The organism is Neorhizobium sp. T6_25, assembly GCF_002968555.1.
Lineage (GTDB): Bacteria > Pseudomonadota > Alphaproteobacteria > Rhizobiales > Rhizobiaceae > Neorhizobium.
This window is the reverse complement of sequence record NZ_PVBL01000010.1, coordinates 57,672-114,536: the sequence shown is the minus strand read 5'-3', so window position 1 is coordinate 114,536 and position 56,865 is coordinate 57,672. Positions and strand designations below refer to the sequence as shown.

Below are 56,865 nucleotides of genomic sequence, written 5' to 3'. Positions count from 1 at the left end.
ATCGGCATCGGGCTGAAAGGGAAATATCGCGGCCAGACCCAGCGCTGGTTCGCCTTCCGCTTCGACGGCGACGAAAGCGAGATTGCCATCAACCCGCCGCCTGGCGGACATGCGCCGGAGTTCGATGCCTGGGAATGGAAGCCGATGGCGGACCTCCCCGGCCTGATCGTGCCCTTCAAGCGTGCCGTCTACGATCGGGTCGTCGCGGAGTTCACCCATCTGGCCAAGGTGGCGACCGAACGGCTTTGACTGCCGGGGCAGCTGCCATCTGAAACGGTTTCATGGCGAAATGAAAAACCCGGCGAAGTGGATGCTTCGCCGGGTTTGTATGTTCAGGTAACAGCCGATTATTCGGCAGAATCCGCAGATTCCGCGTTGAGGAGGCCGTAACGCTCCTCGCCGATTTTTGCCAGCAGATCGAGTTGGGTTTCGAGGAAGTCGATATGGCCTTCCTCATCCATCAGAAGCTCTTCGAAGAGCTTCATCGAGACGTAGTCGCCGGCCGCGTGACAGATATCGCGGGAAGCCTTGTAGGCCGTGCGGGCATCATATTCGCCGGCAAGATCGGCCTCCAGGACTTCCTTGACGTTCTGGCCGATGCGCAGCGGGGCAAGGGTCTGCAGGTTGGGGTGGCCTTCGAGAAAGATGATGCGATCAATGAGACGATCGGCATGATGCATTTCTTCGATCGATTCAGCCCGCTCTTTTTTCGCGAGCTTCTTGAAGCCCCAATCGTCCAGCAGGCGATAATGCAGCCAATACTGGTTGACTGCGCCTAGCTCGAGAAAAAGTGCCTCGTTAAGCCGCTCGATGACCTTTGAGTCGCCTTTCAATGTCCGCTCTCCTGTTTTCCTCATGGAATTGTCTCAAGCGGGACATATATACGACCACCTCGTCTTCCGTCGAGTGGTGCGCGGCGTGATATTCCTCGGTTGTGCGGATGATCAGGTCGACAACGCTCGGGAAGCAGCCGCAGCAGCGGCCGCGTTTCGCCATGGCGTGATAGACCTTTGACGGTACGATGAGCTGCCAACAGTCTTCGTCAAGGAGCTGCGTGATGACGTCCTTGATTTCCCTGTCGGTGATGTAATTGCAACTGCAAACCAGCATTCTCGGTCGACCTGCCAAACATGACCTGTAACATCTTCTTTTTGCGAAAGCGGACAGGGGATGTCAAGAAAGAATCGACATATATGAGTCACTTCTTAAGGGAGGCTGCCATGCCCACTGCTTCTTCCTTTGTATCATTGCATCGGTAATTAGTGGAAATTGCGGCCCTTCGGCATGACGCTCCCTGGTCCGGCTTCGTAGTAATCGCGAGGCACCGCTTCCTTTGCACTTCCCCTGCGTGCCTCCTCCATTCCATTCGAACGCCTCTTCTGCCGGTGGTCGCCGCTCGATTGCAGCGTCTCGTCCGAGCGGGCCGATACGCCGAGCCTCTTCGCCTCCTTCTGCAGCAGACCCAGCATCGGGGTAATGTCCTCGATATGCTCGACCACGGTATGGATGACACCACTCTGGCTTTGCAGTCTCCCCCGGATCTTGACCAGCCGTGCGCCCATCACCACCGGTCGGTAACGCTCGAAAATCTTCGACCAGACGATCGCATTGGCAACGCCGGTCTCGTCTTCCAGCGTCATGAAAATGACGCCCTTGGCCGAACCCGGCCGCTGCCGGACGAGAACGATCCCGCCGATCGTCACCCTCTGCCCGTTCCGGACCGTCAAAAGATCGACGCTACGGGTAATTCCCATCGCCCTGAATTCTTCCCGCAGGAACGAGACCGGATGCGCCTTCAGCGAAAGCGAGAGATAGCGGTAATCTTCGACCACCTGTTCGCCGGGCAGCATTTCCGGAAGCGCCACTCTCGCCTCGGGCCTCAAATCCGTGCGATCGGCCACCTCGAACAGAGGCAGTTTCTCGGCAGCCCTCCTGGCATCGAGCCCCCTGACCGCCCAGAGCGCCTCACGACGATTGAGCCCTACGGAGTCGAAGGCATCGGCATCCGCGAGCCGCTCGATATCCGACTTGTCGAGACCGGACCGCTGCCAGAGATCGTGGATCGAGGTATAGCCCTCTCCGCGGTTGGCGATGAGCTTCTCGACCATGTCCTTTTCGGCAAGGCCTTTGACCTGACGAAACCCAAGCCGCACGGCCCGCCGGGTCTTTATGACGTCCCGCATGGATCCGTGGCGCTTGTCTATCGCATTCCTGTCGAAGGCAGCCGCTTCCAAAGTGCAATCCCAATCCGAGCGATTGATATCGACGGGAAGAATTTTGACGCCATGTTCCCGCGCATCGCGAACGAGCTGCGCCGGCGCATAAAACCCCATTGGCTGGGAATTCAATATCGCCGTGCAGAAGACATCCGGGTAATAGGCCTTGATCCAGGAAGAGGCGTAGACAAGCAAGGCGAACGAAGCCGCATGGCTTTCCGGAAACCCGTATTCGGCAAAACCCTCGATCTGACTGAAGCAGCTTTCCGCGAATTCTCTTGGGTAATTATTGTTCTCCATGCCAGCAAGGAAATCACGCCGGAATTCCTCCACTCTTCCGGAGCGCTTGAACGTCGCCATCGACCGACGTAGTTTGTCCGCTTTCGCGGGTGAAAAACCGGCTCCAGTAATGGCGATCTGCATTGCCTGTTCCTGAAAAAGCGGCACTCCCAGTGTCCGTTCAAGAACTTTCTTCAACTTAGGGCCCGGGTATTCGATGGGCTGATTGTTTCGCAGGGCCTCCCGCCGCTTCAAATAGGGATGCACCATATTCCCCTGGATCGGTCCCGGTCGAACGATTGCTACCTCGACGACAAGATCGTAGAATTTTTCTGGCCTCAGCCGCGGCAGCATACTCATCTGCGCCCGGCTTTCGATCTGGAACACACCGATCGTATCGGCCCGGCAAATCATGCCGTAGACGTTTTTGTCTTTATCTTTCTGAAGAAGACCAGCCAGCGTCTCTTCTCGATTGTAATGCCGCTTCATCAGCTCGAATGCCTTCTTGAGGCAGGTCAGCATGCCGAGCGCCAGCACGTCGATCTTCAAAAGCTTCAGCGTATCGAGGTCGTCCTTGTCCCATTCGACCATGTAACGGCCCGGCATCGCCGTTTTCATGATCGGCACGACTTCATCAAGCCGGTCGCGGGTTATCAGGAACCCGCCGACATGCTGGGTGAGATGTCGCGGAAAGCCCATGAGTTCCTTGGCATGGGCAATCACCTTGAGTGTCGTTTTATCCGTCACATCCAGGCCTGCGACCTTTGCCTCGCGCTCCGAAAGCCCCTCTTCCGACCAGCCCCAGACCGTGCTCGAAAGGGCGGACTGCACATCTTCGGAAAGGCCGAAAGCCTTGGCCACCTCGCGCCCGGCCATGCGGGTCCGGTAGCTGGTGACCGCCGCCGTCAAGCCCGCATGGCGATAGCCGTAATGCTGGTAGATATACTGGATAACCTCCTCGCGCCGCGCGTGCTCGAAATCGACGTCGATATCCGGCGGCTCGTTCCGCTCCGTCGAAATGAAACGTTCGAAGAGAAGCGTCGTGAATGTCGGATCGACCTCGGTGATGCCGAGACAGAAACAGACGGTGGAATTGGCTGCCGAGCCACGCCCTTGGCAGAGGATTTTCAGCACATAGCGGGCATGCCAGACGATGTGGCGTACCGTCAGGAAATACGGCTCGTATCCCATCTCCTTGATCAGATCGAGTTCGTACCTGATCTGGCCTGCGACCTTTTCCTCGATGCCTTTGGGATATCGGCGTTTTGCGCCTTCCCAGGTTAACCGTTCCAGGGTTTGGGACACAGTTTCGCCCGGTACGCTCTCGTCGGGATAGTTATGGCTGAGTTCATCGAGCGAAAATTTCAGCCTGCTGAAGAACTTTCCCGTATTGGCGATCGCGTCCGGATAGGCACGAAAGAGCCGCGCCATTTCGTCGGCCTGCTTAATGTACCTTTCTCCATTCGGCGCGAGCCGAAATCCAGCTTCCTGGACCGTCACATGTTCGCGGATCGCCGTCACCACATCCGACAGGGAACGCCGATAAGGGAGATGGAAAAGGGGCAGGTTGGTCGCAACCAAAGGCACCCGGCTGCCCGCCGCAATCTGGGCAAGCGAGCTGAAGACAAAGGCATCTCGTCCATCATAGGTCGGCGACAGAACCAGATAGATGTTCTTTCTGAACCGCTCCCGGTATCTACCGAGGCAGCCTTCCAGGTGATGCCGATAGGGCATTTCTTCCACGCGGGAAAAATCCGGCACGACCGCCAGCATCATCTCGTCGCACCACTCCAGAAGATCCCATTCTTCCAGAATGCAGGACCCCTTGTCTGCTTTGAGTTTTCCCCGGCTCAGCAGGCGGCAGAGATTGGCCCAACCCTTCCGGTTCTGCGGATAGGCGAGAACATCCGGCGTCTTGTCGGAAAAAACGAGCCGCGCTCCCGGATAAAACGCGCAAGGGAGGATGGCCGCTTCCTCGTCTTTCTTTCTGCCCTGTTTCTGCTGAAGTTCGTAGGTTTCCTTCATGTTTCTGACTTGGCTATGCGCCCTCACCACGCCGGCAACGGAATTCTTGTCGGCGATACCGAGACCGGACAAGCCGGACACGCTGGCCGCGATGATCATCTCCTCCGGTTTGGCCGCCCCTTCCAGGAAGGAAAAGTTCGTCTTGGCACCGATCTCGAAAAAAGCCGGGACGCTCGTCATGCGAAAATCCCGTGCACCCGCCAGGTCGGTGCAGCCTTGCCGGCAACGTAATGGCCTGCGCGGAAAATCCAGAAGCGGCGGCCAGCTTCACTTTCAAGCCTGAAATAATCGCGTTCCTCCACATCCTCCTCGTCATGCCACCATTCCGGCGAAATCCGCTCCGGCCCTTCGGCGCGGATGACTTCATGGACGATGCGGCGCCAGCGGAAACGCCGGGGAGGCCCATCCGGCACCGTTGCCGCAAAGGCTTCCACGAGCTCCGGATGCCTGAAAAGTCGCAAGGGCCGATCGCTTCTCGGCACGAAGGCGGAAAGCTCCAGGGTTTCTTCCCGGACGATCCGTACCGCGATCGCCGGCACAAATATTTCCGCGCGCTCCGGCATATGGCTCTGTTTGGGGTCGGCGATCTGCAGACAGTCGGCCCCGAGCCGGGCCGAGACCCGGTCGATAAAATCGGCGAGTGAGATTTCGCTGTCGCCCTTGCCGGTGAAATCGCCCTGCGAGATCCTGAAGACGTCGTGCTGCAGCACGTTGAGGCGCAGGAGTTCGAAACCGAAACCGGCATCGAGATCGTCATGCACGGCGTTCAGCCGCTCGGAAAACAACGAGGAAATCCGTCTCGGATCCTGCAACGGCTGCGAGGCGCCGGCTGCGAGGCGAAACACTCGGCCATCGACACGGAAAAGCACCAGTTCAAAAATCCGCCCCCCGACACCGCGAGCCTCCAGTTCCGATTTCAACGAAACGGCAATCTGGCCGGTGAGCTGCAGAATATGCTCTTCCGCCTGGATCGGTTCGGGCAGTCTCCGCTCGGCGGAAAGGGCCGCCACCGGACGGCGAGGCGAGATGGCTTCCTCGTTGTGTCCGAGGGCCTGATCCAGCCGAAGCAATAGATGCATGCCGAAACGGCGAGCCAACGGCGCACGCGGCATGGGCAGAAGGTCGCCGATCCTTTTCAGTCCGAGCTTGTAAAGCGATGCGACAGTGGCCTCATCGATGCGCAGAGCGTTGACCGGCAGAGGCGCCAGCACCTCTTCCGTCACCTGATCGGCGATCACGCCGCCGCGGCCGAAACGGCAGGCCGCCCAGGACAGGCCCGGCGACGAGGAGATCGCCCCTTTGACGTCGAACCCCATCTGCAAAAGCCGGCCCAGAATATCCTTCAGCAGGACCTCTTCGCCACCGAAGAGGTGGGCGCAGCCGGTGATGTCGAGGAACAGGCCTTCACGACCGTCCAGCGCCACCAGCGGGGTATAACGATCGCACCAATCGGCGATCGCCTCGAGAAGGCCCAGGTCCGCAGCGTCATCTTCGTCCACCACGTCGATCTTCGGAAACATGGCCCGCGCTTCCGCCAGCCCCTGCCCGCGCTTCAGCCCAAGACGTTCGGAAACCTCGTCGAGCGCTGTGAGCCGCATGGCGTTTTCGCGCCGGCCGGCACAGAGGATCGGCGGATGATGCTCAGGACGCCCTTTCCAACGCCATGACAGTCCCCAGAGCCGGCGCGCGATCCTGTCGGTCGGCAGATGCGGGAAGACGAGAGCCAGGATGCGCTGGCGGGTTGCGGAAAGAAAAAGCCTCTCCTGTGTCTTGGTCGAGGGAAAATTGACGGTCATGGGGGTTCCACTCCAGAAGTAGGGACAGCGGAGCCGGGTTACGGCTCTTCTCCAGGGTCAGCCTGAAAACGGGATGACCGATGCTGCCGCCAAGCACGGATCCATCCGGAAGATGCCGGTGAGCCGCCGGCGCCGGTTCGACAAGAAAGCGGAACGAGGCGCTGCTCGCCTCCTCCTCTCCCGCATGCCGCAATAGAAAAAGCGGCCGCCCCGCCGCCTTTGCCCTCAGACCCAGCCTGCGGCTTTCGGTGAGCCCGAAATGCTTGGGATTTCCCCGGATTTCGAGAATGACGGCGACAAGAGCCCCGCTCGCCAATGCGGTCTCGGCAAGCCACAGGACATCGTCCAGCTTGCGCGGCGAGGCGTAAAGAATATCCCGGCGGCTCAATCCGAACTGTTTGAGGCCGATGGAATAGGGAATTCCGGCCTCCTGCATGGAGACGACATCACAGATCCAGAGAAGCGGCGCCTCGCTCGGCTGTCTCGCCTTGAGGTGGGACGCCAGCGAGAGAGCAAGGCCGCTTGCTGCCCCGGCATCCCCCATCAAATGGGAACGGATTTCCGTGATGCCGTCGAGCGGCAGGCCACCTTCCAGTGCGGTATCCATCGGCGGTATGCCGAATGGCAGACGGGGTGGGTTGTTCTTGGATTTCCTGCCCTCCGGATCGGCAGCCGAGTCCGCCTGTTCCGCCGCGGCAAGCGCCGGCAGAGATTTTCCTTCCAATCTGGCGATCTGTTCGCGCAGGGCAAAAAGCGTCTCCTGCGCCGTGGCGTGCTCGGCCATGGCGTCAGCTCCATCTGTACATGTTCTCTTTATGTTCTTATGGATTCCAGAGCTGCCCGAAAGAGTCAACAGCCAAATCCTGGGAATCTTTTCCTTGGATCCTAGCCCAATGATTCTTCACTCGAAAAATATCGCGGGAGGTACTATATGGGCCTGATCAGAAGGAGAGCCTATGGCCCGCATCGACCAGACCGACGATTGGCAGGATCGCCACGCACCGACGATCAGCACGTTCGAGTCGCTGGCAATCGAGGCCTATGGTCATTTACCGGAGGAATTTCGGGCCCTCACCGTCAACCTGACGATCGAGATCGAGGATTTCCCGGACGACGACGTTTTCGAGGACATGGCGCTCGAGACACCCTTCGACCTGCTCGGCCTTTTCGAAGGCCGCGGCATTTCCGAGCGGTTCAACATGGAAACGGGCGAATTGCCGAACCGCATCCGGCTTTATCGCCGGCCGATCCTGGACTACTGGGCGGAAAACGAGGAAACCCTGGGCGATATCATCACCCATGTGCTGATCCACGAGATCGGCCACCATTTCGGCCTCAGCGACGACGATATGGAGCGCATCGAGGCCAGCGCGGAGGAAGCTGCACAGCGCTGATCCCCTGACCGGAGCTTATTGCTCGCCGAGCTTCATTTCGGGATCGTATTCCTTGCCGTGAACGGTTTTCGTCACCGCCTGGCCGCACTGCATCTCGCCGGTCGTGGCGTTGAAGGCATAGGTCGGCGAGCCGGAAAGTTCCCAGCCCTTGTTCAGCGCCGCCGTCACCTTGTGGCAGAAGGAGGAATCGTCGGGGCCGCTGAGGAAGCGATACAGTTTCATGGCGTTCTCTTTCTTGCAGCGATGATCCGGGCCGTGGCGGCAAGTTTTTCGGCCTCCACCAGATGCAGCCTTTCGACCATCTTGCCGTTCAGGTTGATGATGTTGAGATGTTGCGCTCCCGGTTCCGCAAAGGCGGCGATCACCGCTTCCGCTTCTTCCACGGCCTGTGGATCCGGTCCGAAATGACGGTTGGCGGGTTCGATCTGGGCCGGATGGATCAGCATCTTGCCGGAAAAACCCATGGCGCGGCCTTGGGCGCATTCCGCTTCGAAGGCTTCCCCATCGCTGAAGTCGTTGAAGACGCTGTCGATCACGTCGATGCCATGGGCACGGCCGGCGAGCACGATCTGCATCAGCCAGGGCACCAGATAGGCCCGGCCCAGCTGCGGCAGCACGCCTGTTTCCTTGCGCAGGTCGTTGAGGCCGACCACGAAACATTGGAGCCGCTCGTCGACAGGTGCAATCGCCGGCGCATTCAGGATGCCCTTCGGTGTTTCGATCATCGCCCAGATGGCGAGATGGTCCGGAGCACCGGCCTCGGAAAGGATATCCGCCACCGCCTGGACCTGCGACATGTGCTCGACCTTCGGTATCAGCACGATGTCCGGAGAGACTTCGGTCACGAGATCCATGTCGGCCTTGCCGAACTCGGTTTCGAGCGGGTTGATGCGGATGATCGCTTCCCTGCCCTTGAGCGGATTTTCCTTAAACAGCCGGCGCAGGTTCTCGCGGGCTTCCGCCTTCTTTTCCGGCGCGACGGAATCTTCGAGGTCGAAGATCGCCGCGTCGCAATCGAGGCCATGCACCTTTTCCAATGCCCTCGTGTTTCCGGCCGGCACGCTCAGAATCGACCGGCGAATATGAAAGGAGGCGGATTTGATATCGGTCAAGGCGATCATCCGCGCTTTGTGCCAATCTTTTTGGTCTGCGGCAATACTGCATGCCCAAAGCCCCTTGCAAGAAAGGGCGCAAGGCTCCACATTCCTTGATGAGAAAGGTATATACCATGCAAAATATTCGCGTCTTCTTCGTCATCATATCGGCCATCGCCGTGCTCGCCATGGCAGCACTTCTGACGGCTTCGCTGACCGTCGCCTTTGCCGGCATTCTCGCAGTTCTGTCCATCGGGCGTGCGCTTTCGGCGCGGCTGAAGCCGGTTCCGGTGCGGGCCAAGACGAACAAGCGCGAAATGCGCGTCTGGAACGACGGCCGCGGCACGATCATCGATCTTTGATCGCGCCGAAGCGGTAAAGAGACGAATGCGCCGGTTTCCGGCGCCTCGGCGTACCGGTTCACGCCAAACAGGCCTTCAAATCTGCGTCGATTTGCTTTATGGCAGCTTCCGCAGATAAGTCCATCTGGAGGCAGATCATGGAAAAGTTCACGAAACTCACCGGCGTTGCAGCGCCGCTTCCGGTCATCAATATCGACACGGACATGATCATTCCGAAGGATTACCTCAAGACCATCAAGCGTACCGGTCTTGGCAAGGGTCTCTTCTCGGAAGCCCGTTACAAGGACGACGGTTCTGAAAATCCCGATTTCGTGCTGAACAAGCCGGCCTATCGCAACGCCAAGATCCTGGTCGCCGGTGACAATTTCGGCTGCGGCTCCTCGCGCGAACACGCGCCGTGGGCGCTTCTCGATTTCGGCATCCGCTGCGTCATCTCGACGAGCTTCGCCGACATTTTCTACAATAACTGTTTCAAGAACGGCATCCTGCCGATCGTCGTTTCCCCGGAAGATCTCGAAAAGCTGATGGACGATGCCGAGCGCGGCTCGAACGCCATCCTCTCAATCGACCTGGAAGCCCAGGAAATCACCGGCCCGGATGGCGGCTCCATCCATTTCGACATCGATCCCGGCCGCCGCCACATCATGCTCGAAGGCCTCGATGACATTGCCTCGACCCTGAAGAGCGATGCCGCGATCAGCACTTTCGAAAACAACAACCGAGCCGCTCGCCCCTGGCTCTGATTTCCGGAGCATCCTGATGGTCAAGCGGATTTCCTCCGGATCGCCCTTCGAAGCGCGGATCGGCTACTCGCGCGCCGTGGTGGACCGCGACATGGTCTATGTCTCCGGTACCACCGGCTACGACTATGCCAGGATGGAAATGCCCGAAGACGCTGCCGCCCAGACGCGCAACACGCTCGGCACGATCGAAAAAGCGCTGAAAGAGGCCGGCAGCGGCCTCAAGGATATCGTCCGGGTGCGCTACTACCTCACCGACATGGCCGATTACGATGCCATCGTGCAGGTTCTCGGCGAGACCTTCTCCGAGATCCGGCCTGCGGCCACCATGGTCGTGTGCGGCCTCACCACGCCCGAAATGAAGATCGAGATCGAGGTGACCGCCCGCATCGGCGCCGGCAGTCCCTGAAACCTTTCCAGCCTCGTCCTTTGGCAGGCTCGGACGAGGTTATGCCAGGCGCGGAGAACCCGCGCGGGAGGACGCGAGCCTGCGAAACCCGCAAGGACACGAAAACGATATGGCAAAGAACCTCTTCCTCCTTCCCGGCGACGGCATCGGCCCCGAGGCCATGGGTGAAGTCCGCAAGATCATCGCCCACATGAACAGCGCCATGAAGGCCGATTTCGTCCTCGACGAAGGACTGGTCGGCGGCTGCGCTTATGATGCCCATGGCGCCGCCATTTCCGAAGAGGATATGAGCAAGGCCATGAATGCGGATGCCGTTCTTTTCGGCGCCGTCGGCGGCCCGAAATGGGACCAGGTTCCCTATGAAGTGCGCCCGGAAGCAGGCCTCCTGCGGCTGCGCAAGGACATGGAACTGTTTGCCAACCTGCGTCCGGCCATATGCTATCCGGCGCTTGCCTCGGCCTCCTCCCTGAAGCCGGAACTGGTCGAAGGCCTCGACATCCTGATCGTCCGGGAATTGACCGGCGGCGTCTACTTTGGTGAGCCGAAGGAAATCGTCGACCTCGGCAACGGCCAGAAGCGCGGCATCGATACCCAGGTCTACGATACCTATGAGATCGAGCGCATCGCAGGCGTCGCCTTCGAGCTTGCCCGTACTCGTAAGAACACCGTCTGCTCCATGGAAAAGCGCAACGTCATGAAGTCGGGCGTGCTCTGGAACCAGGTGGTCACCGAGACGCACAAGGCAAAATATTCCGACGTCAAACTCGACCACATGCTGGCCGATGCCGGCGGCATGCAGCTGGTCCGTGCTCCGAAACAGTTCGACGTGATCGTCACCGACAACCTGTTCGGCGACATGCTCTCCGACGTCGCGGCCATGCTGACCGGCTCGCTCGGCATGCTGCCTTCCGCATCGCTCGGCGCACCCGACGCCAAGACCGGCAAGCGCAAGGCGCTTTACGAGCCTGTACACGGTTCGGCGCCAGACATCGCCGGCACCGGCGTTGCCAACCCGATCGCCATGATCGCCTCGTTTGCCATGTGCCTGCGTTACTCGTTCAACATGGTCACGGAAGCCGACAATCTCGAAAAGGCGATTGCCAACGTGCTCGATCAGGGCATCCGCACCGGCGACATCATGGCCGAAGGCGCCCGCAAGGTCGGCACCGCCGAGATGGGCGATGCGATCCTCAAGGAATTCGTAAGCCTTTCCGCCTGATAACACCGATCGGTGCCTTTCCCCCCTGGGCGGAAAGGCACCTCCATATTTGGCGTTCGGCATCCTGCTACCCATATCGCGGAATCTATGGGAAGAAGCGGCGCGGGATCGGTCCCGCGCCACGGACAGAGGCCGATGAAACGGACAATCGAAAAACTGAAACATCGGCGATATCGCCATCCATCCGGACCGCCGTCGCCGCGATGGCTGGCCTATGCGCTGGTCACAATCAACCTGATCCTGATCGCCTTTTTCCTGCTCGATGCGCCGGTCGGCTCCTATGCCGCCCATACGCCCAACGTGCTGCTGCCGATCGGCAAGGCGATTACCGATTTCGGCACGTCCGGCTGGATCCTTTTTGCGGCCGCGCTCCTCTTCTTCGAAGCGCTCGCGGTCATCCGGCTCGCGCCCGGCCTGAAGGCCCGCTTCCAGGCGATGCTGGTCAGCCATGTTGCGGCTTACATCTTTGTGGCCGTTGCCGGCTCGGGCCTTCTCGTCAACCTGGTGAAGCGCATCATCGGCCGCGCCCGCCCGGTTCTTTACGAGCAATGGAGCTTTTACGGTCTCAGCCCCTTTTCCGGCTCCCGGTTCGAAAGCTTTCCTTCCGGTCACGCAACCACGGTCGGGGCATTCCTGATGGCGCTGGCGCTGCTCGCTCCGCGCTACCGCCTGTTCTTGCTGATCATGAGCTTCTGGCTCGGTTTTTCGCGCGTCATTGTCGCGGCGCATTATCCGAGCGACGTGATTGCCGGTCTTTCCTTCGGCGCCTGGTTCTCGGTCATCATGGCGATCGTCTTTTCCCGCTACGGGCTACTCTTCCGGCAGGAGCCTGACGGTTGGCCGGTTCCGCGCCGGCCCATTCCTCTCCTCCTGCGCCCCAATCGGGCGACAGTGCCATTCCCGCTCCGCGGCATTCCGCCGAAGCGGAAAGACTAAATACTCAAGGCGTATCGCGCAAAACGGCAAGGATTCCGGAGCATCATTAAGCCGAAGCGTAGGTGCCGGATCAAAGATACCGGCTCGAATTCCATAAGAACCTTCAAAAGCATAAGGGCCCGGCACATTTGTACCGGGCCCTTTTTTATCTGCTGATCCTGCCTCAGTGAGCGAGATCGACGTCCCGTTTCTCGCGGACGAACAGCACGCCGATGACGACCGTCAAAAGTGCGAAGATGACGGGATACCAGAGTCCTGCGAAAATATCGCCGGTGGAGGCGACGATTGCGAAGGAGGTGGCCGGCAGGAGGCCGCCGAACCAGCCGTTACCGATGTGGTAGGGCAGGGACATGGCCGTATAGCGAATGCGGGTCGGGAAGAACTCGACCAGGGCAGCGGCGATCGGGCCGTATACGATGGTGACGTAGATCACCATGATCGTCAGGATCGCGATGACCGTCAACGACTGACCGTTAGCCAAGGCGGAGAAAAAGCCGCTGACCTTGACCTTGCCCGGGTCGTTTGCCGCCGGATAACCAGCCGCAACCATAGCCGGGCCGAGCGCTGCGTTGAAGGCTGGGGCATCGGTGAAGGATATCGGCGCTCCGCCATTGACGACGAGTTGGGCCGGAGAGCCCGCAGGCGCTTCCACCAGCGTGTAGCGGAAAGCCTGAGTTGACATGGTGCGGCGCATCACATCGCAAGGCGTCGTGAAGGTGCGGATGCCGACCGGGTCGAACAGGGAACCGCAGGTGGCGGGATCGGCCCTGACTTCAGCCTTCACGGCTTCGATCGCCTTGGAATAGGTCGGGTTGGCCGCCGTTGTCAGGGCGCTGAACAGAGGGAAGTAAGTTGCTGCCGCGAGAAGGCAGCCCGCCAGGATCACCGGCTTCCTTCCGATCCGGTCAGAAAGAGAGCCAAACACCAGGAAGAAGGGTGTTGCGATGATCAACGCCCAGGCGATCAGCACGTTGGCAGTCAGAAGGTCGATCTTCAGCACAGTCTGCAGGAAGAACAGGGCGTAGAACTGTCCCGTATACCAGACGACCGCCTGGCCGACCACGAGGCCGAACAACGCGATCAGCACGATCTTGCCATTCCCCCAGTTACCGAAAGCTTCCGACAGTGGCGCCTTGGACTGAGTGCCTTCCTCCTTCATTTTCTTGAAGAGCGGTGATTCGTTCATCTGCAAGCGAATGTAGATCGATATGATGAGCAGGATGATCGACAGAAGGAAGGGAATGCGCCATCCACCCTGAAGCCCGAAGAGAATCGGCTGCGAGCTCGCGAAGGCTTCCTCGCCCATGTTGAGGCGCAAGGTCACGATCACGAACAGCGACAGGAGCAGACCCATGGTGGCCGTGGTCTGGATCCAGGCGGTATAGAAACCTCGCCGGTTGCGCGGCGAATGCTCGGCAACATAAACCACCGCGCCCCCATATTCACCGCCGAGCGCCAGGCCTTGAGCCATGCGCAGCGCCACGAGAATGATGGGCGCAGCAACGCCAATCTGGTCATAGCTTGGCAGAAGACCGACCGCGAAGGTCGACAGGCCCATGATCAGGATGGTGAGAAGGAAGGTGTATTTGCGGCCGACGAGATCGCCAAGACGACCGAAAACCAGAGCGCCGAAGGGGCGGACAAGGAAGCCGGCAGCGAATGTCAGCAGGGCGAAGATTGCCTGCGTTGCCGGCGGGAACTGCGAGAAGAACTGCTTGCCGATGATCGCGGCCAGCGTTCCGTAGAGATAGAAATCGTACCATTCAAAAACGGTGCCGAGCGAGGAAGCGATGATCACCTTCCTCTCCTCGGCCGTCATCGGCTTCGTCCTGGCGTCGACCGCCGTTGCGACATTTGCCATTGTCGTCCTCCCTTAAGATGAAACTCGCGTGCCGGCTCCGAGCCCGTTCCCTCCAGGGCCTGGATATGGCGACGCATTGTCGCAGATTGCCAGAATTCAAGGGCTAAGGAGAGCGATGCTTTGGGATTATGACTTTCGTCTAATATCGCGCCTGCCGTGCACAGCGAATGCTGCGGCGCGGCATAATGGCAATGCGGTGCATCACCTGCGTCAGCCGTCGCTTGACTCGTTCCAAAAATCTTTTAAACAACTTCGCGAACGGGAAGACACCCACATGCGCGCTTGCGAATTCCATATCGCTGCTTCCGCACTGCCGGCCATCCAGGCTGCGCAGCGGGCGTGTTTTGCCGCTTTCTCCAAAACCAAGGCCAAAACGACGACGAAAACCGTCTGACGTCTCTGGCCGCCGCTCTCTCCCCGGATGGCCGGGGATAAGGAATTCCGCGAGTGATCGCGGCTTCCCCCTCACCAAATCGAGGAGAGACAGAAAGAGAGCACAAAATGGGTTTCAAGATCGCAGTCGCCGGTGCAACCGGCAATGTCGGCAGGGAAATGCTGGCGATCCTTTCCGAGCGCGGCTTCCCGGTCGACGAAGTCGTGGCGCTGGCATCCGCCCGTAGCCAGGGAACCGAAGTTTCATTCGGCGACCGGACGCTGAAGGTTTCCAACCTGGAAAACTACGATTTTTCCGACACCGATATCTGCCTGATGTCGGCAGGAGGCGAGGTTTCCAAGAAGTGGTCGCCGAAGATCGGCGCCCAGGGCTGCGTCGTCATCGACAACTCTTCCGCCTGGCGCTACGACCAGGACGTTCCGCTGATCGTTCCGGAAGTGAACCCCGATGCGATCTCCGGCTTTACCAAGCGCAACATCATCGCCAATCCGAATTGCTCGACTGCCCAGCTCGTCGTTGCGCTGAAGCCGCTGCACGACTTCGCCAAGATCAAGCGCGTCGTCGTCTCGACCTACCAGTCGGTCTCCGGCGCCGGCAAGGAAGGCATGGACGAGCTCTTCACCCAGACCCGCGCCGTCTTCGTCGCCGATCCGGTCGAATCCAAGAAGTTCACCAAGCGCATCGCCTTCAACGTCATTCCGCATATCGATAGCTTCATGGAAGATGGCTATACGAAGGAAGAGTGGAAGGTTCTCGCCGAAACCAAGAAGATGCTCGACCCGAAGATCAAGGTGACCTGCACCGCCGTGCGCGTTCCGGTCTTCATCGGCCATTCGGAATCGGTCAATATCGAGTTCGAAAACGAGATCAGCGCAGACCAGGCCAGGGATATCCTGCGCGAAGCTCCGGGCTGCCTCGTCATCGACAAGCATGAAAACGGCGGCTACATCACGCCTTACGAATGCGCCGGCGAGGATGCCACCTACATTTCCCGTATCCGCGAGGATGCGACGGTGGAAAACGGCCTCAATATCTGGGTCGTTTCCGACAACCTGCGCAAGGGTGCCGCGCTCAACGCCATCCAGATCGCCGAATTGCTCGTCAATCGCGGCCTGATCAAGCCGCGCAAGGCTGCTGCCTGATAAATAATAAATTTATTAAGCATGTTCCGATAGAAACCCCGTCAGAAATGGCGGGGTTTTTCTTTCGAATCACCCATATCACGAACTATTCATGAACGGGAGAGTTGCGATTGTCTGCAACCGCCGCCATAAGGCCGAAACAATGCACATTATCCGGACGCTTCCGACTTAAGCGATCCGGCTCTCGGGGACGGGTTTGACCGCATGAAGAAGATTTTGCTCGCAGGATTGATCGCAACCGGTTTCATGACCGCTAGTCCGGCGTTTGCCGCGCTCCAATGCGGCAACGATTCATCCGGCTTCGCCCGCTGGGTCGAAGAGTTCAAGCGGGTTGCACCTTCGAGCGGCGTCAACCCTTCCGTCGTCGAGAAGGCCTTCTCGAACGTCTCCTACAACCGCGCGACCATCAGCGCCGATCGCGGCCAGAAAAGCTTCAAGCTCTCCTTCGAGGACTTCATGAAGAAGCGCGGCGGAGCCGCCATCATCTCCCGCGGCAAGGGCATGAAATCCGGCAACGCTTCGCTGTTTGCGCAGATCGAACGCCGCTACGGCGTGCCGGCCGGCCCGATCATCGCCATCTGGGGCATGGAAACCGGTTTCGGCAGCTTCATGGGTGATCAGCACACGCTTTCCGCCGTCGCGACGCTCGCTTACGATTGCCGCCGCTCCGCCTATTTCACCGAGCAGCTTTATGCGGCCCTTCAGCTCGTCGGCCGAGGCGATCTGAGCATCACCGCCCGCGGTGCTGCCCATGGAGAGATCGGCCAGACCCAGTTCCTGCCGCTGAACGTCGTCCGCTACGGCGCCGACGGCGACGGCGACGGCCATATCGACATGGTCCGTTCGCGTGCCGACGCGCTCGCCTCGACCGCCAACTTCCTGAAAGGCCACGGCTGGAGGCCAGGTGCTGGTTACCAGCCGGGCGAGCCGAACTTCGCTGCTATCCAGGGCTGGAACGCCGCGAGCGTCTACCAGAAGGCGATCGCCTATATGGGCGCGCAGATCGACGGCCAATAAGCCAGCCGGCCATCAAGCTTCGCTTCACCTGAAAAAATTCAGGCCGACGCCTGTTCGGCCTGCTCCGGCGGTTCGGTGAGGTCCGGGCGGACGAAATCGCCCTTGCTGTCCATGATCCAGAGCTCGCCGGTCGAAATGTCGAACCAGGCGCCGTGAATGCCGAGCTTCCCTTCTTCGCCGAGTTTGCGAACAAAGGGAAACGTTTGCAGATTGGCGATCGAATTGCGGATCGAGACCCGCTCCAGCGCCGTCTGGCGTTCGGCCTGCGTCATGAATTCGTTGTTTTGGATCTGCTCGGCGGCGGGCTTCACCAGCCCCATCCACTTGCCGATGAAGTCGCCCGGCGACAGCGGCTCCATGGCAGGATCGAGAGCTGCCCGGATGCCGCCGCAGCGGCCATGGCCCATCACCACGATATTGTCGATCTCCAGCACCTGAACGGCATATTCGAGCGCTGCCGAGGTGGCATGAAACTGGCTGTCGGGCTCGTAGGGCGGCACCATGTTCGCGACGTTGCGCACGACAAAAAGCTCGCCCGGCCCGCAGTCGAAAATGGTCTCCGGCGCAGACCGGGAGTCGCAACAGGCGATCAGCAGCGTATGGGGCTTCTGCCCCTTGTCCGCCAGCACCCGGTAACGCTCGCGTTCGTCACTATAGCGACCGCTCATGAAATTGCGGTAGCCCGCCAGTAGTCTGTCAGGAAAATCCGTCATGGAGCAACGATTATAGCGCCGTCGAGGGAAGATCAACGGCCATTGTGCATCTGCGAACTTCCGGCGCCGATTAGCGCTTGATCCGCTGCAAGGGATGCACGAGGCGGCGCATCTGAACCATCGCCATCGGCGTGGAAAGGCTCGACGCGTCCGTCTCCAGCGTCAGCTCGTCGCCGCCGCGCTTGGCCGTGCGCGCAAGGACTTCGAAAACGCTCGCGGTTGCCAGCTGCAGCGCCTTTTCCTCCTCCATGCCGGCCAGGATGCGCCCGAGGAAGAGCGCTCCCAGAAGGTCGCCGAGCCCGTTCGGCGGATTGTCGATCAGCCGGTGTTCGGCAAGCAGCGCATGTTTGCCAGTCAGATAAAGATTGCCGGTACCGCCCGCCATCATCGGCACCGCCGAGGTCACCAGGATGCGCGGCGGCCCGAGCGCGATTGCGGCATCCATGATATCGTTGTTGGTTTCGAGCGGTGCGCCGGAAAGCCAAGCGAGTTCGTAGCGGTTCGGGGTGGCGATCGTTGCAAGCGGAATGAGTTCGTCGCGGATCGCTTCCGCCGTCGGCTGCGGAATATAGAGCCCGCCGAGATCGCCCATGACGGGATCGCAGACATAGAGAAGGCCGGGATTCTTCTCCTTCAGCGCCCTGATCAGCCGCGCCACCGAACGCGGCTGGGCGGCATTGCCGAAATAACCGGTCAACACCGCCTTCACTTCTCCCAGCCATGGCGCACGAATAAGATCGTCTATAGCCTTGTCGAAATCTGATTCGGGAAAGGTCAGCCGTGTAGAAGGCCCATGACCGGGATGCCAGGGGAGGACGACGGTCGGCATTGCCCAGACGGGAAATCCCAGCGTCTCGAGCGCGAAGACGGTGGCGCGATTGCCGACCGAGCCGCGCACGACATGGCTGGAGATGACGAGGACGGCACTGCTGGTATCCTGCATGAGACTGCTTTCCGGCTACGATGGCCCTGTTGATCGTTTCTTCGTCGCCGCATGTCAACAAGCCTTCACGGAACAATGAAACGTGTAGTGCCGACGGACATGGATCAGCCACGTTGCTGCACGATGACACACATCTAATTTATTCCGTCCGGGGACGGAAAAAGGGGAGAGGGACATGGCCGTCAGGCAGAATCCGAAACGGGAAAAACAGATCGAAAGCGCGCGCAAGATCGTTGCCGCGAGCAAGGGGCCGCATCTCGACCCGCTCATCCTGTTCGCCCGGGCCAGCACTGACGACCTCGAAAGCTTTACGCCGGAAATGCTGGCGCTTTCCGCCAAACATGCAGCTGAGCGGCTGATGGCCTGGACGCGGATCCGGGCCGACATCACGGTGGAACCGATCGCCGGTGTCGAGCCGGACGGTATTCCGGTCTCGGTGCTGACCGTCGTCGACCGCAACATGCCCTTCCTGTTCGACTCGGTCATGGGCGAGGTGACTGCCACCCACCGCGACCTCAGCATGGCGGTTCATCCGATCCTGGTCGTTGAGCCGGGCAAGGAACCGGCTCTCCGTTCAAACGAACAGCCCAGCGACCCGGCTCATCATGTGAGCCTCATCCAGATCCATCTTTCGCCGCTCAACGAGGAACAGGCCGCTTCGCTCACCGAGCGCATCCGCTACATTCTTGATCAGGTTCACCTGTCGATCACCGACTGGGGCTCCATGCTGGAAGTCCTCGACGGCGCAGCCAAGCAGCTCAGCAATTCGACAAGCCGCCGCAAGGCCGATCGCGACGAGGCGCTCGCCTTCCTGGACTGGCTTCGCGACGACAACTTCACCTTCCTCGGCATGCGCGAATACGTCTATTCCGGCAAGGGCACGGAGGCCAAGGTCGAACGCGGCAAGGGCCGCGGTCTCGGCATCCTCTCCGATCCGGATGTGCTGGTGCTGCGCCAAGGCAAGGACGCGGTAACGACCACGCCGGAAATCCTCGAGTTCCTCGACGGCCCCGATTTCCTGATCGTCACCAAAGCCAATGTGAAATCGGTGGTGCACCGCCGCGCCTATATGGATTATGTCGGCGTCAAACGCTTCGACGAAAAGGGCGAAGTGGTCGGCGAGCTGCGTGTCGTCGGTCTTTTCACGGCAACCGCCTATACCCACTCCGTGCGCGACATCCCTCTCCTGCGCGCCAAGACCGGCCGGGTGGAGGAGCAGTTCGGCTTCGACCCCGACAGCCATTCCGGCCGCATGCTGGAAAACACGCTCGAATCCTATCCGCGTGACGACCTCTTCCAGATCGATGCCGATCTGCTGGCCCGCTTCTGCGAGCAGATCATGGAACTGAGCGAGCGTCCGCGCGTCCGGGTCCTGCCGCGCATTGACCATTTTGACCGTTTCGTCTCGGTGATCGTCTATGTGCCTCGCGAGGACTACAATTCCCTGGTCCGCGAGAAAGTCGGCGACTACCTGACCAAGGTCTATGACGGCCACGTCTCCGCCTATTACCCGGCTTTCCCGGAAGGCGGCGTCGCCCGCGTCCACATGATCATCGGCCGACGCGGCGGCAAGACCCCGAGAATCGCGCAGGGCAAGCTCGAGGAAGCGATCCGGCTCATCGCCACCCCCTGGGAGGACCGCTTTGCAGCGCTTGCGGAGAAGGGGCCGCGGCTCTCCGTTAGCCAGGCCTTCCAGGAAGCCTTCTCGCCCGAGGAAACCTTCGCCGACCTGCCGGACATCGCCGCCTGCGCCGCCGGCGAAACGATCCGCATCGCCTTCTATCGCCGCCCCGGCGACGCCGCCAACACGGTGTCGCTGAAGATCTTCCACAAGGACCGGCACCTGTCGCTCTCCCGCCGCGTGCCGCTTCTCGAAAACCTTGGCTTCCACGCCGTCAGCGAGCAGACGTTCGAGATCGAGGTCGGGCCGGAAAACGACCGCAAGCTGATCGTCCTCCACGACATGGAACTGCAGCTCGGCGACGGGCGCGAGGTCGACCTGTCCCGCGAAGGCCTGGCTCTGGAAGAGGCCTTTCTCTCGGCCTTCGAAGGCCTGATCGACAACGACGCCTTCAACCGGCTGGTTCTGCTGGCTGGCCTGTCGGCCCGCGAAGTCACGGTGCTGCGCGCCTATTCCCGTTATCTGCGCCAGACCGGCATCGTTTATTCGCAAGCCTATATCGCCGATACGCTGGTGAAATACCCGGCCATATCCGCCGCCATCTTCCGCCTCTTCCGCGACGGCTTCGACCCGAAGATCACTGAGAAGGCCCGCATCAAGAAACTCACCGACCATCACGCCGAAATCGAAGACGCCCTCGGCAACGTGCCCAATCTCGACGAGGACCGCACGCTTCGCCGTTTCGTCAATGCGGTCGATGCCACGCTCAGGACCAACTATTTCCAGCGCGACGCCAATGGCGCACCGAACCGGATGTTCGCCTTCAAGCTCGATCCGAAACTGCTCGACGGCCTGCCGGAACCCCGGCCCTTCCGTGAAATATTCGTCTACGGCACCGAGGTCGAAGGCGTGCATCTGCGCTTCGGCAAGGTTGCGCGCGGCGGCTTGCGCTGGTCGGACCGCGGCGAGGACTATCGGACGGAAATCCTCGGCCTCGTGAAGGCGCAGCAGGTCAAGAACGCCGTGATCGTGCCGGTCGGCGCCAAGGGCGGCTTCTTCCCGAAGATGCTGCCCCCCGCGAGCTCCCGCGACGCGTTCTTCAATGCCGGCAAGGACGCCTACAAGACTTTCATCCGCACGCTCCTGTCGATCACCGACAACATCGTCGGCGCCGACATTGTCGGGCCGCCGGACACGATCCGCATCGATGGCGACGACCCGTATTTCGTGGTTGCCGCCGACAAGGGTACGGCGACCTTCTCCGACACCGCCAACGGCCTGGCGCAGGAAGCCGGCTTCTGGCTCGACGACGCCTTCGCCTCCGGCGGCTCGGCCGGTTACGACCACAAGAAGATGGGCATCACCGCCCGCGGCGCCTGGGAGGCCGTGAAACGGCATTTCCGCGAAAAGGACATCGACATCCAGACGACGCCGTTCACGGTCGCCGGCGTCGGCGACATGTCCGGCGACGTCTTCGGCAACGGTATGCTGCTGTCGCGCAAGATCCGCCTCATCGCGGCCTTCGACCATCGCGATATCGTCATCGATCCGGACCCGGATATCGAAAAGTCCTTCACCGAGCGCGAGCGCATGTTCGCCCTGCCCCGTTCGAGCTGGCAGGATTACGACAAGTCGACCCTTTCCGAAGGGGCAATGGTCATTTCCCGCTCGGAGAAGTCTGTAAAGCTCACCAGGCAGGCCGCTGCCGCAATCGGTATCGACAAGACGACGGCGACGCCCTTCGAGATCATGACCGCGATCCTGAAGAGCCCCGTCGACCTTCTCTGGTTCGGCGGCATCGGCACCTATATCAAGGCTGCCTCCGAGTCCGACACGGAAGTCGGCGACCGTGCCAATGATCCCATCCGCATCACCGCGGTGGAAGTGCGCGCCAGCGTCGTCGGCGAGGGCGCCAATCTCGGCATGACCCAGAAGGGCCGCATCGCCTATTCACTGAACGGCGGTCGCTGCAATTCCGACGCGATCGACAATTCGGCCGGCGTCAATTCCTCCGACGTCGAGGTCAACATCAAGATCGCCCTCAACCCGGCCATGCAGGAGGGCCGCCTGACCCGCGACAAGCGCAACCAGCTTCTCGCCTCGATGACCGAGGAAGTCGGCCATCTCGTGCTGCGCAACAACTACCTGCAGCCGCTGTCGATCTCGCTGACGGAACGCAAGGGCACCGGCAACCGCGAGGAGCTTTCGAGGCTGATGTCGGTGATGGAATCGCATGGCCAGCTCAACCGCAAGGTCGAAACCCTGCCCGACGACGCGGAACTCGCCGAACGTTATTCCTCCGGCAGGCCGTTGACCCGGCCGGAGATCGGCGTGCTTCTCTCCTATTCGAAGATCGTACTGTTCGACGCCCTGATCGAAAGCAGTCTGCCCGACGATCCGTATTTCTCGGCCGTCCTGAAGGCCTATTTCCCGGCAAAGATGCAGAAGGCTTATGCGGCGGACATCCAGTCCCACCGCCTGCACCGCGAAATCGTCGCCACCGCGCTCGCCAACGAAGCGATCAACCGCGGCGGCCCCGGTTTCGTGCAGCAGATGAGCGACATGACCGGCGCCACGGCGGCGAATGTCGTCAAGGCCGCCTTCCTTGCCCGCGACGGTTTCGAACTTCCCAAGCTCTGGGCCGAGATCGATGCGCTGGACGGAAAAATTCCCGGCCAGCTGCAGAACGATCTCTATGCCCGCACCACCGAGACCTTTGCAGAAGCAACCCGCCTCATCCTGCAGACGCAGGTCGGCACCGGCGACGTGGACGGCGCGATGAGCCGCCTCAAGGCAGCGATTAAGGGGCTGCGCTCGTCGCTATCAGGCGGAGATTTCGTGGAAACCGCGGCACGCGCTGCGGAACTCGAAGCGCAGGGCATTCCGGCGTCGCTTGCCCGTGAAATCCTGTTGCTGTCGACGCTGGTCCTGGTGCCGGAGATCATGCTGATCGCCGACCGCACCGGCGAGACGATGGCGCGCGCCACCGAGAGCTATTTCGCCGTCACCGAAACCTTCCGGGTCAATCAGCTGATCGGTGCGGGCGACCGCATCAGCACCTCGGAACATTACGAGAGCCTGGCGCTCTCCCGCAGCCTGCAGCAGCTCGCCTCGGCCCGCCGCGATATCGTCATCGCCGCGCTGACCGCCCATCCGAAGGAGAAGAAGCCGTTGGAAGCCTGGGTCGGCGGCGACCGGGTGCGGGTGAACCGCATTGGTGCCGAACTGGTGACCTTGAGCGAAAGCGGCGAGTTGACGCTTCCGAAGATCACCGTCGCAGCCGGTCTCCTGAGCGATCTTGCGCATGGTCGGGCGATGTAGGACAACGGACCGAACTGGCTGATCCGGGGGAAAAATGGCCGTTACTGATGTGGACGAAGCGCCGGCAAAAACGAGCCGGCGCGGCATCTGGGGCTGGATGTTCTTCGATTGGGCGGCCCAGCCGTTCTTCACCGTCGTCACCACCTTCATCTTCGGCCCCTATTTCGTTTCCCGGCTGAGCGAGGACCCCGTCTCGGCGCAGGCGGCGTGGAGCAACATGGCGACAGTCTCGTCGCTGGTCATCGCCGTCTTCTCCCCCATCCTCGGCTCAATCGCCGACCAGGCCGGCCCCCGCAAACCCTGGATCGCCTTTTTTGCGATGATCAAGATCGCCTGTGTCTCGGCCCTCTGGTTCGCAGCGCCCGGTTCGCCGATCATCTGGCCGATGATCTTCATGATCTTCGCGTCGATCGCCGCGGAGTTCTCGACCGTCTTCAACGATTCGATGATGCCGCGGCTGGTCTCCAAGGCGGATGTCGGCCGCATTTCCAACGTCGCATGGGGGCTCGGTTATCTTGGCGGCATGATCGTGCTGATCGCCGTCGTGGTGCTGCTCGCAGCCAATCCTGAAACCGGCAAAACGCTGATCGGCATCCCCCCGCTTTTCGGCCTCGATCCGCATCTCGGCGAGGACGCCCGCATTACCGGTCCTATCTCCGCCCTCTGGTATTTCCTGTTCATCCTGCCGATGTTCTTCTTCACGCCGGACGCCGTGAAGGGCCTGCCGCTCGGCGCGGCGGTCCGCTCCGGCATAAGGGAACTTGGCGGCACGCTACGGGACCTGAGGCAGCGCACCGGCATCGCGAAATTCCTGCTCGCCCGCATGCTCTACCAGGACGGCGTCAACGGCCTGCTGATCCTCGGCGGCACGTTTGCGGCCGGGATGTTCGGCTGGGCGACGATCGAGATCGGCATTTACGGCATCATCCTGAATGTCGTTGCGATCTTCGGCTGCATCGTCGCCGGCTGGCTCGACCGCCTGCTCGGCTCGAAGATCGTCGTGATCATCAGCCTGGTATTGCTGGTGATCGCTACCCTCGGCATCATTTCCACCGGCCCGGGCTTCGTCTTCTTCGGCCTTCTGCCGCTCTCGGGAGAGGACAGCGGCGGCCTGTTCGGCACCGCTGCGGAAAAAGCCTATATCCTGTTCGGATTGCTGATCGGCATCGCCTTCGGCCCCGTCCAGGCCTCGTCGCGATCCTACCTTGCCCGCAGCGTCAGTCTTTCGGAGACCGGCCGATATTTCGGCATCTATGCGCTGTCCGGCCGGGCGACGAGCTTCCTCGCGACGCTGTTCTTCTCGCTCATGACCTATGCCAGCGGCTCCGCCCGGCTCGGCATGGCAACGCTGCTGATCTTCCTCGTGGCGGGGCTGCTGCTGCTGCTTGCGACGCCCTATCCGGCGAGCAGGAAGTAGAGACGGATAGCTATTCCGCTGGGAGGTGGATCCTCGGGTCGAGCCCGAGGATGACGGAGCGCGTGGGATTGCCAGGTCAAAGCAAGAAACCTAGCGGTTCATCAAACGTCTCTTTGGGCAGCCTTTGAAACCCTTACAGCCGTCATCCTCGGGCTTGACCCGAGGATCCACGCCACACCCTCAGAGCATGACGTCCAGCAACATCAATGCCGAAAATGCCGCATCCCGGTAAAGACCATCGCCACGCCATGCTCGTCGGCAGCGGCGATCACCTCGTCGTCGCGCATGGAACCGCCCGGCTGGATGACCGCCGTGGCCCCGGCCGCGATGGCCGAAAGCAGACCGTCGGCGAAGGGGAAGAAGGCTTCCGAGGCCACCGCGGAACCCTTGGTCATCGGCTCGACCCAACCCATGGCCCTGGCCGCCTCTTCCGCCTTGATGCCGGCAATGCGGGCGGAATCGATGCGGCTCATCTGGCCGGCTCCGATGCCGGCCGTCTGGCCGTTCTTGGCGTAGACGACCGCATTCGACTTCACGTGCTTGGCGACCTTGAAAGCGAACTTCATGTCTTCGAGTTCGGTCGGCGTCGGCGCGCGCTTGGTGACGATGCGCAGGTCGATGTCTTCGACCATGCCGTTGTCGCGGGTCTGGACCAGCAGGCCGCCCGAAACGGTCTTCGCCGTCAGGCCGCGCGAGCGCGGGTCCGGCAGGCCGCCGGTCACCAGCAGGCGCAGGTTCTTCTTGGCCGCGATGATCGCCTGGGCCTCGTCGGAAACCGCAGGCGCAATGATCACTTCCGTAAACAGCTTGACGATCTCTTCGGCCGTCTCCGCATCCAGAAGCTGGTTGACCGCGATGATGCCGCCGAAGGCCGAGGTGGAATCGCAGGCGAGTGCCCGCAGATAGGCTTCCTTGAGGCTCGGGCCGGTTGCGACGCCGCAGGGGTTCGCATGCTTGATGATCGCGCAGGCCGGAGCCTTTTCCGGCGAGAATTCGGCGATCAACTCGAAGGCGCCGTCGGTGTCGTTGATATTGTTGTAGGAAAGCTGCTTGCCCTGAAGCAGTTTTGCGGTCGCCACGCCCGGACGGTTTTCGCCGGTCACGTAGAAGCCGGCGCTCTGGTGCGGGTTCTCGCCATAGCGCATCTCTTCCTTCAGCACGCCGCCGATCGTCCGGTAGCGCGGGATTTCAATGTCGAGCGCTTCCGCAAACCAGTTCGAGATCGCCGTGTCATAGGCCGCCGTGCGGGCATAGGCCTTGGCGGCGAGCTTCTGGCGGAAGGCATAGACGGTCTGCCCGTCATTCGAGCGCAGCGCCTCGATCAGCGCCGGGTAGTCGGAAGGATCGGTGACGGTGGTCACATAGGCATGGTTCTTGGCGGACGCGCGGATCATCGCCGGGCCGCCGATATCGATATTCTCGACCGTCGTCGGGTAGTCGCCGCCGGCGGCGCGCACTTCCTCAAACGGGTAAAGGTTGATGACGGCAAGATCGATGCCTTCGATATCGTGTTCCTTCATCGCCGCGACGTGTTCCGCATCGTCGCGGATCGCCAGCAGGCCGCCATGCACGGTCGGGTGCAGCGTCTTCACCCGCCCGTCCATGATTTCCGGAAAACCGGTGACTTCCGACACGTCGGTCACGGCAAGGCCCGCGGCAGCGATCGCCTTGTGCGTACCGCCGGTCGACAGCAGCTTCACACCGCGTTCAGTGAGGGCTTTGGCAAGCTCGATGATACCGGTCTTGTCGGAGACCGAGAGCAGCGCGGTGCGGATCCTGATGCGGTCGGGAGCGGGGATCTTCTTGGAAACGACGGCCATCGGTCTCTCCTGGAAAGGCGCCGCGGAACCCGGCGCGAAGGTAAGATGGCCGCCCGTTAGCACAGCTTGGCGGAAGAAGAAACGGCCTATTCGCCGCGTCTCAGCATCCAGCGTATTTCCGAAGTCTCCGGCGGAGAAAACTCGATGACGAGCTGCTGGCTCGGCCGCACGCCGGAGACGTCGGCAAAGAAGATGTCCTCGTCGATCATCACCTGCAGCCCCGGTGCCGCAAAGATCCAGGTCTCGCCATCCGGCGCACGCATGCTGACGCTCTCCTCGTCCCGGCGCGACAGCGTGATGACCGGATGGATGTGGAAACGCGCCACCGCCAGGAACGGCCCGCTTTCGGCCACCTCGCCCTCCGGCAGGAAGAGCCTATCGTGGCCCTTGATCTTGTTGCCCTTCACATTGAGGCCGATCTCGCGTTCGTGGAAATAACCGAACTGGTGGACGTAGCCGTCGTGGCTGGCCCGCAGCCAGTCATTGCCGTGCAAGTCGTCCCAGCGCTCCACCTCCACTTCCGACACGCCGCCGAGCAGCATGGAGCCTGCGAACCGGGACCGGATGATGCGGCTGGACGACGTTTCGTTGAGGGTCACCGTCGAGTGGGCGGGCGTCGAGCGTGCCATGTGCCGGTAGTTTCGCCCCGCATATTTCGGCGAGCCGCAATTGACGATGAAGCGGTGCCGGCCGGCCGACATCTCGAAGGACAGGCAGCCCGCATGCGCCCCACGGGAAAGCCCGGGAGAGAGCGGGCGGCCGGTATCGACGATCAGCGTCGTGCCGTCCGCCGAGAGGCGATGATAGTTCATGTGCGGCAGCGCCTTGAACGGCTTGCCGGCCGTTTCGTCGTAACGCAGCACCGACATCAGCTCGCTCGCGGGCGTCGAGCTCGCGCCGTTGAACAGCGCCAGATCGCCATCCTGATGGCGAAAGAAGCGGAGCGCCGGATACATGCGATCGATCGTCGGGATGAGCTTCTGCGGCAGGTCGTGGCCGAGATTGATATAGGTCTGGCGAAGCGGCAGGAGATCGATCAGCAGGTCGAGCACCGCCCGCGGATTGCGCGATACATGCCCGCCATCGGCAAGGATCTGGCGTTCGAGCTCCCGATCCAGCCGCCCGCCCTCGCGCCGGATATAGGCGGCCCGCGTCGGCATCGAGATCGAGGCCATGGCAAGCGCGATCCTGAGCCGCAGCCGCGTATCGCCCTCCGGCGTGCAGCCGGCTATCTTTCTGAGATACCGGACCTGATAGGCGAGGCTTTTCATGAAACGCCGGTAGAAACCGGCTTCTGCGCCCTGCAGCACGACGGTGGAATGCGAAAGCCAGGCGATCACCCGCTCCGCTGCGACATGCGCTTCCCAGGCAATGCCCTGCGGGCGTCGGCCATAAAGCGCGATCCAGTCAGCGACCACCTGTCGGGCGCTAGCACAGGCGGCTTCCGTCTTGTTGGTGCGGACATGGCGGAGCCAGGCGAAGGAATGCAGCCGCTCTGCTGCCGCCCGCGACGGCAGCTCGACGGAGAACGGCGATTGACCGTAGGTTTCGAGAATCCGCCCGGCGAGCGGGAACCGGCCTTCCAGGATTTCCTCCGCCACGAACGGATCGAGCGCCCTCAGATCAGTCGGCGCGACGATCAGCCGATCCGGCACCTGCATGGAAAACGAAGTCGCGGCCAGGCGGAATCCCGCGGAACGCCGGCAAAGGCGCCGCCAGATTTCCCGCAAGCCGAAGGACATCAGCCTTCGGCGATCCGCGAGCCGCATCTTCAATCTGGAATACTCCGCAGGAATCAGCCTCCGCCCCGCCAGCGGGAATCAACTATTAGATTGTTCGAAAGTATCAGTCCGTATGGTGAAGAAACCCTTACCGCACCTGAAGGACGCTCGCGAAGAAGCCATCCATGCCACCAACAAAATTTTCGCTGGCGGGCAGCATGGCCGGCGTGGTGCGGAATTCGCCGAGCGGCGAGATCGCCCCTTCCAGCCCCGGCCAGTCCTCAGGGTTGACGGCCACGCGTTTCAATTCGGGATGGTCCTTGAGCACGCGCACGACCAGTTCTTCCCCCTCCAGCGAATCGAGCGAGCAATTGGAGAAAACGATAATGCCGCCCGATTTCACCAGCGTGACGGCGTGCCGCAGCATCTTTTCCTGCAGAGCCGCGAGCTTCGTCACATCCTCCGGTCCCTTGGTCCAGAACACATCCGGATGCCGGCGCGTCGTGCCGGTCGAGGAACAGGGCGCATCGAGCAGCACGCCATCCAGCAGTTCTGCCGGCTTGAAATCGAAAAGGTCGCCGCTGACCAGTTCCGCCTCGTAACCGAGCCGACCGAGGTTTTCTTTCAGCCGTGCCAGCCGGTTGACGGATTGCTCGACGGCGATCACCTCGGCACCAGCCGCGATCAGCTGCGCCGTCTTGCCGCCGGGGGCGGCGCAGAGGTCGGCGACCTTCTTGCCCTTCAGGTCGCCGAACAGCTTTGCGGGAATGCTGGCGGCGACATCCTGCACCCACCAGACACCTTCATCGAACCCTTCGAGCGCGGAAACCGCGCCATCGAAGGCCGCGAGGCGAATGCTGCCGGTCGGCAGAACCGTGCCGCCGAGCTTTTCGGCCCAGGCTGCGGGATCGGATTTGACCGTCAGGTCGATGGCCGCCGGAACAAGCTGCGCTTCGGCGATACGATCCGCCTCCGCCTCGCCGTAGAGGGCGACCAGCCGCTTGCGGAACCAGGCCGGCACCGGGGAGATGGTGGCGGTCGCGGTGAGTATCTCGTCCTTTTCCCGGTCCAGCCGGCGCAGCACCGCATTTACGAGCTTGGCAAAGCGGCGGTTGCGCGGGTCGCGATTGGCCTGCTCGACCGCAAGGTCGACGGCCGCATGCGGCGGCACGTCGAGATGCAGGATCTGCGCGGCAGCAATCACCAGCACGTGGTGAAGTGCCCGAGCGCCTTCGGGCAGCGGCGTGTCGATCAGCGAAGCGATCGCCGCCTCGATGCGCGGCAGATGACGAAGTGCAGTATTGAGGATGGCGCGCGTCAACGCCCGATCGGCATCGCTGAGCGCCCTATAGGCCGGATTGCCATGGACGAGGTCGAGCATGCCGTCGAGCGAAATCTTACGGTCGACGACGGCCGCCAGAAGCTTTGCGGCCGTGACCCGAACCTCGAGACCTGCCTTGAAGGGACCGCTTTCCTTCTCCGAGTGAGCCGGTTTCCTGCGCTGTTCCGCAGGTTTGCCTGCTGGCTTGTAAGGCTTCTTGTTCTTCTTGGCTTCGTTCAAGACCAGGGACCTTTGCGCGGTTCATCCGAGCCGCGGCCCCAACCGGTATTCGGAACGGAGCGCGCGGTGCGCTGCGGTCTATCAGCCTGGAACCCGGCCGTCGAGGCACCACTACCGAACTCCCCGGCCATCTGCTGGAGCGCGGCGATACGGTTCCCGGTATCCGGGTGGGTCGAGAACAGGTTGTCCATGCGCTCGCCCGACAACGGGTTGATGATGAACATATGCGCCGTTGCCGGATTGCGCTCGGCTTCGTAGTTCGGGATCTGATGCGCAGCGCCGGCGATCTTCCCGAGTGCCGAGGCGAGCCACAGCGGATTGCCGCAGATTTCGGCGCCGCGCCGGTCGGCCGAATATTCGCGCGTCCGGCTGATCGCCATCTGCACCAGCATCGCGGCGAACGGGGCGACGATCATCGCCACCAGCACGCCGATGAAACCGAGCGGATTGTTGTTTTCGCGGTTGCCGCCGAAGAAGAAGGCGAAATTGCCGAGCATCGAGATCGCGCCGGCAAGCGTCGCGGTGATCGTCATCGTCAGCGTATCGCGGTTCTGGATATGCGCGAGCTCATGCGCCATCACGCCCGCCACTTCCTCATGCGTCAGCCGCTGCATCAGCCCGGTGGAAGCCGCGACCGCGGCGTTCTGCGGGTTGCGGCCGGTCGCAAAGGCGTTCGGCTGCGGATTGTCGTAGACATAGACCTTCGGCATCGGCAGGCCGGCATTGGCCGAAAGGTCGCGGATCATGTTGTAGAATTCCGGTGCGCTGCGCGCATCGACCTCCTGCGCATGGTAGGCCGAAAGCACCATCTTGTCGGAATTCCAGTAGGAAAACAGGTTCATCCCGGCAGCGATCACCAACGCGATCATCATGCCGCCCGTGCCGCCGATCAGGAAGCCGATCCCCATGAAGAGGGCCGTCATGAAGGCCAGAAGCATGGCGGTGCGCATTACATTCATCGTCATCTCTCCCGTTGCCGATATCGTCCCAGGGCGGTTAAAGGGTTTTCCACTGGGCGCGAACACCTTATGATGTGGTCAATTCAACCAGAATTTTCAATAATCCACCCGGCGAAGCCCACGATGCAAAGCGCAGATAACGACAATTCCGAAATCGTACCGGAAGAAGGTGCGCCCAAGAAGCAGCTTTCCCCAGCCGCCGAGCGCGCGCTCAAGGAAGCCGAGGAACGCCGCCAGGCGGCCGCCAAGGCCGAAACGCCGCAAGAATTCGGCGGCCGAGGCGGCGCCGACCCCGCACGCTTCGGCGACTGGGAGATCAACGGCCGGGCGATCGATTTCTAAGTAAATATTCCTATTGACTTTGCTAATAGATTGGAATTTATTCCTTTCCATGATCAAGTCGCTTCTGATTCTCACTGGCATCGCTGCGGTGTTCGCCACCGAAGCGGAAGCGCGTGACGAGATCTCCGGGCCGGTCGCGGCGGAGATCCTGCGGGTCATCGACGGCGATACGCTGCTGGTCGAAGCCCAGCCTTGGCCGCAGCAGAAGATGGAAGTTTATGTGCGTATTCGGGGCATCGATGCGCCGGAGCTGAAATCGAAATGCGAGCGGCTTCGTGAGGCGGGCCTTGGCGCCCAACGTGCGCTCGAAGCGCTGACCGCCCAATCACGCAAAATTCAGCTCACCCATATTTCCGGCGACAAATATTTCGGCCGCATCGTCGCAGACGTGGTGCTCTCCGATGGCCGCAGCGCCGGCGGCGACCTGTTGCTCGCGGGCCTCGTGCAGACATATGACGGCGGCCGCAAGCCGCGGCAGGCCTGCGACACGGAATGAAAGGCCGCCCGGTTTCCCGAGCGGTCTTTGGGTTCGATCAGCCCGCCTTGTTCTGGCGGTTGGCGATCAGGTCGTCGACCACTCCGGGATCGGCAAGCGTCGAGATATCCCCGAGCGCGCCGAAGTCGTCCTCTGCGATCTTGCGCAGGATGCGGCGCATGATCTTGCCGGAGCGGGTTTTTGGCAGGCCGGGTGCGAACTGGATCTTGTCCGGTGCCGCGATCGGGCCGATCTCCTGGCGGACGTGCTTCACCAGTTCCTGACGCAGCGCATCGCCGCCTTCGTGGCCGGACATCAGGGTCACGTAGCAATAGATGCCCTGCCCCTTGATATTGTGCGGATAACCGACGACAGCGGCCTCCGACACCAGATGGTGCGAGACGAGTGCCGACTCCACTTCCGCCGTGCCGAGACGGTGGCCGGAAACGTTCAGCACGTCGTCGACGCGGCCGGTGATCCAGTAATAACCGTCCTCGTCGCGCCGGCAGCCGTCACCGGTGAAATATTTGCCCTTGTAGGTCGAGAAATAGGCCTGGATGAAGCGGTCGTGGTCGCCGTAGAGCGTGCGCATCATGCCCGGCCAGCTGTCCGCGATGCAGAGATTGCCGTCGGCCGCGCCTTCCAGCACCTTGCCCTCGTTGTCGACCAGTTCCGGCTTCACGCCGAAGAACGGCTTGGTCGCCGATCCCGGCTTCAGGTCGGTGGCGCCCGGAAGCGGCGTGATCATGTGGCCGCCGGTTTCCGTCTGCCACCAGGTATCGACCACCGGGCAGCGTTTGTCGCCGACCACGTTGTAATACCATTCCCAGGCTTCCGGATTGATCGGCTCGCCGACTGTGCCGAGCAGGCGCAGGCTTTCGCGTGAGGAGCGTTTCACGAATTCGTCGCCGGCCCCCATCAGCGAGCGGATCGCCGTCGGAGCGGTGTAGAAAATGTTGACCTTGTGCTTGTCGATGATTTCCCAGAAACGGCCCTGGTCCGGGAAGTTCGGCACACCTTCGAACATCAGCGAGGTGGCGCAGTTCGCCAGCGGGCCGTAGACGATGTAGGAATGGCCGGTCACCCAGCCCACATCCGCCGTGCACCAGTAGATGTCGCCGTCATGGTAGTCGAACGTATATTCGTGGGTCATCGCCGCGAAGACGAGGTAACCGCCGGTCGTGTGCAGCACGCCTTTCGGCTTGCCGGTCGAACCTGATGTGTAAAGGATGAACAGCGGATCTTCCGCCTTCATTTTCACCGGTTCGCAATGCTCCTTCACGGTGGCGATTTCCTGGTGATACCAGAGGTCGCGGCCGGGCGCCCAGCCGGTCTTGCCGCCGGTACGGCGCACCACCACGACCTTGTTGACGATCACGTGCTGGCGGGCGGCGATATGGATCGCCGTATCGGTATTGTCCTTGAGCGGCACCGGCTTGCCGCCGCGCACGCCCTCGTCGCAGGTGATCACGAAGGTGGACTGGCAGTCGATGATGCGGCCGGCCAGCGCTTCCGGCGAGAACCCGCCGAACACGACCGAATGCACCGCGCCGATACGGGCGCAGGCGAGCATCGCATAGGCCGCTTCTGGGATCATCGGCATGTAGATGGTGACGCGGTCGCCCTTCTTGACGCCGTGTTTCTTCAAGACGTTGGCCAGCCGGCAGACCTGATCGTAGAGCTGGTTATAGGTTATCTTCTTGTCGATATAGGGATTGTCGCCTTCCCAGATCAGCGCGGTGCGCTCTCCATGGGTCTTCAGGTGGCGGTCGATGCAGTTGTAGGAAACGTTGGTCAGGCCGTCTTCGAACCACTTGATCGAGACCTTGCCCTTGAAGGAGGTGTTCTTGACCTTGGTATAGGGCTTGAACCAGTCGATGCGCTTTCCATGCTTGCCCCAGAACTTGTCCGGGTCCTCAACGCTCTCCTCGTACCACTTTTCGTATTTATCCTTGTCGATGAGCGCCTTCGCTTTGGCAGACTTGAGGACCGGGTAGACTTTTTCCGACATGAACACCTCCCTGAATTGGCACGCACGACGACGCATCGAGCCGTCAGCGGTTTGTGCCGCATTCATAACAGGTGAGGCAAGGGCGGCAATTAGACAAACGGTTCATCTCGGTGCAACGATCTCGCTTCAAAGATTTGCAATTCTGTCCCAATTCGATTATAGGGCGGTAAATTCCCGGAAATTGTGGTTGATACCCACGGCCCGCGACACCGGCGCGGACGGACAGAGGACCTATACCCATGGCTCAACAATTGCTCATGCCGAAGGCGACCGCTGTATGGCTGGTCGACAATACCGCGCTTTCCTTCGAGCAGATCGCCAATTTCTGCAAGCTCCACCCGCTTGAGGTGAAGGCGATTGCGGATGGCGAAGCGGCGCAGGGCATCAAGGGCCTCGACCCGATCGCCACCGGCCAGCTTTCGCGCGATGAAATCGAACGCGGCGAAAAGGACATCAATCACAAGCTGAAGCTGTCCGAGCCGAAGGTTCGCGTGCCTGAATCAAAGCGCCGCGGCCCGCGCTACACGCCGGTCTCCAAGCGCCAGGATCGCCCGAACGCCATTCTCTGGCTGGTTCGCAACCATCCGGAACTCAAGGACGCACAGATTTCCCGCCTCGTCGGCACCACTAAGTCGACGATCGAGCAAATCCGCGAGCGCACCCACTGGAACTCGACCAACCTGACGCCGATGGATCCGGTGACGCTCGGCCTCTGCAGCCAGATCGATCTCGACCTCGAAGTCGAACGCGCTTCCAAGGGCCGTCCTCTGCCGACCGCCGCCGAACTTGGCGCTTCCCTGCAGCCGGCGGCTGAAACCGAGAACCTCGGCTTCAGCTATCGCAACGAGCGCGAGGAAGAGAAGGAAAAGGAGATCGACGCGGACGCCGTTTTCGCCAAGCTCTCGTCGCTCAAGTCCACCCGTCGCGACGACGACGAGGAAGACGAGCGCTTCTGATCGAACCATTTCGATTGCATCAAAAAGCCCCGGAGACGATCCGGGGCTTTTTTCGTTCAGGCGCTCTGTTTCAGGCCGCTGCCCTCGCGGGCGTAACCGTTCGCCTTCAGGATTGCGGTGATCTCGTCCAGCACCGTTGCATCCTCGATCGTCGCCGGCATTTTCCACGGCATGTCGTCGGCAATCTTCTGCATCGTGCCGCGCAATATCTTGCCCGACCGGGTCTTCGGCAGCTTGTGAACCACCATCACCGTCTTGAAGGCCGCAACCGGGCCGATCTCGTTGCGCACGAGTTCGGCGACTTCTCTTGCGATATCAGCAGTTTCCCGTGAAACATGGTTCTTCAGCACCATGAAGCCGCAGGGGATCTGCCCCTTCGTCGCATCGTGGACGCCGATCACCGCGCATTCGGCGACGTCCGGATGTTTGGCGCAGACTTCCTCCATCGCCCCGGTCGAAAGCCGATGGCCGGCGCAGTTGATGATGTCGTCGGTGCGCGCCATCACGAAGATATAACCCTCTTCGTCCATCACCCCGGCATCGGCCGTCTTGTAGTAGCCCGGGAACTCGTCGAGGCATGCTTCGCGGAACCGCTGGTCGGCATTCCAGAAGCTGACCAGACAGCCGGGCGGCAGCGGCAATTTTATAACGATATTGCCGAGCGTGCCGCGCGGCACCGGATGGCCGGCATCGTCCAGCACGTCGAGCGCATAACCGGGCATCGGCCGCGTCGGCGAACCGTGCTTGACCGGCATCAGACCGAGCCCGACGGTGTTGGCGGCGACAGGCCAGCCCGTCTCCGTCTGCCACCAGTGATCGATCACCGGGATCTTCAGCTTCTGCTCGGCCCATTTCAGCGTTTCCGAATCGGCCCGCTCGCCGGCAAGGAACAGGGCGCGCATGCCAGTCAGATCGTATTTTCCAACCAGGTCGCCCTCCGGATCGTCGCGGCGGATCGCCCGAAAAGCCGTCGGCGCCGTGAACAGCACTTTCACGTCGTGATCGCTGACGACCCGCCAGAACGTGCCGGCATCCGGCGTGCCGACCGGCTTGCCCTCGAAGATCACGCTTGTATTGCCGGTCAACAGCGGTCCGTAGACGATATAGGAATGACCGACGACCCAGCCGATATCGGATGCCGTCCAGAACACCTCCCCCGGCTTGACGCCAAAGATGTTCTCCATGCTCCAATGCAGCGCCACCATATGCCCGCCATTGTCGCGCACGACGCCCTTCGGCTGGCCGGTCGTCCCGGACGTATAGAGGATGTAGAGCGGATCGGTGGCCTTGACCGGTACGCACGGCACATCCCTGCCCCGCGCCTTTTCGACGGCCTCGGCGAAATCCAGCTCTCCACGCTCCGGCCGCAGTTCCGCCCGGAACTGCTCGCGCTGCAGGATGAGGCAATGCTCGGGTTTTACGCAGGCGAGCTCGATCGCCTGGTCGAGCAGCGGCTTGTAGGCGACGGTGCGGCCGGGTTCGAGGCCGCAGCTCGCGCTGATCACCAGTTTCGCTTCCGAATCGTTCAGCCGCGCCGCCAGCTCCTGCGCCGCAAAACCGCCGAACACCACCGAATGCACCGCTCCCAGCCGGGCACAGGCAAGCATCGAGAAGATCGCTTCCGGCACCATCGGCATGTAGATGACGACACGGTCGCCCTTTCCTATGCCGAGATCACCCATAACCGCTGCGATCGCCTTCACCTTGTCGAGCACCTCGGCATAGGTGAAGCTCTTCTGCTTTCCCGTCATGGCGCTGTCGTGTATGAAGGCGCGCTGGCCGCCCCGTCCGGCCGCCACATGCCGATCGAGGCAGTTATGGCAGGTATTGGTCTCGCCGCCGGTGAACCAGCGTCCGTAGACCCCTTCGTCCTTGTCGAAGATCCTGTCCGGTTCCTTGAACCAGTCGATGGCAGCGGACGCACCTCTCCAGAACCCTTCCGGATCCTTTTGCCAGCCTTCATAGATGTCGAAATAGCGGCTTTGCATCTGCACCTCCCGTCACATGAGTACAGCCCGGAATGGTCAATCTAGGGTGCGGGCGAGGTGCGGGAAAGCCCGACGAAAGCGCTAGGTGCCTGGCGAAAGCCTGTTTTCAGCGTGAGCCGAAGATGGCCGAGCCGACCCGAACGCTGGTCGCCCCGAATTCGACGGCCGTCTCGAAATCGCCGGACATGCCCATGGAGAGCTTTTCGACGCCGCATTCCCGGGCGAGCTTGGCAAGCAGCGCAAAATGCGGCCCCGGATTTTCCTCGGCCGGCGGAATGCACATCAGCCCCTCGATCGAAAGCCCGAGCTCCTTGCGGCAAAGCTCCACGAAGGCAACGGTCTGCTTCGGCTCGATCCCCGCCTTCTGCGGCTCCAGCCCGGTGTTGACCTGCACATAGAGCTTTGGCGCCTTGCCCTGCTTGTTGATCTCGTCGGCAAGCGCGCGGGCGATCTTTTCCCGGTCCACCGTCTCGATGACATCGAACAGCGCCACCGCGTCGGCGGCCTTGTTGGATTGCAGCGGCCCGATCAGATGCAGTTCGATATCAGGCGCCTCGGCCTTCAGTTCCGGCCACTTGCCCTGGCTTTCCTGCACGCGGTTTTCACCGAATATCCGTTGCCCGGCTGATATCACCGGTCGAATGTCCTGCACGTCGAACGTCTTCGAAACCGCCACGAGCGTCACCGACCCTGCAGGTCGCTTCGACAGGCGCTCCACCTTCCCGATCCGTGCCTTCACATCCTGCAGCCGTTCTTCGACGCTCATGACCCATGCCTTCCGCTTTTCTTGCAAGCTCAGCGCTTAGCCCTCATATAAGGCTGTGCCAAGGGTGTTTCGCCCTGAACTTGGCCTTTCCCGCCGCTGTAAAACTTGACGCTTGCAGGGTTTCATGGTGAAGGTCTGGCCCGACTCTTGATCCTGTTTTCCCGGAATATCATTGAAATGGCGACTGAACGTTATAATCCGCGCGATGCCGAGCCCCGTTGGCAGCAGACCTGGAACGATGCCAAGGTTTTCGAGACCGACAACAGCGATCCGCGCGAAAAATATTACGTTCTGGAGATGTTTCCCTATCCGTCGGGCCGCATCCACATGGGCCATGTGCGCAACTATGCCATGGGCGATGTGGTAGCCCGCTACAAGCGCGCCCGCGGCTTCAATGTCCTGCACCCCATGGGCTGGGACGCTTTCGGCATGCCGGCTGAAAACGCCGCCCGTGACAACAAGGTGCATCCCAAGACCTGGACCTACCAGAACATCGAATCCATGAAGGCGCAGTTGAAGGCCATGGGCCTGTCGCTCGACTGGTCACGCGAATTCGCCACCTGCGATGTGGAATATTACCAGCAGCAGCAGCACCTCTTCCTCGACATGATGGAAAAGGGTCTGGTCTACCGTAAGCAGTCCAAGGTCAATTGGGACCCTGTCGACCAGACAGTTCTGGCCAACGAGCAGGTTATCGACGGCCGCGGCTGGCGCTCGGGTGCGCTGGTGGAGCAGCGCGACCTGGTGCAGTGGTTCTTCAAGATCACCGATTTCAGCCAGGATCTCCTCGACTCGCTCGATACCCTCGACCAGTGGCCTGAAAAGGTCCGGCTAATGCAGAAGAACTGGATCGGCCGGTCCGAGGGCTTGACGGTTCGCTGGGAAATCGTGAGTTCGACGGCACCCGCTGGCGAAAGCGAAGTCGTGGTCTACACGACCCGTCCCGACACGCTGTTCGGTGCCTCGTTCCTGGCCATCGCAGCCGACCATCCGCTGGCCAAGGCCGCAGCTGCACAGAATCCGGCTATCGAAGCCTTCGCTGAGGAATGCCGCCACCACGGAACCTCGCTCGCAGCGCTGGAAACGGCCGAGAAGAAGGGCATCGACACCGGCGTCCGGGTTAGGCACCCGCTTGACCCCTCCTGGGAGCTGCCGGTTTATGTCGCGAACTTCGTGCTGATGGATTATGGTACAGGCGCCATCTTCGGCTGCCCGTCCGGTGACCAGCGCGACCTGGATTTCGCCCGCAAATACGGTCTGCCCGTCGTACCGGTCGTCATGCCGAAGGACGGCGATGCCGCAACCTTCGAGGTCGGCGACACCGCTTACGTCGATGACGGCGTGATGATCAATTCGCGTTTCCTCGACGGCAAGACGACCGAGGAAGCCTTCGAGATCGTGGCCAGCCGCCTGTCGGAAACGATCGTCGGCAACATGCCGCAGGGCGAACGCAAGGTGAATTTCCGCCTGCGCGACTGGGGGATCTCGCGCCAGCGCTACTGGGGTTGCCCGATTCCGGTCATCCATTGCGATGATTGCGGCGTCGTGCCGGTGCCGAAAGCGGACCTGCCGGTCAAGCTGCCGGACGACGTCACCTTCGACCTGCCGGGCAACCCGCTCGACCGCCATCCGACCTGGCGCCATGTCGCCTGCCCGCAATGCGGCAAGCAAGCCCGCCGCGAGACGGACACGATGGATACGTTCGTCGATTCGAGCTGGTATTTCACCCGCTTTACTGCGCCCTGGGAAAAGGATCCGACCGATCCGGCCGTCGCCAATCGGTGGCTTCCGGTCGACCAGTATATCGGCGGCATCGAGCACGCGATCCTGCACCTGCTCTATTCCCGTTTTTTCACCCGCGCCATGCGCGAGACCGGCCATGTCGAGGTCAAGGAGCCCTTTAAGGGCCTCTTCACGCAAGGCATGGTCGTGCACGAAACCTATCGCCGTGGCACCGGCCCCAACGGTGAATGGGTGGCCCCGGCCGACATTCGCATCGAGGAAGTGGACGGCAAACGCCGCGCCACCATGCTTAAGGGTGGCGAAGAAGTCACCATCGGCTCGATCGAGAAGATGTCGAAGTCGAAGAAGAATGTTGTGGATCCGGACGATATCATCGCCTCCTACGGTGCCGATACCGCACGCTTCTTCGTCCTTTCCGACTCTCCGCCGGACCGTGACGTCATCTGGTCGGAAGCCGGCGTCGAAGGCGCTCATCGCTTCACCCAGCGCCTGTGGCGCCTGATTTCGGAAGCCTCCGAAAACTTGGCTGGCGTCGATCCGGTGCCGGCGAAGGACGGCGAAGCGCTGGCGATCTCGCAGCTCGCCCACAAGACGCTGAAGGCGGTTCAGGGCGATTACGACAAACTCTCCTTCAACAAGGCCGTCGCACGCATCCATGAACTCGTGAACGCACTTGCAGCGCCGCTCGCCCGGGTCGCTGGCGGCGAGGGCGATGCGGCCTATCGTGGCGCCGTACGCAACGCGTCGGAGATCCTGATCCAGCTTGTAGCCCCCATGACGCCACATCTGGCTGAAGAGTGCTGGGCGGTCCTCGGCAACAAGCAACTACTCTCCCTGGCTGCCTGGCCGCGATATGACGAAACCCTGGTCGTCGAGAACGAGGTCACACTGCCGGTCCAAATCAACGGCAAGAAGCGCGGCGAATTGACAATCGCACGCGACGCGGATCAAAGTGCGGTCGAAGCTGCGGTTCTGGCGCTGGATGCGGTCAAAGCGGCACTTGAAGGCCGGGCGCCGAAGAAAGTAATCGTCGTTCCACAGAGGATCGTAAACATTGTCGTTTGACCGCTCTCTTCGTCGTTTTGGGTTCGCATCCAGCCTGGTAATGCTGACGGTGCTCGCCGGCTGCCAAGTTCGCCCGCTTTATTCCGAGGCTTCCGGCACGGGCGAACGCCTTGCATCCGTCGGCTTTGAGCAACCCCACACCCGCCTCGACCAGGTTGTCCGCAACCATCTGGTCTTCCTGACCTCCGGCGGTGCCGGCGAGTCCACCCGTCCTGCCTACGACGTGAAGCTGGTAACCAAGAGCACGGCCTCGACCATCATTGACGACGAGGACGACGAGGACGACGACAGCGTGTCTCCGACCGGCGTACCGGTCCCCGGCCGCGTTCAGGTGGAAGGCACCTACACGATTAGCCGCATCAGCGACGGGCAGGTGCTGAAGTCCGGCAAACGTCAGGTCGTTGCGCTCATCGACATTTCAGGCCAGGGCTATGCAGGCCTGCGCGCTATCCGCGACGCCGAAAACCGCGCCGCACGGGAACTTGCCGAGTTCATCCGCGCCGAGATCGCGATTGCGCTTTCGCGCGAACCTCAGCCGCAGACGGTATGGCAGAAGTAAAATCCCACGAATTTGATCGGTTTGCCGATAAGAGTGCGGAACTCTACAAGATTTTCGTGATCTACGGCCCGGATCGTGGCCTTGTTTCCGAACGGGCGGCATTGATCGCGGGCAAGACGGGCATCTCCCAGGATGATCCGTTTGCGATGCTCAAGCTCGACGTTTCGGACCTGCAGGGCGACCCGGGGCGGCTTCTCGATGAAGTGAACTCTATGGGCCTTTTCGGCGGCTCGAAGCTCGTCTGGCTGCGTGGCGCTGCCAACGAAAAGCCGCTCCTGGACGCAATACAGATTTTGGCTGATGGCCCGGCCCCGGCCAACATCCTGATTGTAGAGGCCGGCGACCTCAAGAAAGGGAGCGGGCTGCGCAAGATCGCCGAGCCCTCCCGATCCATCGCCGTCATCCCCTGCTACGCGGACGATATCAAGGCTTTGAACAGCCTCATTGATTCGGAATTAGGGAGCGAAGGCCTCAGGATCAGCCCTGGCGCCCGCCAGAGGCTCTTGGAGCTGCTTGGGGGAGACCGCGTGGCCTCCCGGAACGAAATCCGCAAACTCGCGCTTTACTGCCGTGGCACGGGTATGGTCGAAGAGGCGCAGATCGATGAAATCATCGGGGACGCGAGCGCAGTTTCAGCCGATGAGGCCGTCGACGCAATCCTCAGCGGCGATTTGCCCGCTCTGCACCGCGCCATCCAGAAGATCGTCTCATCGAAGACACCGGTCTTTCTCGTCCTGCAATCCTGCCTGAAACAATTCCAGCTGCTGGATCTGATGAGGGCGGAGATGGAGGAGAAGAAACTCCAGACCTCCCAGGTCATGATGACGCTCGGCAGGCATGTTCATTTCAAGCGGAAACCGATCATCGAAAAAGCGCTGAGAACCTGGAGTTCGCCGGCGCTCGCCCGTGAAACGGAAAGATTGCAGGCTGCAATTCTGATGTCACGACAGAGGCAGAGCCTGGAACCCAATATCGCGTTCCACACGTTGATGGCAACCGCTATTCAATCAAGTCGTTGAATAAACTAGGTTATCGCCGCTCAAGAAGGCGGCATATCTCCTCGAGCTGCTCAAGTGTGCGGTAACCGATCCTGATCTGCCCGCCACCGTTCTTGTGGTTAATCTTTACGTCCAGGCCCAGTGAATCAGAAAGCGTGCGTTCCAGCGCAAGGGTATCGGAGTCCTTTTGTTCCGCTTTCGAAACGTTTTCGGGCTCCAATTGAGCCTTGATGTCGTTTTGAGCCAGCTTCTCAGCATCGCGAACTGACATACCCTTGGCGACAATCGTACGTGCCAGCGAAACCGGATCCGATGTCGTGATAAGCGCACGGGCGTGACCCGCAGAAAGGCTGCCTCCCGCCAACATGTCCCGAACCGGCTCCGGCAGCTTTAGCAGGCGGAGGCTATTGGCCACATGGCTTCGGCTTTTGCCGATGATTTCCCCAAGATCGTTCTGGGTGTAGCCATGCTCTGCGATCAGCTGATCGTAACCCAGCGCCTCTTCCAAGGGGTTGAGATCTGAGCGCTGGACGTTCTCGACGATCGCGATCTCAAGCGCCGTCCGATCATCGACATCGCGAACGATGACGGGAATTTCGACCAGGCCCGCGAGTTGCGCCGCTCGCCAGCGGCGTTCACCGGCGATGATTTCAAACTGATCGGCGCCGCGCGGACGAACAACGACCGGCTGAACGATACCATGCTGGCGAATGGAGCTTGCGAGATCCTGCAACTCACCCTCATCAAAGCTCCGACGCGGGTTTTTCGGATTGCGCGACACGTGCTCGATCGGCACCATGCGATCCGGGTTGACACTGCGGGCACCACTATTGACAGGTGCCGGCTGGTCCATCTCACCGATAAGAGCTGCAAGGCCGCGCCCGAGGCGCCGTTTCGAGAGATCGTCGTTCATTCTCACTACTCACTTGTCTGCAAAGTGTCAGGCGGCCTTGCGCCTGCGTTCCCGCTGGATGACTTCAGAAGCCAACTGCAAATAGGCTTGGCTGCCGGCGCACTTCAGGTCGTAAAGGATTGCCGGCTTCCCGTAGGAGGGCGCTTCCGAAACGCGAACATTGCGTGGGATCAACGTATGGTAGACCTTTTCCCCCAAATGCGTCCGAACATCATTGACGACTTGCTGGGCGAGGTTATTTCGGGCGTCGAACATTGTCAGGACAATTCCCTGGATGTCGAGCGAGGGATTGACGCTACGACGCACCTGATCGACGGTTTCCAGTAGCTGGCTCAAGCCCTCCAGAGCGAAAAATTCGCACTGTAGAGGCACCAGAATGGAATGCGCCGCCGCCATGGCATTCATCGTCAACAGGTTGAACGATGGGGGGCAGTCCAGCAGAATGTAGGAATAAGCCAAGGCGTCATCGCCATTCAGGGCGCTTCGAAGTTTGAACGCCCGATCGGGAGCCTGGGAGATTTCCATCTCGAACCCGAGTAGATCCATTGTCGAAGGGACAATGTGAAGGTTCGGAACAGCCGTTGCCAGCGCAGTCTCGGCGATGGAATTATAACCCATCAACAGGTCATAGGAGGAGATCTTGCGATCACGGCGTTCAATGCCCAGCCCGGTGCTGGCATTACCTTGCGGATCGAGGTCCACGATCAGCACACTCTCGCCGATGGCGGCGAGCGCCGTGGCCAGATTGATCGCCGTCGTCGTCTTGCCGACGCCACCTTTTTGGTTGGCAATCGTAATAACCCGATTTCTTTCAAACATGCGGCACCTGAAAATCTAGGGTTCTTTGTGCCTCAAATTGCTTATCTCGAGGATAACTGAATCCGGCTCGACGGCACTCTGGTGTTTTATCAGATCGAATACCCAACGACCACGGGCTTTCTCGACTTCTGCCGCGTAATCCCGGCCTTTATGAAAAAAAGCCCTTGTTTCTTTGCCGATCATCCACCCCGAAGTGTAGGAAAGGAGCGGATCCAGCTCTGCAAGCGCCCTGGCTGAGATGCGCTCGCAATCCGGAAGCGCCTTTGAGGCCGATTCGATTCGCAGTGGATGAACAGAGCCCCTTGCGCCGGTCTCGCTGAGTGCCACTCGAAGAAATGCTGCCTTCTTCTGATTGCTCTCCACCAGATGAACCCATCCCTCTTGCGCCTCCGCCAGAAAGATCGCGGTTATGATCCCGGGGAAACCGCCTCCAGAACCAAGGTCAAGCCACTTGCATGGCTGCGGGGAGATCTGGAAGATTTGAGCGCTGTCAGCTATATGGCGCCGCCACAGCTCGTCTAGCGTCGACGGCGCCACAAGGTTGATGGCCTTGGCCCACTTCTGGAAAAGCGCGGAAAAATGCTCAAGCTTCTCTTGCGTTTCACGTGAAACACTCTTGCCGTTCAGAAGCATTTACAGGACTCGCTTGAGGCGATCTGGTGCAGTTTCTTCTTTACGAAGTAGCGCCAGGATAAGAGCAAGGGCGGCTGGCGTCATCCCATCAACCTTGCCAGCCTGTGCAAGATTCCCCGGGTTTGCCGCCGTCAGCTTCAGTTTAAGTTCATTGGAAAGACCAGGAAGACCTGTAAAATCAAAGCCTTGCGGGATAATTCGGGCCTCGTCCCGATGGGTAGCGTGAATATCGGCTGCCTGCCGGTTCATGTAAACCGCATAGGACGCTTCAATTTCCAGGGCTTCCGCAACCTTGGGGGACAACTGCGCGAATTCAGGCCATATAGCGGTGAGGCCTCCCAACGATTGATCAGGATAAGCCAGCAGCTCATAGGCGGTTCGTCGCTGTCCGTCCTTGTTCAACTTCAGGCCATGACTATTGGCCTCGTTGGGGGTCAAATTGCGGGATCGGAGCAACTCCCGGCCTGCATCCAGCGCCTGCGTATAGGCTCGCAGCTTCGCCGCCCGCGCAGGTCCGACACAACCCAGCTCGATCGCTTTCTCCGTCAGCCGAACATCCGCGTTGTCCGCCCTGAGAGACAGCCGGTATTCGGCACGGGACGTAAACATTCGATAGGGTTCAGTCACCCCGCGAGACGTGAGATCGTCAATCATGACGCCGATATAGGAGTCGGCGCGGCTGAAATGATAGGGCTCACCGCCGGACGCTTTTTGCGTCGCATTTAATCCGGCTACCAGACCCTGCGCCGCAGCTTCTTCATAACCCGTTGTGCCATTGATCTGCCCGGCAAGGAAAAGGCCCGGAATCTTCTTCACTTCCAAGCCCGCGGTCAGTTCGCGGGGGTCCACGTGATCATATTCGATCGCGTAACCGGGCTGCATGATCGTCACTGCCTCCAGACCCGGAATTGTTCGAATGAACGCTTCCTGGACCTCGGCGGGGAGGGATGTCGAAATACCATTCGGATAGACCGTCGGATCGTCCAGGCCTTCCGGCTCCAGAAAGATCTGATGCCCGTCGCGCTCGCCGAAACGGACGATCTTGTCCTCGATCGACGGGCAGTACCGCGGGCCTACCCCTTCGATCTGGCCGGAATACATCGCGGAGCGATGGATATTGTCCGAGATGATCTTGTGGGTCGCATCGGTTGTGCGCGTGACGCCGCACGCAATCTGCCTTGTGGTGATTTTGTCGGTCATGAAGGAAAAAGGAACCGGCTGTTCGTCGGCCTCCTGCAAACCGACGCGGCTCCAGTCGATCGTATTTCCATCCAACCGCGCCGGAGTACCGGTCTTCAGCCGACCCAGCTGCAAGCCAAATCGCGCCAGGGTTTCAGACAATCCCAGGGAAGGGGCTTCACCGACGCGGCCGGCAGGAATCTTCTGGTCGCCGATATGAATCAGGCCGCGAAGAAAAGTTCCGGTCGTCAGAACAATTGTTACGCATCCGAATCGACGTCCGTCCTTCAGTTCAACCGAGTTGACTAGCCCGTCCTCGATCCCGATATCGAAGGCATCTCCCTCGATCACAGTGAGGTTAGGGTGGTCGAAAATTTCATGCTGCATCGCAAGCCGGTAAAGCTTGCGATCAGCCTGGGTCCGAGGCCCGCGCACAGCAGGTCCCTTCTTACGATTGAGAAGCCGGAACTGGATACCGGAGGCATCCGCGACGCGGCCCATCAAACCGTCGAAGGCATCAACCTCACGCACGAGATGGCCCTTGCCGAGACCGCCGATCGCAGGGTTACAGGACATCACGCCGATGGTCTGCCGGTTATGGGTAATCAGCGCGGTGCTGGCTCCCACACGCGCGGCCGCACTCGCTGCCTCGCAGCCAGCATGCCCCCCGCCGATGACGATGACGTCGAATGTCGTTTCCATTTGCTTACCTTATGAAACAGCCGGGCCCGCGCCCTGTTTCACGTGAATCACTTGCCGATGCAGAACTGCGAAAAAATCACGTCAAGAAGCTGTTCCACATCGACCCGGCCGGTGATGCGGCCGAGCGACGATGCTGCGGCCCGAAGGCTCTCGGCCCGAAGATCGAGCTCTGGGCCGTTTAACGCTTCTTCGATGAAAATGGAAGCCTCTTTCAGGTACTGAAGATGTCGCTGCCGGTTGGGAACCAGCGATCCGGACCAGGTCTCGCGGAGTTTTTCTAGGATCAGGGAACGAAGCTCATCCAGCCCAGCCCCCGTTTCGCTGGAAATATTCAGATCGTAGGCGGCCGAAGGGCGGCGTATATCTGCCTTCGTTCCTACGCGCAGGACTTCCTCGGTCACCCTGTCGAAGATCTGTTTCGAGTCCGAATCGATTTCTTCGAGCTGCAGAACGAGATCGGCTTGTTCGATCGCTATGTGCGCCCTCCGCACGCCTTCCTGCTCAACGCGATCCTCGCTCTCACGAAGCCCCGCGGTATCGAAGAAGCGCACGAGATAACCATCCATGTCCACGTCGACATGCAGAATATCCCTCGTAGTGCCGGCAATCTCCGTTACGATCGCAACATCGCGTTTCGCCAGCGCGTTGAGAAGACTGGACTTGCCGGCATTCGGAGGGCCTGCGATGACCACCTTGTATCCGTCCCGAATGATCTCCCCCGCTTTCGCAGAGGCGATATGATTCTGAATCTCGAGATAAAGATCCGCCACCTCGGTCCAGACCCTGTCCGAAACCGATCCCGGAACGTCGTCCTCATCCGCGAAGTCGAGTTCCGCTTCGATCAAGGCCCGCGCACGCGTCAATCTCTCGGCCCATTCCATATAGAGCGCTGACTGCCCGCCAAAACCCTGTTCGACCGCCAGCCGCCGTTGCATCTCCGTCTCAGCGGCGATCAGATCCGCGAGGCCCTCGACCTCCACCAGATCGAGCTTCCCGTTTTCGAACGCCCGGCGGGAAAACTCGCCCGCTTCGGCCAGACGAAGCCCTATCGCTTCCAGTTCTCTATAAACGGCGGAAACGACGGCGCGGCTGCCATGCAGGTGTATTTCAATACAGTCCTCGCCGGTAAAGGAATTCGGGCCCGGAAAGGCCAGGACCAGAGCTTGATCGATTGTCGAACCGTTGCGGCTCCGAATCGTCCTGAGCGCAGCCCTTCTGGCAGCCGGCAGCTCGCCCGCCAAGACCTGGGCGGCGTCGAATGCCAGCGTCCCGCTTATCCGGATGACCGCAACGCCGGCGGGGAGGGTGCCGCTGGAATGGGCATAGATCGTATCGTTCACTGCCTGGATCATGGAATCAATCTATCAGAGACGGCTCCAAACTGAAAAGCGCCCGGTAAAACCGAGCGCTCGTCGTATTCGTGAATCCGGCTAAGGATCAGGTGTTCATCGAGTCGAAGAAATCGCCGTTGGTCTTCGTCTGCTTCAGCTTGTCGATCAGGAACTCGATCGCATCCGTAGTGCCCATCGGGGCAAGGATACGGCGAAGCACGAAGATTTTTTGGAGATCCTGACGTGGCACCAGCAGGTCTTCCTTACGCGTACCGGACTTGAGGATGTCCATCGACGGGAAGATGCGCTTGTCGGCGACCTTGCGGTCGAGCACGATTTCCGAGTTGCCGGTGCCCTTGAACTCTTCGAAGATGACTTCGTCCATGCGGCTGCCGGTGTCGATCAGCGCGGTCGCAATGATCGTCAGCGAGCCGCCTTCCTCGATGTTACGGGCGGCACCGAAAAAGCGCTTCGGGCGTTGCAGGGCGTTGGCGTCCACGCCGCCCGTCAGCACCTTGCCGGAGGAGGGCACGACGGTATTGTAGGCGCGGCCAAGGCGGGTGATGGAATCGAGCAGGATAACGACGTCACGGCCGTGTTCGACCAGGCGCTTTGCCTTCTCGATCACCATTTCGGCAACCTGTACGTGGCGCACGGCCGGTTCGTCGAAGGTCGAGGAGACAACCTCGCCCTTGACCGAACGCTGCATGTCCGTGACTTCTTCCGGCCGTTCGTCAATCAGCAGGACGATCAGATAACATTCCGGATGGTTGGCGGTAATCGAGTGGGCGATGTTCTGCAGGAGAACGGTCTTACCGGTGCGCGGCGGCGCGACGATCAGGCCGCGCTGGCCCTTGCCGAGCGGCGCCACCAGGTCGATGACGCGGGCCGAGAGATCCTTGGAGGTCGGAACTTCCAGCTCCATCTTGAACCGCTCGTTCGGATAAAGCGGCGTCAGGTTGTCGAAATGAACCTTGTGACGGATCTTTTCCGGATCGTCGAAATTGATCGTGTTGACCTTGAGAAGGGCGAAATAACGCTCGCCTTCCTTGGGACCGCGGATCGGGCCCTCGACCGTGTCGCCGGTCTTCAGCGAGAAACGGCGGATCTGGGAGGGGGAGATATAGATATCATCGGGACCGGGAAGGTAGTTTGCGTTCGCGGAACGCAGGAAACCAAACCCGTCCTGCAAGACCTCGACCACGCCTTCGCCGATAATTTCGACGTCCTGGCTCGCCAGAACCTTGAGAATCGCGAACATCAGCTCCTGCTTGCGCATCGTGCTGGCGTTCTCGACCTCGAGTGATTCGGCGAAGGTCAGCAAATCGGTAGGGGATTTGCTTTTGAGTTCTTGAAGCTTCATTTCAGCCATGAAGAGGGGACCATATTGAGAATTTCGGGGGAATTAGGCGTGTCGGTGAAATTCGCTACCGCGGAAGATGATCCGGGGACGACGGGAAATTACACGCATGCCACGAGATGAGATGGCGACGAAAATAGCGATTCACGTGGAACGCCGCAAGGGGCAAGACCGAAATCTTGCCAAAGAAAGATCAAGCCGGCATCAGAACGGTTTCACGATCACCAGAATGACGATCCCGATCATCAGAACGGTCGGCAGTTCATTCATCATGCGCCAGTAACGCGGCGTTCTTCGCGGACCATCGACCGCGAAGTTACGCACCGCGCGGCTGAACAGCACATGCACCATTGTGAGCACCACGACAAGCCCGATCTTCGCATGCAGCCATCCGCCGCGAAATTCGTAGACGTCCCAGGCGAGGAAAAGACCGAGAACCCAGGTAATCATCATCGCCGGGTTCATGATGATCTTCAGGAGCCGCTGCTCCATCATCTTGAAGGTTTCGGACTGCGCCGAACCCGGTTCCGCATCGCTGTGATAGATGAACAGCCGCGGCATGTAGAGCAATCCGGCCATCCAGGACATCACCGCGATGACATGGAAAGCCTTGACGTAGAGAAGAAAATCATCCGGCTGAGCCAGGTAGACGGCAACCAGGATGGCGACGAAGACGGCAAGCGCGACCAGGGCCCGCAATGCCGACCGCCGCCCGGCTGTCTTGCCTGTCTGCAGCTCCTCCCCGCTCACACCTTCGCTCCGCGCACACGCTCGATCAGTGTCGTCACATGGTCAGGATTGGCCTCGGGCGTAATGCCATGGCCAAGGTTGAAGATCAGCGGCCCTTGGCCAAGCTTCCCGAGAATGGCGTCGATGCCGTCTTCCAGCGACTTGCCGCCGGCAACGACCCGCATCGGATCGAGATTGCCCTGGACCGGGCCATCCTTCTGCAGCTCGGCAGCAAACGAAAGCGGCACCGACCAGTCGAGGCCGATCGCATCCGCCCCGGTCTTCTGGCGATAGGATTTCAGGTTCAGACCGGCGCCCTTGGCGAATGCAATGATCTTCGCCTGCGGCCGCTGGCGGCGAACGATCTCTATCATCCGCGCCACAGGTTTCACCGCATAGGCTTCGAATTCCTTCTCGCCAAGCACACCCGCCCAGGAATCGAAGATCTGCACGGCATCCGCTCCGGCATCGATCTGGGCGACCAGATATTCCGCGGAAATTTCCGCAAGCAGCGAAAGGAGCTTTTCAAAAGCCTCGGGATGTCGATAGGCAAACAACCGGGCAGGAGCCTGATCGGGCGTCCCATGGCCGGCGATCATATAGGTGGCAACCGTCCAGGGGGCGCCGCAGAAACCAAGCAGCGCAGTTTCGTCAGGGAGTTCCCGTCTCAGCCGGCGAACCGTTTCCATGACGGGAGCAAGATGGGCAAGAACGCCTTCGCTGTTCAGCGCCCGAATACCAGCGACGTCGATCGGATCCATTTGCGGACCTTCGCCCTGCACGAACCGCACGTTCCGGTGCAGCGCATCCGGGATGACCAGGATATCGGAAAACAGGATCGCCGCATCGAAACCGTAGCGCCGGATCGGCTGCAAGGTCACCTCGACAGCCAGATCCGGCGTGTAACAGAGATCGAGAAAACTTCCGGCCGCCGCCCGCGTCTCCCGATATTCCGGCAGATAACGCCCTGCCTGTCTCATGAGCCAGATTGGTGGTGGACTGACCGTCTTGCCTTCCAGCACTTGGATGATCTTCCGGTATGCGCCGGTCAATGGGTTCTCCCTAAAAATATAAGAAATGAATCTTTCTAGATTTCTATTTCTTAGAGTCGGTGAGTAGCAAGGATTAAAGTCAAATCACAGCCGACGCGACGATCCGCCGCTTTGCAGCTACTCGCGGGACAGAAAATCGCTTCCGGTTGGCCGATCTTGGGATAGCTTGAATTTCGCAAGTTATTTCATGAGGATGTCGGGAAATGGAATTGGGCGCTATCTGTGGATAAGCTGGGGGGGAAAAGAGCGGCGATGAGCCTATCCCCAGAACGCACAAGCAGGCCTGATCCGCATCCGCAGGAACTGCGAATGTGGAAAACCGGGCGGTTTTCCCGAGGCCTGGTTCCGGCCTGGGAGAACCCGATGGTCTCTCCCGGGTTATCAACAAAGGGTTAAGTTTAGCGTGGAGAACAGAAAAAACTTCTTCCATCTGCATCTCATATCTGACTCGACGGGCGAGACTCTCATCTCCGCCGGCCGCGCCGCCTCGGCTCAGTTCCAGTCGTCGCTGGCGGTGGAACATGTCTATCCGCTGATCCGTAACCGCAAACAGCTGCTGGCGGTGCTCGAGGCGCTCGACCGTGAACCGGGCATCGTCCTTTATACGATTGTCGATCAGGAACTGGCCGAGCTCATCGATCAGCGATGCCGGGAAATGGGCCTGCCCTGTGTCAACGTCCTTGAACCGGTCATGGCGACCTTCCAGGCCTATCTTGGGGCGCCGTCCCGTCGCCGTGTCGGCGCCCAGCACGCGCTCAACGCAGATTATTTCAAGCGTATCGAAGCGCTCAATTTCACCATGGATCACGATGATGGCCAGATGCCGGAGGATTATGACGAGGCGGATGTCGTGCTGATCGGCATCAGCCGCACCTCGAAAACCCCGACCAGCATCTATCTCGCCAACCGCGGCATCAAGACCGCCAACATCCCGATCGTGCCCGGCGTCGATCTGCCCGACAGCCTCTATCGCGCAACCCACCCGCTGATTGTCGGTCTCGTCGCCACGACCGACCGGATCAGCCAAGTGCGTGAACACCGCGAACTCGGCGTCACTCAAGGGTTCGACCGGCGCGATTATACGGACCGCGCGACGATCAACGAGGAGCTGAAATATGCCCGCGCGCTCTGCGCACGCCAGAATTGGCCTGTCATCGACGTAACCCGCCGGTCGATAGAGGAGACGGCAGCCGCAATCGTTGCGCTACGCCCGAAGCTGCGTTAAGCGAATCCGCTCGCAGCTTTGGGAGATTTCCGTGACAGTGCCGCTCGTACTCGCCTCCTCCAGCCCCTTCCGCCGAATGCTGCTGGAAAATGCCGGCCTCGCTTTTGAAAGCAAGGCGGCGGATATAGACGAGCGGAAAATCGAGGCCGGGCTGGAGAGCGCAAGCCCAGATCAGGTGGCGCTTACGCTTGCCAAGGCAAAGGCGGTGGATGTGAGCCGCCATTTCCCTGGCGCGCTGGTGATCGGCTCGGACCAGACCATGTCGCTCGGAAGCCGCGTCTATCACAAGCCGAAAACCCTTGCCGAAGCGAAAGAGAACCTGCTTTCCCTTTCCGACAGAACCCATCGTCTGAACAGCGCGATCGCTTTTGTGCGTGACGACGAGATCGTCTGGGAACATATCGCCCATGCGGACCTGACCGTCCGGAAGCTGAACGAAACCTTCGTTGATCGCTACCTGTCGCGGGTCGGGGAAAAGGTCTACGGCAGTGTCGGGGCTTATCAACTGGAAGGGGAGGGTATCCAGTTGTTTTCAAGGATCGAAGGCGACTATTTCACCATCCTCGGCTTGCCCATGCTGCCGCTTCTCGAAAAGCTGCGCGAACTGGGAGCTATCGATGGCTGATTCACGTGAAACATTTTTGGTTAATGCTTTCGTAACCGGCTGGCCGGTGAAACATTCCCGTTCCCCGTTGATCCACGGATATTGGCTGAAGAAGTTCGAAATTGCCGGAACCTACAGGCCTGAAGCCGTCACTGAAGCGGACTTCCCTGCCTTCATCCAATCGCTGAAAGACGGAAGCTCCGGCTTTCGCGGCGGTAATGTCACCATTCCCCATAAGGAGCTTGCCTTCAAGCTGGCTGACCGGCCGGATGATCTGGCGGAAGAGCTTGGCGCGTCCAATACGCTCTGGATGGAAGACGGCCTGTTGCACGCCACCAATACCGACGGCCACGGGTTCACTGCCAATCTGGATGACCGCCATTCGGGCTGGGACAAGATCGGCCGCGCCGTCATTTTGGGCGCCGGCGGCGCGAGCCGCGCCGTCATCCAGGCGATACGGGATCGCGGCATCAGTGAGATCCATGTGGTCAATCGGACGGTTTCACGCGCCCAGGAACTCGCCGATCGGTTCGGTCCGAAAGTTCATGCCCATCCTGTCGAGGCGCTGCACGAGGTCATGTCCGGCGCAGGGCTTTTTGTGAACACGACATCGCTCGGCATGGACGGCGGCGAAGCGCTGAAGATCGATTTTTCGCCGCTGGCGTCCGGCGCGGTCGTCACCGATATCGTCTACGTCCCGTTGAAAACGCCGTTGCTCGTCCAGGCCGAAGAACAGGGTTTCACGACCGTCGATGGGCTCGGCATGCTGCTGCACCAGGCTGTGCCCGGCTTCGAAAAATGGTTCGGCCGCCGCCCGGTTGTCGATGAAACTCTTCGGGACCTCGTTATCGCCGATATGGAAAACCACGGATGATCGTCATCGGCCTCACCGGTTCCATCGGAATGGGAAAATCCACAACCGCGAAAATGTTCGCGGAAGAAGGCGTCGCGGTGAATGACGCCGATGCGGTCGTCCATGATCTCTACCGTACCGATGCGGTGGCACCCGTCGGCGAGGCATTTCCCGGCACGGTCAAGGATGGCGTCATCGACCGTCAGGAACTGTCCCGCCAGCTTTCGGCGTCGCCTGAAAAATTCCCGGTCCTCGAAGCGATCGTCCATCCGCTGGTCCGCAAGCGTGAAGTCGATTTCCTGACCCGCCACAGAGAAGCCGGCTCTGACCTCGTGCTCCTCGATATTCCGCTTCTCTTTGAAGTGAAGGGCGAAGATCGCGTCGATGTTATTGTCGTTGTCACCTGCGATCCACAGATACAGCGCGACAGGGTGCTTGCGCGTCCCGGCATGACGGAGGAAAAATTGGCGATGATTCTCTCGCGCCAGCTGCCCGACGCGGAAAAACGCAAAAGAGCCGATTTCCTTGTCGATACGGGCCTTGGACTGGACGCGGCGAGAGAACGGGTTCGCGAGATCATTGCGTCTCTGAAGGCCGGGAAGACGAGCGAGAAAAAGCCACATGCGTGAGATCATCTTCGATACGGAAACAACGGGCCTCGAATCGAAGGTCGATCGGGTGATCGAAATCGGCGGCATCGAGCTGATCAACAATTTCCCGACCGGCAGGACGCTTCATCTCTACATCAATCCGGGCGACCGCAAGGTTCACCCGGACGCGCTTGCGGTCCATGGCATTACCGACGAGTTCCTGAAGGACAAGCCGAGCTTCGGCGATGTCGTCCAGCAGATCATCGAATTTTTCGATGGTGCCAAGTGGATCGCCCATAACGCCACCTTCGACATGGGCTTCATGAATGCGGAATTCGGCCGCCTCGGCCTGCCGCCGGTGATGTCCGACCAGGTCATCGACACCCTGGCCATGGCCCGCCGCAAACATCCGATGGGTCCGAATTCGCTCGATGCGCTCTGCCGCCGTTACGGCATCGACAATGCCCACCGGACCAAGCACGGCGCGCTGCTCGACTCCGAACTGCTCGCCGAAGTCTACATCGAGATGACCGGCGGCCGCCAGACCGCGCTCGGCCTGATGGGTAACGAACGGTCTGCGACGGTGATCGAGGTCGATGAAGTCGTGGCGGCGGTGGCCGGCCGTCCGCGGCCCCTTGACCGTCGGCTGACGGGAGCCGAGATCGAAGCGCATGCGGCCATGGTCGCGTCCCTGAAGGACAAGGCGGTCTGGCTGAAGTACAAGCCGACCGAATAAAAAAGCCCGGGTCGAAGCCCGGGCCCTTATCCTCGAATCGAAAACTCGATCTCAGCTGTCGAGTGCTTGAACCTTGGAACGGGCCTGTTCCTCGGCCATGCGCTGCGTGAACATCTGCGCGAAATCGATCGGGTCGATCATCAGCGGCGGGAAGCCGCCATTGCGCGTCACGTCCGCAATGATCTGGCGGGCGAAGGGGAACAGGAGACGCGGGCACTCGATGAAGAGCAGCGGCAGCATGTGTTCCTGCGGGAAGCCGGTGATGCGGAAGACGCCGCCATACACCAGTTCGGCCGCGAAGACGATCTTGTCGCCTTCCTTGGCTTCGGCGTTCAGCGTCAGGATAACGTCGAAATCGGCGTCCGAAAGCGGATTGGCGTTGACGTTGACATTGATGTTGATCGCCGGCGCCTTGTCGCGCGCCTGCAGCGAACGCGGAGCGCCCGGGTTCTCGAAGGAGAGATCCTTGGTGTACTGCGCCAGGATGTTGAGGGACGGCGTTGCGGCCTGGTTGTTATCGTCTGCCATTGGGATTTCCTCGAGGCTTTGGAGCGTTGAGGCCCTCTAACATTTCGTCTGGGGGCTTACAACCCTGGCCAACCCGCAGGACCTCTCAAGGTTCCTTGCTTTTCGGGCCGGCCCAGGGCGAAGAGGGATCGGGATCGCGATGGTAATCCTGCTCGTCGAGATCGACCACCGGCCCGGTTTTCTTGGCCTCCGGCGAAGGCTTCGGGCTTTCGTAGCGATAGCTTTCGCTGCGCGGCGAACGGACGACGACGATGCGGCGGCCGACCACAGACCAGATCAGGCTGCGCACGAAGGGAATGAACAGCGCTAGCCCGATGATGTCGGTGAGGAAGCCAGGCAGCAGCAGGAGGATTCCGGCGACCACGATCATCGCGCCGTCGATCAGGGCGCGGCCGGGCGCGCGGCCGTCGCGGCTCTCGGTCGAAATCTTCCTCAGGATCTGGGTCCCCTGGCTGCGCAGCAAAATGGCTCCGAGCACTGCGGTACCGATCACCAGACCGAGCGTCGCCCAGAGGCCGAGTGCTTTGCCGACCAGCACGAAGCCCGCGATTTCGGCGAGCGGCCAGCCGATCAGAAGGAGCGGCACGAGAAAGAAGCGCATGATATTCCCTGTGATATCCAGAAGCGCGTAAAGCGCTAACGTCTTCGCCATTTGAATGATAGGCGTATGCAGACTATATGAGAGACTGCACCGAATATTTAAACGCCAAATGCGGGTTAAGATGGGCTCCAACGACTTTATAACACTCTTTTTCCTTGTCGCAGCGGTTCTGATCTTCCTGCAACTGCGCAGTGTGCTCGGACGCCGGACGGGAAGCGAGAAGCCGCCGTTCGATCCTTACAGCCCCCGCGACGTCGCGAAAAACCCGGGTGGCGACGACAGCAAGGTCGTGACCCTACCGCGTCGCGACGCCACGGATGACGAGCAGCGTTATGCGGATGTCGACGCTGTCGCCAAGCCCAACACGCCGCTCAACGCCGCGCTGCGCGAACTGGTGAAGTCAGATCCTTCCTTCCGCCCCCGCGAGTTCCTGAACGGTGCCCGCATGGCTTACGAGATGATCGTCATGGCTTTTGCCGACGGCGACCGGAAGACGCTGAAGGGCCTTCTCTCGAAAGAGGTTTTCGACGGTTTCGACACGGCGATCACCGACCGGGAATCTCGCGGCGAGGTGGTGAAGTCCACATTCGTCGGTATCGACAAGGCGGATATCACCCATGCCGCCGTCAAGGATGCTGAGGAACAGATCACCGTCCGCATCGTCAGCCAGTTGATTTCCGCCACCTATGACAAGGCCGGCGCGCTGATCGACGGCGATCAGGAAACCGTGGCCGAAGTCACCGACATCTGGACCTTTGCCCGTGACATCCACTCCCGCGATCCGAACTGGAGATTGGTCGCCACCGAATCCGAACAATGACCTTGAGCTCTGCGGATTATACCCTTCGGCCGGTATCCTTCCCCGATCTTGCGGGGTGGGGCGATGACGATCCGACCGCACTTTTTGCCGGCATGCGTGCGTCGCTGGAGCATATCCGCAAGGTCAAGCCATACCGCACCGGCGCCCTTGGCCTCACGGCCGAGGAACTCGCCACCTTCATCGATGCCGCCCGGGACATCCCGGGCGATCCCGTTTCTGCCCGGGCCTTCTTCGAGACCCATTGCACGCCCTTCCTGATTACCCGCAAAGACGGTCGGCGCGGTTTCGTCACTGCTTTCTACGAGCCTGAGATAGAGGTCTCGGAAA

At 60.7% G+C, this 56,865-nt stretch carries 51 protein-coding genes and 1 pseudogene (2 of these 52 running past the window's edge); 25 read left to right on the top strand and 27 right to left on the bottom strand.

Features of this window, described 5'->3' with window-relative positions:
- Nucleotides 1-249, top strand: partial view of an RNA pyrophosphohydrolase gene (locus C5L10_RS15950; protein ID WP_105430478.1) — the end only. The gene continues 297 nt to the left of window position 1, outside the view; only the last 249 of its 546 coding nucleotides appear in the window; its start codon lies off the left edge, out of view; the stop codon is at nt 247-249.
- A gap of 98 nt (nt 250-347) precedes the next feature.
- Here the strand turns inward: C5L10_RS15950 and bfr are convergent, their stop codons facing one another.
- The 5 genes and pseudogenes from bfr to C5L10_RS15925 all read right to left on the bottom strand — a co-directional run bounded on the left by bfr (nt 348) and on the right by C5L10_RS15925 (nt 7,100).
- Nucleotides 348-833 carry a bacterioferritin gene (bfr, locus tag C5L10_RS15945; protein WP_007764418.1) on the bottom strand — a complete coding sequence of 162 codons (486 nt, stop codon included), beginning with the start codon at nt 831-833 and terminating at the stop codon, nt 348-350.
- Nucleotides 799-1,202: pseudogene (locus C5L10_RS34335) on the bottom strand ((2Fe-2S)-binding protein). The gene bfr and the pseudogene C5L10_RS34335 overlap by 35 nt, the downstream one beginning before the upstream one ends.
- A 57-nt stretch (nt 1,203-1,259) precedes the next feature.
- Nucleotides 1,260-4,700 (bottom strand): error-prone DNA polymerase, encoded by a 3,441-nt coding sequence (locus C5L10_RS15935; RefSeq protein ID WP_105430477.1) that lies wholly within the window; start codon nt 4,698-4,700, stop codon nt 1,260-1,262.
- Entirely contained in the window at nt 4,697-6,148 is a 1,452-nt protein-coding gene (locus C5L10_RS15930) for a DNA polymerase Y family protein (RefSeq protein ID WP_371411944.1), read from the bottom strand. The genes C5L10_RS15935 and C5L10_RS15930 overlap by 4 nt, the downstream gene beginning before the upstream one ends.
- 13 nt (nt 6,149-6,161) lie before the next feature.
- A complete protein-coding gene (locus C5L10_RS15925; protein WP_105430475.1) occupies nt 6,162-7,100 on the bottom strand; it encodes an ImuA family protein in 939 nt (312 codons plus the stop codon).
- 172 nt (nt 7,101-7,272) lie between these two features.
- Between C5L10_RS15925 and C5L10_RS15920 the strand changes: the two genes are divergently transcribed.
- Nucleotides 7,273-7,710: a metallopeptidase family protein gene (locus C5L10_RS15920; protein WP_007764405.1), complete on the top strand. Its 438-nt coding sequence runs from the start codon at nt 7,273-7,275 to the stop codon at nt 7,708-7,710.
- Nucleotides 7,711-7,725: 15 nt separating this feature from the next.
- Here C5L10_RS15920 and C5L10_RS15915 read toward each other — a convergent pair whose 3' ends face one another.
- A complete protein-coding gene (locus C5L10_RS15915; protein WP_007764402.1) occupies nt 7,726-7,932 on the bottom strand; it encodes a DUF1737 domain-containing protein in 207 nt (68 codons plus the stop codon).
- Nucleotides 7,929-8,831 (bottom strand): CoA ester lyase, encoded by a 903-nt coding sequence (locus tag C5L10_RS15910; RefSeq protein ID WP_105430474.1) that lies wholly within the window; start codon nt 8,829-8,831, stop codon nt 7,929-7,931. The genes C5L10_RS15915 and C5L10_RS15910 overlap by 4 nt, the downstream gene beginning before the upstream one ends.
- A 107-nt stretch (nt 8,832-8,938) precedes the next feature.
- Here C5L10_RS15910 and C5L10_RS15905 point away from each other — a divergent pair, with 107 nt between their 5' ends.
- The 5 genes from C5L10_RS15905 (at nt 8,939) to lpxE (ending at nt 12,470) form a co-directional block, all read left to right on the top strand.
- A complete protein-coding gene (locus C5L10_RS15905) occupies nt 8,939-9,166 on the top strand; it encodes a hypothetical protein (protein WP_046668145.1) in 228 nt (75 codons plus the stop codon).
- A 137-nt stretch (nt 9,167-9,303) separates the two neighbouring features.
- Nucleotides 9,304-9,909 carry a 3-isopropylmalate dehydratase small subunit gene (gene leuD, locus C5L10_RS15900; RefSeq protein ID WP_046634664.1) on the top strand — a complete coding sequence of 202 codons (606 nt, stop codon included), beginning with the start codon at nt 9,304-9,306 and terminating at the stop codon, nt 9,907-9,909.
- A gap of 16 nt (nt 9,910-9,925) precedes the next feature.
- A complete protein-coding gene (locus C5L10_RS15895; protein WP_105430473.1) occupies nt 9,926-10,315 on the top strand; it encodes a RidA family protein in 390 nt (129 codons plus the stop codon).
- 109 nt (nt 10,316-10,424) lie between these two features.
- Complete coding sequence (gene leuB, locus C5L10_RS15890; RefSeq protein WP_105404425.1) at nt 10,425-11,534, top strand: 3-isopropylmalate dehydrogenase; 1,110 nt, start codon at nt 10,425-10,427, stop codon at nt 11,532-11,534.
- A gap of 135 nt (nt 11,535-11,669) precedes the next feature.
- Nucleotides 11,670-12,470 (top strand): lipid A 1-phosphatase LpxE, encoded by an 801-nt coding sequence (gene lpxE / locus C5L10_RS15885; protein ID WP_105430472.1) that lies wholly within the window; start codon nt 11,670-11,672, stop codon nt 12,468-12,470.
- A 163-nt stretch (nt 12,471-12,633) separates the two neighbouring features.
- Here lpxE and C5L10_RS15880 read toward each other — a convergent pair whose 3' ends face one another.
- On the bottom strand, nt 12,634-14,331 hold the full coding sequence (locus C5L10_RS15880) for an MFS transporter (protein WP_046668141.1): 1,698 nt from the start codon (nt 14,329-14,331) through the stop codon (nt 12,634-12,636).
- Between the two features lie 115 nt (nt 14,332-14,446).
- On the opposite strand from C5L10_RS15880, the gene C5L10_RS33695 reads away from it, so the two are divergent.
- The 3 genes from C5L10_RS33695 (at nt 14,447) to C5L10_RS15870 (ending at nt 16,884) form a co-directional block, all read left to right on the top strand.
- Nucleotides 14,447-14,725 (top strand): hypothetical protein, encoded by a 279-nt coding sequence (locus C5L10_RS33695; RefSeq protein ID WP_172717053.1) that lies wholly within the window; start codon nt 14,447-14,449, stop codon nt 14,723-14,725.
- Between the two features lie 107 nt (nt 14,726-14,832).
- Nucleotides 14,833-15,867 (top strand): aspartate-semialdehyde dehydrogenase, encoded by a 1,035-nt coding sequence (locus C5L10_RS15875; RefSeq protein WP_046668140.1) that lies wholly within the window; start codon nt 14,833-14,835, stop codon nt 15,865-15,867.
- Between the two features lie 204 nt (nt 15,868-16,071).
- Nucleotides 16,072-16,884, top strand: coding sequence for a lytic transglycosylase domain-containing protein (locus C5L10_RS15870; RefSeq protein WP_105430471.1), 813 nt, complete (start codon nt 16,072-16,074; stop codon nt 16,882-16,884).
- Nucleotides 16,885-16,922: 38 nt separating this feature from the next.
- On the opposite strand, the gene C5L10_RS15865 is transcribed toward C5L10_RS15870, so the two are convergent.
- Both C5L10_RS15865 and pdxY read right to left on the bottom strand, forming a co-directional pair.
- The gene (locus C5L10_RS15865) at nt 16,923-17,597 is read right to left on the bottom strand and encodes a carbonic anhydrase (RefSeq protein WP_046668139.1); all 675 of its coding nucleotides are present in this window, start codon (nt 17,595-17,597) and stop codon (nt 16,923-16,925) included.
- 70 nt (nt 17,598-17,667) lie between these two features.
- Nucleotides 17,668-18,540 (bottom strand): pyridoxal kinase PdxY, encoded by an 873-nt coding sequence (pdxY, locus tag C5L10_RS15860; protein ID WP_105430470.1) that lies wholly within the window; start codon nt 18,538-18,540, stop codon nt 17,668-17,670.
- Nucleotides 18,541-18,715: 175 nt separating this feature from the next.
- Between pdxY and C5L10_RS15855 the strand changes: the two genes are divergently transcribed.
- On the top strand, nt 18,716-23,482 hold the full coding sequence (locus tag C5L10_RS15855; RefSeq protein WP_105430469.1) for an NAD-glutamate dehydrogenase: 4,767 nt from the start codon (nt 18,716-18,718) through the stop codon (nt 23,480-23,482).
- A gap of 34 nt (nt 23,483-23,516) precedes the next feature.
- A complete protein-coding gene (locus C5L10_RS15850; protein WP_105430468.1) occupies nt 23,517-24,899 on the top strand; it encodes an MFS transporter in 1,383 nt (460 codons plus the stop codon).
- A gap of 203 nt (nt 24,900-25,102) precedes the next feature.
- On the opposite strand, the gene purH is transcribed toward C5L10_RS15850, so the two are convergent.
- The 4 genes from purH to htpX all read right to left on the bottom strand — a co-directional run bounded on the left by purH (nt 25,103) and on the right by htpX (nt 30,960).
- Nucleotides 25,103-26,719: a bifunctional phosphoribosylaminoimidazolecarboxamide formyltransferase/IMP cyclohydrolase gene (purH, locus tag C5L10_RS15845; RefSeq protein WP_105430467.1), complete on the bottom strand. Its 1,617-nt coding sequence runs from the start codon at nt 26,717-26,719 to the stop codon at nt 25,103-25,105.
- 86 nt (nt 26,720-26,805) lie between these two features.
- A complete protein-coding gene (locus tag C5L10_RS15840) occupies nt 26,806-28,488 on the bottom strand; it encodes a heparinase II/III family protein (protein ID WP_105430547.1) in 1,683 nt (560 codons plus the stop codon).
- 100 nt (nt 28,489-28,588) lie between these two features.
- The gene (locus C5L10_RS15835) at nt 28,589-30,007 is read right to left on the bottom strand and encodes an RsmB/NOP family class I SAM-dependent RNA methyltransferase (RefSeq protein WP_105430466.1); all 1,419 of its coding nucleotides are present in this window, start codon (nt 30,005-30,007) and stop codon (nt 28,589-28,591) included.
- On the bottom strand, nt 29,998-30,960 hold the full coding sequence (gene htpX / locus C5L10_RS15830; protein WP_105430546.1) for a zinc metalloprotease HtpX: 963 nt from the start codon (nt 30,958-30,960) through the stop codon (nt 29,998-30,000). Before htpX ends, C5L10_RS15835 begins: the two co-directional genes overlap by 10 nt.
- 123 nt (nt 30,961-31,083) lie before the next feature.
- Between htpX and C5L10_RS15825 the strand changes: the two genes are divergently transcribed.
- Entirely contained in the window at nt 31,084-31,302 is a 219-nt protein-coding gene (locus C5L10_RS15825; protein ID WP_105430465.1) for a DUF1674 domain-containing protein, read from the top strand.
- 49 nt (nt 31,303-31,351) lie between these two features.
- Entirely contained in the window at nt 31,352-31,798 is a 447-nt protein-coding gene (locus C5L10_RS15820; RefSeq protein ID WP_105430464.1) for a thermonuclease family protein, read from the top strand.
- A gap of 37 nt (nt 31,799-31,835) precedes the next feature.
- Here the strand turns inward: C5L10_RS15820 and acs are convergent, their stop codons facing one another.
- Nucleotides 31,836-33,788 (bottom strand): acetate--CoA ligase, encoded by a 1,953-nt coding sequence (gene acs / locus C5L10_RS15815; protein WP_105430463.1) that lies wholly within the window; start codon nt 33,786-33,788, stop codon nt 31,836-31,838.
- Nucleotides 33,789-34,027: 239 nt separating this feature from the next.
- Between acs and C5L10_RS15810 the strand changes: the two genes are divergently transcribed.
- On the top strand, nt 34,028-34,744 hold the full coding sequence (locus tag C5L10_RS15810; protein ID WP_046606648.1) for a DUF1013 domain-containing protein: 717 nt from the start codon (nt 34,028-34,030) through the stop codon (nt 34,742-34,744).
- A gap of 56 nt (nt 34,745-34,800) precedes the next feature.
- On the opposite strand, the gene C5L10_RS15805 is transcribed toward C5L10_RS15810, so the two are convergent.
- Both C5L10_RS15805 and C5L10_RS15800 read right to left on the bottom strand, forming a co-directional pair.
- Nucleotides 34,801-36,732 carry a propionyl-CoA synthetase gene (locus C5L10_RS15805; RefSeq protein ID WP_105430462.1) on the bottom strand — a complete coding sequence of 644 codons (1,932 nt, stop codon included), beginning with the start codon at nt 36,730-36,732 and terminating at the stop codon, nt 34,801-34,803.
- Nucleotides 36,733-36,838: 106 nt separating this feature from the next.
- Nucleotides 36,839-37,498 (bottom strand): YggS family pyridoxal phosphate-dependent enzyme, encoded by a 660-nt coding sequence (locus tag C5L10_RS15800; RefSeq protein ID WP_105430461.1) that lies wholly within the window; start codon nt 37,496-37,498, stop codon nt 36,839-36,841.
- 177 nt (nt 37,499-37,675) lie between these two features.
- On the opposite strand from C5L10_RS15800, the gene leuS reads away from it, so the two are divergent.
- Genes leuS through holA form a run of 3 tightly spaced genes read left to right on the top strand, consistent with a single transcriptional unit; the run spans nt 37,676 to nt 41,884 of the window.
- Nucleotides 37,676-40,306, top strand: a complete 2,631-nt coding sequence (gene leuS / locus C5L10_RS15795; RefSeq protein ID WP_105430460.1) for a leucine--tRNA ligase — start codon at nt 37,676-37,678, stop codon at nt 40,304-40,306.
- Nucleotides 40,296-40,865: a hypothetical protein gene (locus C5L10_RS15790; protein WP_105430459.1), complete on the top strand. Its 570-nt coding sequence runs from the start codon at nt 40,296-40,298 to the stop codon at nt 40,863-40,865. Before leuS ends, C5L10_RS15790 begins: the two co-directional genes overlap by 11 nt.
- Nucleotides 40,853-41,884 (top strand): DNA polymerase III subunit delta, encoded by a 1,032-nt coding sequence (holA, locus tag C5L10_RS15785; RefSeq protein ID WP_105430458.1) that lies wholly within the window; start codon nt 40,853-40,855, stop codon nt 41,882-41,884. Before C5L10_RS15790 ends, holA begins: the two co-directional genes overlap by 13 nt.
- Nucleotides 41,885-41,894: 10 nt before the next feature.
- Here the strand turns inward: holA and C5L10_RS15780 are convergent, their stop codons facing one another.
- The 8 genes from C5L10_RS15780 to hemE all read right to left on the bottom strand — a co-directional run bounded on the left by C5L10_RS15780 (nt 41,895) and on the right by hemE (nt 50,581).
- On the bottom strand, nt 41,895-42,776 hold the full coding sequence (locus C5L10_RS15780) for a ParB/RepB/Spo0J family partition protein (RefSeq protein ID WP_105430457.1): 882 nt from the start codon (nt 42,774-42,776) through the stop codon (nt 41,895-41,897).
- Nucleotides 42,777-42,803: 27 nt separating this feature from the next.
- A complete protein-coding gene (locus C5L10_RS15775) occupies nt 42,804-43,595 on the bottom strand; it encodes a ParA family protein (RefSeq protein WP_046636706.1) in 792 nt (263 codons plus the stop codon).
- A gap of 15 nt (nt 43,596-43,610) precedes the next feature.
- On the bottom strand, nt 43,611-44,228 hold the full coding sequence (rsmG, locus tag C5L10_RS15770; protein WP_105430456.1) for a 16S rRNA (guanine(527)-N(7))-methyltransferase RsmG: 618 nt from the start codon (nt 44,226-44,228) through the stop codon (nt 43,611-43,613).
- On the bottom strand, nt 44,229-46,109 hold the full coding sequence (gene mnmG, locus C5L10_RS15765) for a tRNA uridine-5-carboxymethylaminomethyl(34) synthesis enzyme MnmG (RefSeq protein WP_105430455.1): 1,881 nt from the start codon (nt 46,107-46,109) through the stop codon (nt 44,229-44,231).
- Between the two features lie 47 nt (nt 46,110-46,156).
- On the bottom strand, nt 46,157-47,461 hold the full coding sequence (gene mnmE / locus C5L10_RS15760; RefSeq protein ID WP_105430454.1) for a tRNA uridine-5-carboxymethylaminomethyl(34) synthesis GTPase MnmE: 1,305 nt from the start codon (nt 47,459-47,461) through the stop codon (nt 46,157-46,159).
- An 85-nt stretch (nt 47,462-47,546) separates the two neighbouring features.
- Nucleotides 47,547-48,812, bottom strand: coding sequence for a transcription termination factor Rho (gene rho, locus C5L10_RS15755; protein ID WP_105404823.1), 1,266 nt, complete (start codon nt 48,810-48,812; stop codon nt 47,547-47,549).
- A 192-nt stretch (nt 48,813-49,004) separates the two neighbouring features.
- Nucleotides 49,005-49,550 (bottom strand): protoporphyrinogen oxidase HemJ, encoded by a 546-nt coding sequence (hemJ, locus tag C5L10_RS15750; RefSeq protein ID WP_105430453.1) that lies wholly within the window; start codon nt 49,548-49,550, stop codon nt 49,005-49,007.
- The gene (gene hemE / locus C5L10_RS15745; protein ID WP_105430452.1) at nt 49,547-50,581 is read right to left on the bottom strand and encodes a uroporphyrinogen decarboxylase; all 1,035 of its coding nucleotides are present in this window, start codon (nt 50,579-50,581) and stop codon (nt 49,547-49,549) included. The genes hemJ and hemE overlap by 4 nt, the downstream gene beginning before the upstream one ends.
- A gap of 403 nt (nt 50,582-50,984) precedes the next feature.
- On the opposite strand from hemE, the gene C5L10_RS15740 reads away from it, so the two are divergent.
- The 5 genes from C5L10_RS15740 to dnaQ are packed head-to-tail and all read left to right on the top strand — an operon-like array spanning nt 50,985 to nt 54,589.
- Nucleotides 50,985-51,806 carry a pyruvate, water dikinase regulatory protein gene (locus C5L10_RS15740; RefSeq protein ID WP_046636701.1) on the top strand — a complete coding sequence of 274 codons (822 nt, stop codon included), beginning with the start codon at nt 50,985-50,987 and terminating at the stop codon, nt 51,804-51,806.
- A gap of 31 nt (nt 51,807-51,837) precedes the next feature.
- Nucleotides 51,838-52,431 carry a Maf-like protein gene (locus tag C5L10_RS15735; protein WP_105430451.1) on the top strand — a complete coding sequence of 198 codons (594 nt, stop codon included), beginning with the start codon at nt 51,838-51,840 and terminating at the stop codon, nt 52,429-52,431.
- Complete coding sequence (locus C5L10_RS15730) at nt 52,424-53,284, top strand: shikimate dehydrogenase (protein ID WP_105430450.1); 861 nt, start codon at nt 52,424-52,426, stop codon at nt 53,282-53,284. The genes C5L10_RS15735 and C5L10_RS15730 overlap by 8 nt, the downstream gene beginning before the upstream one ends.
- Nucleotides 53,281-53,892, top strand: coding sequence for a dephospho-CoA kinase (gene coaE / locus C5L10_RS15725; protein ID WP_105430449.1), 612 nt, complete (start codon nt 53,281-53,283; stop codon nt 53,890-53,892). The genes C5L10_RS15730 and coaE overlap by 4 nt, the downstream gene beginning before the upstream one ends.
- Nucleotides 53,885-54,589 (top strand): DNA polymerase III subunit epsilon, encoded by a 705-nt coding sequence (dnaQ, locus tag C5L10_RS15720; RefSeq protein ID WP_105430448.1) that lies wholly within the window; start codon nt 53,885-53,887, stop codon nt 54,587-54,589. The genes coaE and dnaQ overlap by 8 nt, the downstream gene beginning before the upstream one ends.
- Before the next feature lie 51 nt (nt 54,590-54,640).
- On the opposite strand, the gene secB is transcribed toward dnaQ, so the two are convergent.
- Both secB and C5L10_RS15710 read right to left on the bottom strand, forming a co-directional pair.
- Nucleotides 54,641-55,117 carry a protein-export chaperone SecB gene (gene secB, locus C5L10_RS15715; protein WP_046611880.1) on the bottom strand — a complete coding sequence of 159 codons (477 nt, stop codon included), beginning with the start codon at nt 55,115-55,117 and terminating at the stop codon, nt 54,641-54,643.
- A gap of 85 nt (nt 55,118-55,202) precedes the next feature.
- Complete coding sequence (locus C5L10_RS15710; protein WP_105404840.1) at nt 55,203-55,718, bottom strand: FxsA family protein; 516 nt, start codon at nt 55,716-55,718, stop codon at nt 55,203-55,205.
- A gap of 121 nt (nt 55,719-55,839) precedes the next feature.
- Here C5L10_RS15710 and C5L10_RS15705 point away from each other — a divergent pair, with 121 nt between their 5' ends.
- Nucleotides 55,840-56,538, top strand: a complete 699-nt coding sequence (locus C5L10_RS15705; protein WP_046668116.1) for a Tim44/TimA family putative adaptor protein — start codon at nt 55,840-55,842, stop codon at nt 56,536-56,538.
- Nucleotides 56,535-56,865, top strand: partial view of a murein transglycosylase A gene (locus C5L10_RS15700; RefSeq protein ID WP_105430447.1) — the 5' end (the start) only. It continues 788 nt past the right edge of the window; the window shows 331 of its 1,119 coding nt (coding positions 1-331); its start codon is at nt 56,535-56,537; its stop codon lies beyond the right edge, outside the window. The genes C5L10_RS15705 and C5L10_RS15700 overlap by 4 nt, the downstream gene beginning before the upstream one ends.

What these genes read in the sequence shown, in the direction of transcription:
- C5L10_RS15935 (WP_105430477.1), bottom strand. Translation starts at nt 4,700, where the DNA reads ATGACGAGCGTCCCGGCTTTTTTCGAGATCGGTGCCAAGACGAACTTT.
- C5L10_RS15925 (WP_105430475.1), bottom strand. Translation starts at nt 7,100, where the DNA reads ATGGCCGAGCACGCCACGGCGCAGGAGACGCTTTTTGCCCTGCGCGAA.
- C5L10_RS15920 (WP_007764405.1), top strand. Translation starts at nt 7,273, where the DNA reads ATGGCCCGCATCGACCAGACCGACGATTGGCAGGATCGCCACGCACCG.
- C5L10_RS15915 (WP_007764402.1), bottom strand. Translation starts at nt 7,932, where the DNA reads ATGAAACTGTATCGCTTCCTCAGCGGCCCCGACGATTCCTCCTTCTGC.
- C5L10_RS15910 (WP_105430474.1), bottom strand. Translation starts at nt 8,831, where the DNA reads ATGATCGCCTTGACCGATATCAAATCCGCCTCCTTTCATATTCGCCGG.
- C5L10_RS15905 (WP_046668145.1), top strand. Translation starts at nt 8,939, where the DNA reads ATGCAAAATATTCGCGTCTTCTTCGTCATCATATCGGCCATCGCCGTG.
- leuD (WP_046634664.1), top strand. Translation starts at nt 9,304, where the DNA reads ATGGAAAAGTTCACGAAACTCACCGGCGTTGCAGCGCCGCTTCCGGTC.
- C5L10_RS15895 (WP_105430473.1), top strand. Translation starts at nt 9,926, where the DNA reads ATGGTCAAGCGGATTTCCTCCGGATCGCCCTTCGAAGCGCGGATCGGC.
- leuB (WP_105404425.1), top strand. Translation starts at nt 10,425, where the DNA reads ATGGCAAAGAACCTCTTCCTCCTTCCCGGCGACGGCATCGGCCCCGAG.
- lpxE (WP_105430472.1), top strand. Translation starts at nt 11,670, where the DNA reads ATGAAACGGACAATCGAAAAACTGAAACATCGGCGATATCGCCATCCA.
- C5L10_RS15880 (WP_046668141.1), bottom strand. Translation starts at nt 14,331, where the DNA reads ATGGCAAATGTCGCAACGGCGGTCGACGCCAGGACGAAGCCGATGACG.
- C5L10_RS33695 (WP_172717053.1), top strand. Translation starts at nt 14,447, where the DNA reads ATGCTTTGGGATTATGACTTTCGTCTAATATCGCGCCTGCCGTGCACA.
- C5L10_RS15875 (WP_046668140.1), top strand. Translation starts at nt 14,833, where the DNA reads ATGGGTTTCAAGATCGCAGTCGCCGGTGCAACCGGCAATGTCGGCAGG.
- C5L10_RS15870 (WP_105430471.1), top strand. Translation starts at nt 16,072, where the DNA reads ATGAAGAAGATTTTGCTCGCAGGATTGATCGCAACCGGTTTCATGACC.
- C5L10_RS15865 (WP_046668139.1), bottom strand. Translation starts at nt 17,597, where the DNA reads ATGACGGATTTTCCTGACAGACTACTGGCGGGCTACCGCAATTTCATG.
- pdxY (WP_105430470.1), bottom strand. Translation starts at nt 18,540, where the DNA reads ATGCAGGATACCAGCAGTGCCGTCCTCGTCATCTCCAGCCATGTCGTG.
- C5L10_RS15855 (WP_105430469.1), top strand. Translation starts at nt 18,716, where the DNA reads ATGGCCGTCAGGCAGAATCCGAAACGGGAAAAACAGATCGAAAGCGCG.
- C5L10_RS15850 (WP_105430468.1), top strand. Translation starts at nt 23,517, where the DNA reads ATGGCCGTTACTGATGTGGACGAAGCGCCGGCAAAAACGAGCCGGCGC.
- purH (WP_105430467.1), bottom strand. Translation starts at nt 26,719, where the DNA reads ATGGCCGTCGTTTCCAAGAAGATCCCCGCTCCCGACCGCATCAGGATC.
- C5L10_RS15840 (WP_105430547.1), bottom strand. Translation starts at nt 28,488, where the DNA reads ATGCGGCTCGCGGATCGCCGAAGGCTGATGTCCTTCGGCTTGCGGGAA.
- htpX (WP_105430546.1), bottom strand. Translation starts at nt 30,960, where the DNA reads ATGAATGTAATGCGCACCGCCATGCTTCTGGCCTTCATGACGGCCCTC.
- C5L10_RS15825 (WP_105430465.1), top strand. Translation starts at nt 31,084, where the DNA reads ATGCAAAGCGCAGATAACGACAATTCCGAAATCGTACCGGAAGAAGGT.
- C5L10_RS15820 (WP_105430464.1), top strand. Translation starts at nt 31,352, where the DNA reads ATGATCAAGTCGCTTCTGATTCTCACTGGCATCGCTGCGGTGTTCGCC.
- acs (WP_105430463.1), bottom strand. Translation starts at nt 33,788, where the DNA reads ATGTCGGAAAAAGTCTACCCGGTCCTCAAGTCTGCCAAAGCGAAGGCG.
- C5L10_RS15810 (WP_046606648.1), top strand. Translation starts at nt 34,028, where the DNA reads ATGGCTCAACAATTGCTCATGCCGAAGGCGACCGCTGTATGGCTGGTC.
- C5L10_RS15805 (WP_105430462.1), bottom strand. Translation starts at nt 36,732, where the DNA reads ATGCAAAGCCGCTATTTCGACATCTATGAAGGCTGGCAAAAGGATCCG.
- C5L10_RS15800 (WP_105430461.1), bottom strand. Translation starts at nt 37,498, where the DNA reads ATGAGCGTCGAAGAACGGCTGCAGGATGTGAAGGCACGGATCGGGAAG.
- leuS (WP_105430460.1), top strand. Translation starts at nt 37,676, where the DNA reads ATGGCGACTGAACGTTATAATCCGCGCGATGCCGAGCCCCGTTGGCAG.
- holA (WP_105430458.1), top strand. Translation starts at nt 40,853, where the DNA reads ATGGCAGAAGTAAAATCCCACGAATTTGATCGGTTTGCCGATAAGAGT.
- C5L10_RS15780 (WP_105430457.1), bottom strand. Translation starts at nt 42,776, where the DNA reads ATGAACGACGATCTCTCGAAACGGCGCCTCGGGCGCGGCCTTGCAGCT.
- C5L10_RS15775 (WP_046636706.1), bottom strand. Translation starts at nt 43,595, where the DNA reads ATGTTTGAAAGAAATCGGGTTATTACGATTGCCAACCAAAAAGGTGGC.
- rsmG (WP_105430456.1), bottom strand. Translation starts at nt 44,228, where the DNA reads ATGCTTCTGAACGGCAAGAGTGTTTCACGTGAAACGCAAGAGAAGCTT.
- mnmG (WP_105430455.1), bottom strand. Translation starts at nt 46,109, where the DNA reads ATGGAAACGACATTCGACGTCATCGTCATCGGCGGGGGGCATGCTGGC.
- mnmE (WP_105430454.1), bottom strand. Translation starts at nt 47,461, where the DNA reads ATGATCCAGGCAGTGAACGATACGATCTATGCCCATTCCAGCGGCACC.
- rho (WP_105404823.1), bottom strand. Translation starts at nt 48,812, where the DNA reads ATGGCTGAAATGAAGCTTCAAGAACTCAAAAGCAAATCCCCTACCGAT.
- C5L10_RS15730 (WP_105430450.1), top strand. Translation starts at nt 52,424, where the DNA reads ATGGCTGATTCACGTGAAACATTTTTGGTTAATGCTTTCGTAACCGGC.
- coaE (WP_105430449.1), top strand. Translation starts at nt 53,281, where the DNA reads ATGATCGTCATCGGCCTCACCGGTTCCATCGGAATGGGAAAATCCACA.
- dnaQ (WP_105430448.1), top strand. Translation starts at nt 53,885, where the DNA reads ATGCGTGAGATCATCTTCGATACGGAAACAACGGGCCTCGAATCGAAG.
- secB (WP_046611880.1), bottom strand. Translation starts at nt 55,117, where the DNA reads ATGGCAGACGATAACAACCAGGCCGCAACGCCGTCCCTCAACATCCTG.
- C5L10_RS15710 (WP_105404840.1), bottom strand. Translation starts at nt 55,718, where the DNA reads ATGCGCTTCTTTCTCGTGCCGCTCCTTCTGATCGGCTGGCCGCTCGCC.
- C5L10_RS15705 (WP_046668116.1), top strand. Translation starts at nt 55,840, where the DNA reads ATGGGCTCCAACGACTTTATAACACTCTTTTTCCTTGTCGCAGCGGTT.